Annotated in this window: 56 protein-coding genes and 2 pseudogenes (1 of these 58 cut by a window edge); 39 read left to right on the top strand and 19 right to left on the bottom strand. The window is 71.7% G+C overall.

Annotated elements, in window-relative coordinates; translation table 11 throughout:
* The 16 genes from typA to E6U81_RS28860 form a co-directional block, all read left to right on the top strand.
* Positions 1-1,348, top strand: partial view of a translational GTPase TypA gene (gene typA, locus E6U81_RS28940; protein WP_136232994.1) — the 3' portion only. The gene continues 557 nt to the left of window position 1, outside the view; 1,348 of the gene's 1,905 nt are visible here — the last part of the coding sequence; its start codon lies off the left edge, out of view; its stop codon occupies positions 1,346-1,348.
* 473 nt (positions 1,349-1,821) lie between these two features.
* The gene (locus E6U81_RS28935; protein ID WP_240804065.1) at positions 1,822-3,477 is read left to right on the top strand and encodes a peptide ABC transporter substrate-binding protein; all 1,656 of its coding nucleotides are present in this window, start codon (positions 1,822-1,824) and stop codon (positions 3,475-3,477) included.
* 198 nt (positions 3,478-3,675) lie between these two features.
* Positions 3,676-4,602 (top strand): ABC transporter permease, encoded by a 927-nt coding sequence (locus E6U81_RS28930; RefSeq protein ID WP_136232992.1) that lies wholly within the window; start codon positions 3,676-3,678, stop codon positions 4,600-4,602.
* Positions 4,603-4,625: 23 nt separating this feature from the next.
* Complete coding sequence (locus tag E6U81_RS28925) at positions 4,626-5,549, top strand: ABC transporter permease (RefSeq protein WP_136232991.1); 924 nt, start codon at positions 4,626-4,628, stop codon at positions 5,547-5,549.
* A 9-nt stretch (positions 5,550-5,558) separates the two neighbouring features.
* On the top strand, positions 5,559-6,650 hold the full coding sequence (locus tag E6U81_RS28920) for an ABC transporter ATP-binding protein (RefSeq protein ID WP_136232990.1): 1,092 nt from the start codon (positions 5,559-5,561) through the stop codon (positions 6,648-6,650).
* On the top strand, positions 6,643-7,695 hold the full coding sequence (locus tag E6U81_RS28915) for a dipeptide ABC transporter ATP-binding protein (RefSeq protein WP_136232989.1): 1,053 nt from the start codon (positions 6,643-6,645) through the stop codon (positions 7,693-7,695). The genes E6U81_RS28920 and E6U81_RS28915 overlap by 8 nt, the downstream gene beginning before the upstream one ends.
* 138 nt (positions 7,696-7,833) lie before the next feature.
* Positions 7,834-8,760, top strand: coding sequence for a GNAT family N-acetyltransferase (locus tag E6U81_RS28910; protein WP_136232988.1), 927 nt, complete (start codon positions 7,834-7,836; stop codon positions 8,758-8,760).
* Between the two features lie 107 nt (positions 8,761-8,867).
* Positions 8,868-10,496 carry an ABC transporter substrate-binding protein gene (locus tag E6U81_RS28905; protein WP_136232987.1) on the top strand — a complete coding sequence of 543 codons (1,629 nt, stop codon included), beginning with the start codon at positions 8,868-8,870 and terminating at the stop codon, positions 10,494-10,496.
* A 70-nt stretch (positions 10,497-10,566) separates the two neighbouring features.
* Positions 10,567-11,490 carry an ABC transporter permease gene (locus tag E6U81_RS28900; protein WP_136232986.1) on the top strand — a complete coding sequence of 308 codons (924 nt, stop codon included), beginning with the start codon at positions 10,567-10,569 and terminating at the stop codon, positions 11,488-11,490.
* An 85-nt stretch (positions 11,491-11,575) separates the two neighbouring features.
* Positions 11,576-12,502, top strand: a complete 927-nt coding sequence (locus tag E6U81_RS28895; protein ID WP_206310039.1) for an ABC transporter permease — start codon at positions 11,576-11,578, stop codon at positions 12,500-12,502.
* Between the two features lie 12 nt (positions 12,503-12,514).
* Entirely contained in the window at positions 12,515-13,498 is a 984-nt protein-coding gene (locus tag E6U81_RS28890; protein WP_136232984.1) for an ABC transporter ATP-binding protein, read from the top strand.
* The gene (locus E6U81_RS28885; RefSeq protein WP_136232983.1) at positions 13,491-14,555 is read left to right on the top strand and encodes a dipeptide ABC transporter ATP-binding protein; all 1,065 of its coding nucleotides are present in this window, start codon (positions 13,491-13,493) and stop codon (positions 14,553-14,555) included. The genes E6U81_RS28890 and E6U81_RS28885 overlap by 8 nt, the downstream gene beginning before the upstream one ends.
* Before the next feature lie 360 nt (positions 14,556-14,915).
* Positions 14,916-15,110, top strand: coding sequence for a hypothetical protein (locus tag E6U81_RS28880; protein WP_030036986.1), 195 nt, complete (start codon positions 14,916-14,918; stop codon positions 15,108-15,110).
* Between the two features lie 85 nt (positions 15,111-15,195).
* Positions 15,196-16,092: an N-acetyl-1-D-myo-inositol-2-amino-2-deoxy-alpha-D-glucopyranoside deacetylase gene (mshB, locus tag E6U81_RS28875; protein WP_136232982.1), complete on the top strand. Its 897-nt coding sequence runs from the start codon at positions 15,196-15,198 to the stop codon at positions 16,090-16,092.
* A complete protein-coding gene (locus E6U81_RS28870; RefSeq protein WP_136232981.1) occupies positions 16,089-16,472 on the top strand; it encodes a DUF6113 family protein in 384 nt (127 codons plus the stop codon). The genes mshB and E6U81_RS28870 overlap by 4 nt, the downstream gene beginning before the upstream one ends.
* Before the next feature lie 358 nt (positions 16,473-16,830).
* The gene (locus tag E6U81_RS28860; protein WP_346766178.1) at positions 16,831-18,696 is read left to right on the top strand and encodes a hypothetical protein; all 1,866 of its coding nucleotides are present in this window, start codon (positions 16,831-16,833) and stop codon (positions 18,694-18,696) included.
* A 275-nt stretch (positions 18,697-18,971) separates the two neighbouring features.
* On the opposite strand, the gene E6U81_RS28855 is transcribed toward E6U81_RS28860, so the two are convergent.
* Together E6U81_RS28855 and E6U81_RS28850 are read right to left on the bottom strand one after the other, a co-directional pair.
* Positions 18,972-19,775: a transglutaminase-like domain-containing protein gene (locus E6U81_RS28855; protein ID WP_136232980.1), complete on the bottom strand. Its 804-nt coding sequence runs from the start codon at positions 19,773-19,775 to the stop codon at positions 18,972-18,974.
* Positions 19,772-20,758, bottom strand: a complete 987-nt coding sequence (locus tag E6U81_RS28850) for a GNAT family N-acetyltransferase (RefSeq protein ID WP_136232979.1) — start codon at positions 20,756-20,758, stop codon at positions 19,772-19,774. Before E6U81_RS28850 ends, E6U81_RS28855 begins: the two co-directional genes overlap by 4 nt.
* Positions 20,759-20,875: 117 nt before the next feature.
* On the opposite strand from E6U81_RS28850, the gene fdxA reads away from it, so the two are divergent.
* Both fdxA and dapC read left to right on the top strand, forming a co-directional pair.
* Positions 20,876-21,205, top strand: a complete 330-nt coding sequence (fdxA, locus tag E6U81_RS28845; protein WP_030027294.1) for a ferredoxin — start codon at positions 20,876-20,878, stop codon at positions 21,203-21,205.
* 110 nt (positions 21,206-21,315) lie between these two features.
* Positions 21,316-22,410: a succinyldiaminopimelate transaminase gene (gene dapC, locus E6U81_RS28840; protein WP_136232978.1), complete on the top strand. Its 1,095-nt coding sequence runs from the start codon at positions 21,316-21,318 to the stop codon at positions 22,408-22,410.
* Positions 22,411-22,477: 67 nt separating this feature from the next.
* On the opposite strand, the gene E6U81_RS28835 is transcribed toward dapC, so the two are convergent.
* On the bottom strand, positions 22,478-22,843 hold the full coding sequence (locus E6U81_RS28835; RefSeq protein WP_136232977.1) for an ATP-binding protein: 366 nt from the start codon (positions 22,841-22,843) through the stop codon (positions 22,478-22,480).
* Positions 22,844-23,088: 245 nt separating this feature from the next.
* Positions 23,089-24,072 (bottom strand): hypothetical protein, encoded by a 984-nt coding sequence (locus tag E6U81_RS28830; protein WP_240804063.1) that lies wholly within the window; start codon positions 24,070-24,072, stop codon positions 23,089-23,091.
* Between the two features lie 87 nt (positions 24,073-24,159).
* Between E6U81_RS28830 and dapE the strand changes: the two genes are divergently transcribed.
* Complete coding sequence (dapE, locus tag E6U81_RS28825; protein ID WP_136232975.1) at positions 24,160-25,239, top strand: succinyl-diaminopimelate desuccinylase; 1,080 nt, start codon at positions 24,160-24,162, stop codon at positions 25,237-25,239.
* Positions 25,240-25,303: 64 nt separating this feature from the next.
* Positions 25,304-26,062, top strand: a complete 759-nt coding sequence (locus tag E6U81_RS28820; protein WP_136232974.1) for a TIGR00730 family Rossman fold protein — start codon at positions 25,304-25,306, stop codon at positions 26,060-26,062.
* A gap of 216 nt (positions 26,063-26,278) precedes the next feature.
* On the opposite strand, the gene folP is transcribed toward E6U81_RS28820, so the two are convergent.
* On the bottom strand, positions 26,279-27,139 hold the full coding sequence (folP, locus tag E6U81_RS28815) for a dihydropteroate synthase (RefSeq protein WP_136232973.1): 861 nt from the start codon (positions 27,137-27,139) through the stop codon (positions 26,279-26,281).
* 76 nt (positions 27,140-27,215) lie between these two features.
* Between folP and E6U81_RS28810 the strand changes: the two genes are divergently transcribed.
* Entirely contained in the window at positions 27,216-27,548 is a 333-nt protein-coding gene (locus E6U81_RS28810; protein WP_136232972.1) for a DivIVA domain-containing protein, read from the top strand.
* Positions 27,545-28,123, top strand: a complete 579-nt coding sequence (locus tag E6U81_RS28805; protein WP_136232971.1) for a DNA-3-methyladenine glycosylase I — start codon at positions 27,545-27,547, stop codon at positions 28,121-28,123. Before E6U81_RS28810 ends, E6U81_RS28805 begins: the two co-directional genes overlap by 4 nt.
* Positions 28,124-28,148: 25 nt before the next feature.
* On the opposite strand, the gene E6U81_RS28800 is transcribed toward E6U81_RS28805, so the two are convergent.
* Entirely contained in the window at positions 28,149-28,952 is an 804-nt protein-coding gene (locus tag E6U81_RS28800; RefSeq protein ID WP_136232970.1) for an enoyl-CoA hydratase-related protein, read from the bottom strand.
* A gap of 333 nt (positions 28,953-29,285) precedes the next feature.
* Between E6U81_RS28800 and E6U81_RS28795 the strand changes: the two genes are divergently transcribed.
* Entirely contained in the window at positions 29,286-29,453 is a 168-nt protein-coding gene (locus E6U81_RS28795) for a DUF3117 domain-containing protein (protein ID WP_003966491.1), read from the top strand.
* 126 nt (positions 29,454-29,579) lie between these two features.
* Positions 29,580-30,197 carry a hypothetical protein gene (locus E6U81_RS28790; RefSeq protein ID WP_136232969.1) on the top strand — a complete coding sequence of 206 codons (618 nt, stop codon included), beginning with the start codon at positions 29,580-29,582 and terminating at the stop codon, positions 30,195-30,197.
* Positions 30,198-30,265: 68 nt separating this feature from the next.
* Here E6U81_RS28790 and E6U81_RS28785 read toward each other — a convergent pair whose 3' ends face one another.
* Positions 30,266-30,928, bottom strand: coding sequence for a class I SAM-dependent methyltransferase (locus tag E6U81_RS28785; RefSeq protein ID WP_030032218.1), 663 nt, complete (start codon positions 30,926-30,928; stop codon positions 30,266-30,268).
* Positions 30,929-31,105: 177 nt separating this feature from the next.
* Here E6U81_RS28785 and sigE point away from each other — a divergent pair, with 177 nt between their 5' ends.
* From sigE to E6U81_RS28760, 5 genes and pseudogenes are all read left to right on the top strand, one after another.
* Positions 31,106-31,885 (top strand): RNA polymerase sigma factor SigE, encoded by a 780-nt coding sequence (gene sigE, locus E6U81_RS28780; protein ID WP_136232968.1) that lies wholly within the window; start codon positions 31,106-31,108, stop codon positions 31,883-31,885.
* Positions 31,882-32,331 (top strand): annotated as a pseudogene (locus tag E6U81_RS28775) (zf-HC2 domain-containing protein); the annotation flags it as partial. The gene sigE and the pseudogene E6U81_RS28775, both read left to right, overlap by 4 nt.
* A 273-nt stretch (positions 32,332-32,604) precedes the next feature.
* The gene (locus E6U81_RS28770; protein ID WP_136232966.1) at positions 32,605-33,975 is read left to right on the top strand and encodes a trypsin-like peptidase domain-containing protein; all 1,371 of its coding nucleotides are present in this window, start codon (positions 32,605-32,607) and stop codon (positions 33,973-33,975) included.
* A gap of 118 nt (positions 33,976-34,093) precedes the next feature.
* On the top strand, positions 34,094-34,528 hold the full coding sequence (locus tag E6U81_RS28765; protein WP_136232965.1) for a sec-independent translocase: 435 nt from the start codon (positions 34,094-34,096) through the stop codon (positions 34,526-34,528).
* A gap of 138 nt (positions 34,529-34,666) precedes the next feature.
* Positions 34,667-35,419, top strand: a complete 753-nt coding sequence (locus tag E6U81_RS28760) for a hypothetical protein (RefSeq protein WP_136232964.1) — start codon at positions 34,667-34,669, stop codon at positions 35,417-35,419.
* Positions 35,420-35,517: 98 nt separating this feature from the next.
* Here E6U81_RS28760 and E6U81_RS28755 read toward each other — a convergent pair whose 3' ends face one another.
* From E6U81_RS28755 to E6U81_RS28745, 3 genes are all read right to left on the bottom strand, one after another.
* Positions 35,518-36,678, bottom strand: coding sequence for a P-loop NTPase (locus E6U81_RS28755; RefSeq protein ID WP_206310036.1), 1,161 nt, complete (start codon positions 36,676-36,678; stop codon positions 35,518-35,520).
* 42 nt (positions 36,679-36,720) lie between these two features.
* Positions 36,721-37,227, bottom strand: a complete 507-nt coding sequence (locus E6U81_RS28750) for a DUF1003 domain-containing protein (RefSeq protein WP_229875009.1) — start codon at positions 37,225-37,227, stop codon at positions 36,721-36,723.
* Between the two features lie 175 nt (positions 37,228-37,402).
* A complete protein-coding gene (locus E6U81_RS28745) occupies positions 37,403-38,674 on the bottom strand; it encodes a CBS domain-containing protein (RefSeq protein ID WP_136232963.1) in 1,272 nt (423 codons plus the stop codon).
* 187 nt (positions 38,675-38,861) lie between these two features.
* Here E6U81_RS28745 and E6U81_RS28740 point away from each other — a divergent pair, with 187 nt between their 5' ends.
* On the top strand, positions 38,862-39,653 hold the full coding sequence (locus tag E6U81_RS28740) for a hypothetical protein (protein WP_240804061.1): 792 nt from the start codon (positions 38,862-38,864) through the stop codon (positions 39,651-39,653).
* A gap of 21 nt (positions 39,654-39,674) precedes the next feature.
* Here the strand turns inward: E6U81_RS28740 and E6U81_RS28735 are convergent, their stop codons facing one another.
* Together E6U81_RS28735 and E6U81_RS28730 are read right to left on the bottom strand one after the other, a co-directional pair.
* Positions 39,675-40,190 (bottom strand): hypothetical protein, encoded by a 516-nt coding sequence (locus tag E6U81_RS28735; RefSeq protein ID WP_136232962.1) that lies wholly within the window; start codon positions 40,188-40,190, stop codon positions 39,675-39,677.
* A gap of 79 nt (positions 40,191-40,269) precedes the next feature.
* Complete coding sequence (locus E6U81_RS28730) at positions 40,270-41,385, bottom strand: magnesium and cobalt transport protein CorA (RefSeq protein WP_136232961.1); 1,116 nt, start codon at positions 41,383-41,385, stop codon at positions 40,270-40,272.
* Positions 41,386-41,762: 377 nt separating this feature from the next.
* Here E6U81_RS28730 and E6U81_RS28725 point away from each other — a divergent pair, with 377 nt between their 5' ends.
* From E6U81_RS28725 to E6U81_RS28710, 4 genes are all read left to right on the top strand, one after another.
* Entirely contained in the window at positions 41,763-42,347 is a 585-nt protein-coding gene (locus E6U81_RS28725; protein ID WP_136232960.1) for a suppressor of fused domain protein, read from the top strand.
* Between the two features lie 60 nt (positions 42,348-42,407).
* Positions 42,408-43,052, top strand: coding sequence for a DUF6758 family protein (locus E6U81_RS28720; protein ID WP_136232959.1), 645 nt, complete (start codon positions 42,408-42,410; stop codon positions 43,050-43,052).
* A 102-nt stretch (positions 43,053-43,154) separates the two neighbouring features.
* Entirely contained in the window at positions 43,155-44,018 is an 864-nt protein-coding gene (locus E6U81_RS28715) for a PHP domain-containing protein (protein ID WP_136232958.1), read from the top strand.
* Between the two features lie 76 nt (positions 44,019-44,094).
* Positions 44,095-44,700 carry a MarC family protein gene (locus E6U81_RS28710; protein ID WP_136232957.1) on the top strand — a complete coding sequence of 202 codons (606 nt, stop codon included), beginning with the start codon at positions 44,095-44,097 and terminating at the stop codon, positions 44,698-44,700.
* Between the two features lie 82 nt (positions 44,701-44,782).
* Here the strand turns inward: E6U81_RS28710 and E6U81_RS40060 are convergent, their stop codons facing one another.
* The 3 genes from E6U81_RS40060 to E6U81_RS28700 all read right to left on the bottom strand — a co-directional run bounded on the left by E6U81_RS40060 (position 44,783) and on the right by E6U81_RS28700 (position 47,980).
* A complete protein-coding gene (locus E6U81_RS40060; protein WP_167344722.1) occupies positions 44,783-44,935 on the bottom strand; it encodes a hypothetical protein in 153 nt (50 codons plus the stop codon).
* A 96-nt stretch (positions 44,936-45,031) separates the two neighbouring features.
* Positions 45,032-45,889, bottom strand: coding sequence for an alpha/beta hydrolase (locus E6U81_RS28705; protein WP_136232956.1), 858 nt, complete (start codon positions 45,887-45,889; stop codon positions 45,032-45,034).
* Positions 45,890-45,991: 102 nt separating this feature from the next.
* Positions 45,992-47,980, bottom strand: coding sequence for a DEAD/DEAH box helicase (locus E6U81_RS28700; RefSeq protein ID WP_240804060.1), 1,989 nt, complete (start codon positions 47,978-47,980; stop codon positions 45,992-45,994).
* 471 nt (positions 47,981-48,451) lie between these two features.
* Between E6U81_RS28700 and E6U81_RS28695 the strand changes: the two genes are divergently transcribed.
* The gene (locus tag E6U81_RS28695) at positions 48,452-49,210 is read left to right on the top strand and encodes a ferritin-like fold-containing protein (protein WP_206310035.1); all 759 of its coding nucleotides are present in this window, start codon (positions 48,452-48,454) and stop codon (positions 49,208-49,210) included.
* 100 nt (positions 49,211-49,310) lie between these two features.
* On the opposite strand, the gene E6U81_RS28690 is transcribed toward E6U81_RS28695, so the two are convergent.
* The 4 genes from E6U81_RS28690 to E6U81_RS28675 all read right to left on the bottom strand — a co-directional run bounded on the left by E6U81_RS28690 (position 49,311) and on the right by E6U81_RS28675 (position 51,135).
* On the bottom strand, positions 49,311-49,610 hold the full coding sequence (locus E6U81_RS28690) for a hypothetical protein (RefSeq protein WP_136233024.1): 300 nt from the start codon (positions 49,608-49,610) through the stop codon (positions 49,311-49,313).
* A 112-nt stretch (positions 49,611-49,722) separates the two neighbouring features.
* Complete coding sequence (locus E6U81_RS28685; RefSeq protein ID WP_031151489.1) at positions 49,723-49,950, bottom strand: DUF3107 domain-containing protein; 228 nt, start codon at positions 49,948-49,950, stop codon at positions 49,723-49,725.
* A 183-nt stretch (positions 49,951-50,133) separates the two neighbouring features.
* Positions 50,134-50,772: a TetR/AcrR family transcriptional regulator gene (locus tag E6U81_RS28680; RefSeq protein WP_031151491.1), complete on the bottom strand. Its 639-nt coding sequence runs from the start codon at positions 50,770-50,772 to the stop codon at positions 50,134-50,136.
* 147 nt (positions 50,773-50,919) lie between these two features.
* Complete coding sequence (locus E6U81_RS28675; protein WP_136232953.1) at positions 50,920-51,135, bottom strand: hypothetical protein; 216 nt, start codon at positions 51,133-51,135, stop codon at positions 50,920-50,922.
* A gap of 132 nt (positions 51,136-51,267) precedes the next feature.
* On the opposite strand from E6U81_RS28675, the gene E6U81_RS28670 reads away from it, so the two are divergent.
* The 4 genes and pseudogenes from E6U81_RS28670 to E6U81_RS40560 form a co-directional block, all read left to right on the top strand.
* On the top strand, positions 51,268-52,263 hold the full coding sequence (locus tag E6U81_RS28670; RefSeq protein ID WP_136232952.1) for an alpha/beta hydrolase: 996 nt from the start codon (positions 51,268-51,270) through the stop codon (positions 52,261-52,263).
* 5 nt (positions 52,264-52,268) lie between these two features.
* Positions 52,269-53,705 (top strand): DUF3152 domain-containing protein, encoded by a 1,437-nt coding sequence (locus tag E6U81_RS28665; protein ID WP_136232951.1) that lies wholly within the window; start codon positions 52,269-52,271, stop codon positions 53,703-53,705.
* Positions 53,706-53,966: 261 nt separating this feature from the next.
* Positions 53,967-55,586, top strand: a complete 1,620-nt coding sequence (gene pelF, locus E6U81_RS28660; protein ID WP_136233023.1) for a GT4 family glycosyltransferase PelF — start codon at positions 53,967-53,969, stop codon at positions 55,584-55,586.
* Positions 55,583-56,035, top strand: a pseudogene (locus E6U81_RS40560) (hypothetical protein); the annotation flags it as partial. The gene pelF and the pseudogene E6U81_RS40560, both read left to right, overlap by 4 nt.

Genomic DNA, 56,035 nt, shown 5'->3' with positions numbered 1-56,035 from the left:
GGACGGCACGGTCCCCGCCGACAGCGAGAACCTGGAGCCGTTCTTCTCCACCATCCTGGAGCACGTCCCGGCCCCGGTGTACGACGAGGAGGCCCCCCTCCAGGCCCACGTCACCAACCTGGACGCCGACAACTTCCTCGGCCGCATCGCGCTGCTCCGCGTCGAGCAGGGCGAGCTGCGCAAGGGCCAGACCGTGGCCTGGATCAAGCGTGACGGCAGCATTTCCAGCGTCCGCATCACCGAGCTGATGATGACCGAGGCGCTCACCCGCAAGCCCGCCGAGGTCGCCGGCCCCGGTGACATCTGCGCCGTCGCCGGTATCCCCGAGATCATGATCGGCGAGACCCTGGCCGACCCGGAGAACCCGATCGCGCTGCCGCTCATCACGGTGGACGAGCCGGCCATCTCCATGGTCATCGGCACCAACACCTCCCCGATGGTCGGCCGCGGCGGCTCCGGCAAGGGCGCGGACGCCAAGTCCGCGGTCAAGGACCGCAAGGTCACCGCCCGCCAGGTCAAGGACCGCCTGGACCGCGAGCTGATCGGTAACGTCTCGCTGCGCGTCCTCGACACCGAGCGCCCGGACGCCTGGGAGGTCCAGGGCCGCGGTGAGCTCGCGCTGGCGATCCTCGTCGAGCAGATGCGCCGCGAGGGCTTCGAGCTGACCATCGGCAAGCCCCAGGTCGTCACCCGCGAGGTCGACGGCAAGGTGCACGAGCCGGTCGAGCGCATGACGATCGACGTGCCCGAGGAGCACATGGGCGCCGTCACGCAGCTCATGGGCGTCCGCAAGGGCCGCATGGACAACATGTCGAACCACGGCTCCGGCTGGGTCCGCATGGAGTTCGTCGTCCCGTCCCGCGGCCTGATCGGATTCCGTACGGAGTTCCTGACGCAGACCCGCGGCACCGGCATCGGCCACTCGATCCACGAGGGCCACGAGCCGTGGTTCGGCCAGCTGGTCACCCGCAACAACGGCTCCCTGGTCGCCGACCGCTCCGGTGCGGTCACCGCGTTCGCGATGACCAACCTCCAGGAGCGCGGCGTCCTGTTCACCGATCCCGGCACCGAGGTGTACGAGGGCATGATCGTCGGCGAGAACTCGCGCGCCGACGACATGGACGTGAACATCACCAAGGAGAAGAAGCTCACCAACATGCGCTCCTCCTCGGCCGACTCGTTCGAGGCGATCGTCCCGCCGCGCAAGCTCTCCCTGGAGCAGTCCCTGGAGTTCTGCCGCGACGACGAGTGCGTCGAGGTGACCCCGGAGGCCGTCCGCATCCGCAAGGTCGTCCTGGACCAGAAGGAGCGCTCGCGCACCGCGTCGCGCGCCAAGTCCGCCAAGTAGCAACCACGTTCAGGCCGCGTGCCCGGGCTTTGCTCGGGCACGCGGCCGCGGCGGCCGTAGCCGGCCGTCGGAGTGCGGGAAAACAGCAGCCCCTCCCCTCACGGACTCCGTGAGGGGAGGGGCTGTTCGCTTTTGTCAAGCGGATTTTTGCGTTCAGGTGTCCGCATACCGACCGTGACACTCCGGATGATGAGCTAACCGTCCGTTTCGCACGTGTCTGTCTCCTATCCGTTTGTCCGGATTTCGGGTTTCTGCCGCGGATCGATGTTGTGAAAACGAGACCACTTAAGTGTGGTTTACGGCCTGGCCGTACTTGAGGATGGCTCCATTGAGCTCGGGTCAATGGGTCACGCGATGTGGGGATCGCGCCGACTCACGAGCACACTATGGGCAGGAAACCATTCGCCGTCAGGGGTGTCGGCGAGGTTTTCATGCCCCTCAAGTCGATCAGTGGACTCATGAGGAGGAAACCCATGCGCGGTGCCAAGAGCGCCAAGTGGGTCGTGGGCGCGGTTGTCGTCGCCCTGGCCGCTACCGCCTGTGGCGGCGGTGACGGTGACAGCAAGGACAAGGGCAACGCTGCCGGCGGCGGTACGTTCCGCCTGGGCAGCACGGAGCCGGACACCATCGACCCGGGGCGCGCCCACGAGTCCACGGGCATCCTGCTGTCGAACGCCCTGTTCACCGGCCTGTACTCGAACACGCCGGACGGCCTGGCCGAGCCCGCGCTGGCCGAGTCGGCCAGCTCGGACGAGGGTTGCACCTCCTGGACCTTCAAGGTCAAGGCGGACACCAAGTTCTCCAACGGCGAGGTCGTCGACGCCGAGGCGTTCGCCCGCGGTTGGGCGCGTTCCGCGCACAAGGCCGCCGCGTCCGACGTGGCGTACCACTTCGCCGGCATCAAGGGTTACGCGGAGCTGCAGGACGGCTCGGCCAAGACCTTCTCCGGTGTCACCACCCCGGACCCGCACACCATCAAGGTCGACCTGTCCAAGGCCGACTGCGAGTTCGTGCTGAAGACGGCGCACACCGCCTACAGCCCGGTCCCGAAGGTCGCCAAGGTCGGCGAAGAGGACAAGGCGTTCGGCGAGGCCCCCGTCGGCAACGGCCCGTTCAAGATGGACGGCAGCTGGGAGCACAACAAGGCCATCAACCTCGTCCGCAACGACGACTACGGCCTGACGAAGGCGAAGCTGGACAAGGTCCAGGTCACCCTCCTCAACGACAAGACCGCGCACCAGCTCGAGTACGACGGCTTCCAGGCCGGCACCTTCGACTACGCGCACATCCCGACGCCGATGCTGAAGACGGCCGAGGCGAAGTTCAAGCCGCAGAACAAGTGGTTCGCCAAGGACACCAACGGCATGAACTGGGTTCTGCCGATCGGTGACAACGGCCCGACCAACAACAAGGACGCCCGTCTGGCGATCTCCTACGCGATCGACCGCCAGGCCATCGCCAAGGGTGTCTTCCAGGGCTTCCAGACCCCGTCGACGACCATCGTGCCGCCGGCGTTCCCGAAGGCGTACCAGAAGGACCTCTGCACCTCCTGCGTCAAGCAGGACGTCGCCAAGGCCAAGGAGCACGCCGAGAAGGGCGGCCTGAAGCCGGGCACGGAGATCAAGTTCTCCTTCAACACCGGTGCGGGCCACGAAGAGTGGGTCCAGGCCGTCGCGCGTCAGCTCGAGGACGTCCTCGGCCTGAAGGTCAAGCTGGACGGCAAGGACTTCCCGGGTCTGCTCAAGGAGCAGCAGGGTAGCCAGGCCACCGGCCTCTACCGCTTCGCGTGGGGTGCGGACTACCCGACCCCGGAGAACTTCCTGTTCCCGCTGCTGCACTCGGAGTCGATGAACAAGGACGCCGAGGGCAACGTGGTCGGTGACAACCGCGCCCGTTACAACAACCCCGAGTTCGACAAGCTGATCGACACGGCCCGCGCCACCAAGGACGAGGCCGCGCGTATCGCGCTGTACAAGTCGGCCGAGAAGATGGCCATGGAGGACATGGCCCTCATCCCGACCTTCAACCGTTCCCAGTTCCGCCTGATGGCGACCGACAAGTTCAACGGTCTGGACGACATCAACTTCAACGAGGACCCGATCCTCGAGAAGATCTCGCTCAAGAAGTAATCGGTTCGGACGGTATATCCGTCAGGAGCGAACGTGCCGCGGCCCCCGGGTGACCGGTGGGCCGCGGCCCCGCTCGGCAGGCCGTTTTTACTTCGGCACCCCTCACATCCGCGGGCAATCCCCGCAGGCCGAGAGCCGGCCCGTTCCTTGGGCCGGAGGCCGCTGCTCCCAGAAGCGGCCAGGTAGAGAGGCACAAACATGGGAAGGTACGTCGCCCGTCGCCTCGGGCAGATGGTCATAGTCCTCATCGGCGCGACCATGGTTCTGTTCGCTTGTCTTTTCGTTCTCCCCGGTGACCCCGTGGGCTCGATCGCAGGCAGCGACAAGGCTCGTGACCCAGCGGTGGTCGCGGAGCTCAAGGCGCGGTACGGGCTCGACAAGTCGCTGCCCGAGCAGTATGTGAACTACGTGTCGAAGGTCGCGACCGGAGACCTCGGCGAGGACTTCATCCAGCGCCGCGAGGTGTCCGAGATCCTCGGCCCCAAGCTGGCGAACACCGCGAAGCTGGCCCTGCTGGCCATCGCTCTCGTGACGGTGTTCGGTATGGGCGTCGGCATCATCGCCGCCCTGTACAGATACAGCATCTTGGACATGGCCACGACATTCTTTACGACCATGATGGTCGGCTTCCCGACCTTCGTGATCGGCATGCTGCTCATGAAGTGGTTCGCGGTCGAGCTCCAGTGGTTCCCGCAGCTCGGTGGAGACAAGCTCGAAGGCATGGTCCTGCCCGCGGTCACCCTCGCCATCACCGACATCGCGTTCGTCGCCCGCCTGACCCGCGGCACGATGCTCGAGGTGCTGCGCGCGGACTACGTGAAGACCGCCGTGGCCAAGGGACTTCCGCGCCGTCGCGTGCTGTTCAAGCACGTGCTCCGCAACTCGTCCATCCCGGTCGTCACCTACCTGGGCATCTCGTTCGGCGCACTTCTCGGTGGCGCGCTCATCACCGAGGCGATCTTCAACTGGGACGGTGTCGGTCTGGCACTGGTTCAGGCGATCCAGCAGCAGAACAACCCGATCGTGATCGGCGTGGTGACCTACAGCGTCGCCATCTTCGTCGTCCTCAGCCTCATCGTGGACCTGCTGTACGCGGCCCTCGACCCGCGTATCCGCCTCAGCTGACCGCCCCCAAGGAGGATTTCCTCATGTCTGAGCTCGTCAAGAGCCCGGCGATCGGGGACGAGAGCCCCGTGCCGGCCGCCCCGGCCGCCCCCGAAGCAACCCCCAAGCAGCTCACCCAGTGGGGCGAGATCCGCCACCGCTACGTCCAGAACAAGCTGGCCGTCGTCGGTCTCGTGATCATCTGCCTGCTGTTCCTCACCGCGATCTTCGGCGACATGTTCGCGCCGTTCGATCCCGGTGCGCAGGACCTGGAGAACACCCTCCAGTCGCCCAACGGCACGCACTGGCTGGGCACCGACGCCCTGGGCCGCGACATGTTCTCGCGCCTCATAGCCGGTACCCGCGTGGCCATGTTCGTCGGTCTCGCCTCGATCTTCTTCGCCGTGCTGATCGGTGTCGTCCTCGGCGCCATCGCCGGCTACTTCGCCGGCTTCGCCGACACCCTCGTCATGCGCATCGCGGACGTCTTCCTCGCGTTCCCGCTGATGATCGGTGCCGTCGTCATCATCCTGGTCACCGGCCGCGGCATCACCCCGGTGATCATCTCGCTCGCGGTCTTCTCGTGGGCGACCGTTTCCCGACTGCTGCGCAGCTCGATCCTGTCGGTGCGCGAGATGGACTACGTCCACGCCGCCAAGGCGCTCGGTGCCAGCGGCGGCCGGATCGTCCGCACGCACATCCTGCCCAACTCGCTGACCCCCGTTCTGGTCTACGCGACGTTCAACGTCGGTACCACGATCATCGGCGTCGCGGCCCTCTCCTTCCTCGGCGCCGGTGTCCCGGTCGACGTTCCGGAGTGGGGCAACATGCTGGCGGCCGGTCAGGCCTTCATCGGAGTCCACGACTACCTGTGGCTGTACCCGAGCCTCTTCGTCGTCGTCACCGTGCTCGGCTTCGCCTTCGTCGGCGACGGCCTGCGCGACGCGCTCGACCCGAAGCTGCGGTAGGGCCGCCCGATGCTCCGAGACAACATCAGCAAGCAGGACGAAGGTGGCGGCGTGACGACGTCGGAGATTCTCAGCGTTGCGGAGACGGGCGGCGGGTCCGCCGTGCCGCTGCTGGAGGTGGACAACCTCCAGGTCGAGTTCAAGACCCGTGACGGGGTCGCCAAGGCCGTCAACGGCGTGAGCTACAGCGTCAGCGCCGGCGAGACCCTCGCCGTGCTCGGCGAGTCCGGCTCCGGCAAGTCCGTCACCGCGCAGGCGATCATGGGCATCCTCGACAGCCCGCCCGGACGGGTCGCCGGCGGCGAGGTGCGCTTCCACGGCCGGGACATCCTCAAGATGTCCGACGAGGAGCGCCGCAAGCTCCGCGGCGACAAGATGGCGATGATCTTCCAGGACGCGCTGTCCTCCCTGAACCCGGTCTACTCGGTGGGCGACCAGCTCGGCGAGATGTTCCGGGTCCACCGCGGCATGTCCAAGAAGGACTCGAAGGCCAAGGCCATCGAGCTCATGGACCGCGTGAAGATCCCCGCCGCCAAGGCGCGCGTGGGCGACTACCCCCACCAGTTCTCCGGCGGTATGCGCCAGCGCATCATGATCGCCATGGCGCTTGCCCTGGAGCCGGACCTGATCATCGCCGACGAGCCCACCACGGCTCTCGACGTGACCGTCCAGGCCCAGGTCATGGACCTGCTCGCGGAGCTCCAGCGCGAGATGAACATGGGTCTGATCCTGATCACCCACGACCTCGGCGTGGTCGCCGACGTCGCGGACAAGATCGCGGTCATGTACGCGGGCCGGATCGTCGAGACCGCTCCGGTCCGCGAGATCTACAAGCGCCCCTCGCACCCGTACACCCGGGGCCTGCTCGACTCGATCCCGCGCCTGGACCAGAAGGGCCAGGAGCTGTACGCGATCAAGGGCCTGCCGCCCAACCTGCTCCGCATCCCGACGGGCTGTGCCTTCAGCCCCCGGTGCCCCAAGGCGCAGGACATCTGCCGTACGGAGATCCCGGTCCTGCACCCGGTCACCGAGCTGGACGGCACCGAACTGCCCGGCCGCGGGAGCGCGTGCCACTTCTGGAAGGACCAGATCCATGGCTGAGCTCAGCAAGACGACCACCGAGCGCGAGCCGATCCTCCAGGTGCGCAACCTGGTCAAGCACTTCCCGCTGACCCAGGGCATCCTGTTCAAGAAGCAGGTCGGAGCGGTCAAGGCCGTCGACGGCGTGTCCTTCGACCTGTACCAGGGCGAGACCCTCGGCATCGTCGGCGAGTCCGGCTGTGGCAAGTCCACGGTCGCCAAGCTCCTGATGAACCTGGAGCGGGCCACCGCCGGCGAGGTCTTCTACAAGGGCCAGGACATCACCAAGCTGTCGGGGCGCGCGCTGAAGGCCGTGCGCCGCAACATCCAGATGGTGTTCCAGGACCCGTACACCTCGCTGAACCCGCGCATGACGGTCGGCGACATCATCGGGGAGACCTTCGAGATCCACCCCGAGGTGGCCCCGAAGGGCGACCGGCGCCGCAAGGTCCAGGAGCTCCTGGACGTCGTGGGCCTGAACCCCGAGTACATCAACCGGTACCCGCACCAGTTCTCCGGCGGCCAGCGCCAGCGCATCGGCATCGCCCGCGGCCTCGCGCTCAACCCGGAGATCATCATCTGCGACGAGCCGGTCTCCGCGCTCGACGTGTCGGTGCAGGCGCAGGTCATCAACCTGATGGAGAAGCTGCAGGACGAGTTCAACCTCTCCTACATCTTCATCGCGCACGACCTCTCGATCGTCCGGCACATCTCGGACCGGGTCGGCGTCATGTACCTCGGCAAGATGGCCGAGATCGGCACCGACGCCCAGATCTACGACCACCCGACGCACCCCTACACCCAGGCGCTGCTGTCGGCGGTCCCGGTCCCGGACCCCGAGGTCCGCGAGTCCCGCGAGCGCATCATCCTCACCGGTGACGTCCCGTCCCCGGCCAACCCGCCGTCGGGCTGCCGCTTCCGCACCCGCTGCTGGAAGGCCCAGGACAAGTGCTCCACCGAGGAGCCGCTGCTGGCGATCCCGGAGCGCTTCAAGGGCGTCAACACCCTGGCGGCGCACGAGTCGGCGTGCCACTTCGCCGAGGAGAAGGCCATCCTGGCGGTCTGATCCCACGCTCCACCGAACGGCCGGTCCCCGGTGCCCCACGGCGCCGGGGACCGGCCGTTCCCCGTGTGCCGTGAGGTGGTGCGTTCCCCGGGCGGAAACCGGTTGCGACCCCGGGATCCCGGGCCTGAGAGTGACGCAATGACCATCACCGCACGGCCCGCCGGCCCCGGGGACGCCGCTGACATCTGCGCCCTGCTCAACGCCGTCGACGTGATCGAGATCGGCCGACCCGAAACCGACCTCGGCACCGTCGAGTCCGACCTCAACGCACCCGACGTGGACCTCGCCACCGACTCCTGGCTCGCCTTCGAGGACGGCCGGCTCGTCGCCTACGCCCTCGTCTGGGCGGACTCCGGACCGGGCCGCGTCGACGGCGACCACTACGTGCTGCCCGGCCACCACGAGGCCGCGGTCCTGCTGCTGGAGCGCATGGAGGACCGGGCCCGCGAGATCAACGCCGGGCCGGGTGTCCTGCGCCTCCAGCTCAACGTGGAGCCCACCATCGATCTCGCCCTCCTCTCGGGACGCGGCTACCGCACCATCCGCCGCTACCAGGTCATGACGCGGTCCCTGTCCGCGGCCGCCGACCTCGCGCCCACCCCGCCCGAGGGGCTCGCCCTGCGGCACTGCGGCGACGACGAGGCCGACCGCCGCCGGGCCCACGCCCTGGTCGAGGAGACCTTCGCCGCCCACTTCGGCCACGTGGACCGCCCGTACGAGAGCTGGCTGGACCACATCGAGGGCCGCGGGCTCGACTGGTCGCTGGTGTGGATCGCGAGCCTGCCCGGCGAGGGCGATGTCGCCGTGCTGCTCACCCGGGACGACCGCACGAGCATGGCCTGGGTCAGCCACATAGGCGTACGCAAGGACGTGCGCGGCCGGGGCGTCGGAGGCTTCCTGCTGCGCCACGGCTTCGCCGCCTACGCGGCGCGCGGCCGGGACACCATCGGCCTCGGCGTGGACACCCACAACGCGACCGGCGCACTCGCGCTCTACGAGGCGCACGGCATGGCCCTGCACTACGGCGTCGACGCATGGGAGCTGGCTTTGCACCCCCAGGGGTGACAGGGGCGGGACGCGCGGGTGCAATCGGTCCAACCGTGCGTGTGCGGCACCCCTCATAGGGTGACATTGGCCCCTAAGTGAGTCTTGGGAGCCATAGGAGGCACTCCATGCGCGGAGCCACCCACGCCAAGTGGGCCGCATGTGCGGTGGCCGTCGCCCTCGCGGCGACGGCCTGCGGCGGCGGGAGCGACAGCGGCGGAGGCGGCGAGGCAGGAATCATCAGCTCGTCGTGGGGTGACCCGCAGAACCCGCTGGAGCCCGCCAACACCAACGAGGTGCAGGGCGGCAAGGTCCTCGACATGCTCTTCCGCGGCCTCAAGCGCTATGACCCGAAGACCGGCGAGGCCAAGAACATGCTCGCCGAGTCCATCCAGACGACGGACAGTCAGAACTTCACCGTCACGCTGAAGGACGGCTGGAAGTTCAGCAACGACGAGCCGGTCACCGCGCAGTCCTTCGTGGACGCCTGGAACTACGGCGCGGACGTGCGCAACAAGCAGAACAACTCGCCGTTCTTCTCCGACATCGTCGGCTACGACGACGTGCACCCGGCGTCCGGCGAACCCAAGTCCAAGACGATGTCCGGACTGGTGGTCAAGGATCCCAAGACCTTCACCGTCGCCCTCAAGGACAAGTTCTCCACCTGGCCGGAGACCCTGGGCTACCAGGCCTTCTCCCCGCTCCCCAAGGCGTTCTTCACCGACCACACCGCCTGGCTGGACAAGCCGATCGGCAACGGCCCGTACACGGTGGACTCGTACACCAAGGGCACCGGCATGAAGCTGCGCACGTGGGACGCGTACCCCGGTGAGGACAAGGCGCAGAACGGCGGCGTGGACCTGAAGGTCTACACCGACAACAACACCGCCTACACCGATCTGATCTCCGGCAACCTCGACCTCGTGGACGACGTCCCGGCCCAGCAGCTGAAGAACGTCAAGAACGACCTCGGCGACCGGTACATCAACCAGCCGGCCCTCATCATCCAGACCCTCACCTTCCCGCTGTACGACCCGCAGTGGGGCAAGCTGGGCACGGAGAAGGTCCGCCAGGGCATCTCGCGGGCCATCAACCGCGACGAGATCACCAAGCAGATCTTCCGCGAGACCCGGACCCCCGCCAAGGACTGGACCTCACCTGCCCTCGGCGAGAAGGGCGGCTTCTCCGCCACGGCCTGCGGCGACGCCTGCGTCTACGACCCGGCCGAGGCCAAGAAGCTCATCCAGGAGGGCGGCGGGCTCCCCGGCGGCAAGGTCACGCTGACCTCCAACGTGGACACCGGCTCGCACCGCGACTGGATGGACGCCGTCTGCAACAGCATCAACAACGCGCTGGGGGAGGGCCCGGTCTGCACGGTCAACCCGGTCGGCACCTTCGCCGACTTCCGCAACCAGCAGAGCAGCTACAAGCTGACGGGCCCCTTCCGCTCGGGCTGGCAGGCCGACTACCCGCTGATCCAGAACTTCCTGCAGCCGCTCTACTACACCGGCGCCTCCTCCAACTACGGGAAGTTCAGCAACAAGGAGTTCGACGCCCTCGTCGACCAGGCGAACCGGGAGAGCGACCCGGCCAAGGCGATCGCCAGCTTCCAGGAGTCGGAGAAGATCCTCGCCGAGCAGATGCCGTCCATCCCGCTCTGGTACCAGAACGGCAGCGCCGGCTACTCCGAGCGCCTGGAGGACGTGACCCTCAACCAGTTCAGCGTCCCGGTCTACGACCAGATCAAGGTGATCTGACCCCCACCCGGATCCGGGCCCCCCGCCCCGCGGGGGGCCCGCCGCGCCCGCCAACAGCATGGAGCACTCCATGGGACGTTATGTGATCCGGCGGCTGCTCCAGATGATCCCGGTGTTCATCGGCAGCACTTTCCTGATCTTCTTCATGGTGTACGCGCTCGGTGACCCGGTCGCGGCACTCTTCGGTGACAAGGCCCCCGACCCCGCCACCGCCGCCCGCATCCGCAAGGACCTCTACCTCGACCAGCCGCTGTGGAAGCAGTACCTCCACTACATGGGCCAGATCTTCCAGGGCGACTTCGGCACCGCTTTCAACGGACAGTCCGTCACCGAGCTGATGGCCAGCGCCTTCCCCGTCACCCTGCGCCTGACCCTGGTCGCGATCTTCTTCGAGATCGTCATCGGCATCACCCTCGGCGTGATGAGCGGCCTGCGCCGCGGAAGGACCGTCGACACCTCCGTGCTCGTGCTCACCCTCGTGGTGATCTCGGTGCCCACCTTCGTGACCGGCTACCTGCTCCAGTACCTCTTCGGCGTCAAATGGGGCTGGGTGAGGCCAACGGTCTCCCCGGACGCACCGCTGAACGAGCTGATCCTGCCCGGCATCGTCCTCGCACTGGTCTCCCTCGCCTACGTCACGCGCCTGTCCCGCACCTCCATCGCCGAGAACGTCAAGGCCGACTACGTCCGCACCGCCACCGCCAAGGGCCTGCCCCGCAGCCGGGTCGTCACCCGCCACCTGCTGCGCAACTCCCTGATCCCGGTGGTCACCTTCATCGGGACCGACATCGGCGCCCTGATGGGCGGCGCCATCGTCACCGAGCGGATCTTCAACATCCACGGCGTCGGCTACCAGCTCTACCAGGGCATCCTGCGCAACAACTCGCCCACGGTCGTCGGCTTCGTGACCATCCTCGTCATCGTCTTCCTGCTGGCGAACCTGCTCGTCGACCTGCTCTACGCGGTCCTGGACCCGAGGATCCGTTATGCCTGATCCCGAGCGCCCCGAACCCGGCGGCTACGACCCGGTCGGCCCCCGCCCCAAGGAGGCGGTCTCGCCCACGGGCCAGGGGGGACCCATGGATCTCGCACTGGACGAGGCCGAGAGCATCGAAGGCATCGAGAAGACCGCCGGACCGGGCGCCGCCGGCCCCCGGGAGCGGGCCCGCTCCCTGTGGTCGGACGCCTGGCACCAGCTGCGCCGCAACCCCGTCTTCATCCTCTCCTCGGCTCTCATCCTCTTCCTCGTCGTCATCTCGATCTGGCCGCAGCTCATCGCGAGCGGCGACCCCCTCCAGTGCGACCTGTCCAAATCCCAGCAGGGCTCCGCCCCCGGGCACCCCTTCGGCTACGACACCCAGGGCTGCGACGTCTACACGCGCACCGTCTACGGAGCCCGCGCCTCCATCACCGTCGGCGTCTGCGCCACTCTCGGCGCCGCCCTGCTCGGCTCCGCGCTCGGCGGCCTCGCCGGCTTCTTCGGCGGCTGGGGCGACTCCCTGCTCTCCCGGGTCGCCGACATCTTCTTCGGCATCCCGGTCGTCCTCGGCGGCCTGGTCTTCCTGTCCGTCGTCACCAGCACCACCGTCTGGCCCGTGGTCGGATTCATCGTGCTCCTGGGCTGGCCGCAGATCGCCCGCATCGCCCGCGGCTCGGTGATCACCGCCAAACAGAACGACTACGTCCAGGCCGCCCGGGCCCTGGGCGCCGGCAACGCCCGGATGCTGCTGCGGCACGTGGCGCCCAACGCCGTCGCCCCCGTCATCGTCGTCGCCACGATCGCCCTCGGCACGTACATCGCCCTGGAGGCGACCTTGTCCTTCCTCGGCGTCGGCCTGCGCCCGCCCACCGTCTCCTGGGGCATCGACATCTCCAACGCGGCCTCGCAGATCCGCAACGCCCCGCACATGCTGCTGTGGCCCGCGGGTGCGCTCAGCATCACGGTGCTCGCCTTCATCATGCTCGGCGACGCGGTGCGCGACGCCCTCGACCCCAAGCTGCGCTGAGGAGCCCCGCACATGCTGCTCGAGGTCCGCGACCTGCACGTGGAATTCAAGACGCGCGACGGAGTCGCGAAGGCGGTCAACGGGGTCGACTACTCGGTGGACGAGGGCGAGACGCTGGCCGTGCTCGGCGAGTCCGGCTCCGGCAAGTCCGTGACCGCCCAGGCCGTGATGGGGATCCTGGACGTGCCGCCGGGCCGGATCGCCGGCGGCGAGATCCTCTTCAAGGGCCGCGACCTGCTGAAGATGAAGGAGGACGAACGGCGCAGGATCCGCGGCGCCGAGATGGCGATGATCTTCCAGGACGCGCTGTCCTCCCTGAACCCGGTGCTGACCGTCGGCAAGCAGCTCGGCGAGATGTACGAGGTCCACCGCGGGATGTCCCGCAAGGACGCCCGGGCCAAGGCGGTCGAGCTCATGGACCGGGTGAAGATCCCGGCGGCGAAACAGCGGGTGGGGGACTACCCGCACCAGTTCTCCGGCGGCATGCGCCAGCGCATCATGATCGCCATGGCGATGGCGCTGGAGCCCTCGCTGATCATCGCCGACGAGCCGACGACGGCCCTGGACGTCACCGTCCAGGCGCAGGTGATGGACCTGCTGGCCGAGCTCCAGCGGGAGCTCAACATGGGCCTCATCCTGATCACCCACGACCTCGGAGTGGTCGCCGACGTCGCCGACAAGATCGCGGTCATGTACGCGGGCCGGATCGTCGAGGCGGCACCCGTCCACGAGATCTACAAGGCGCCCGCGCACCCGTACACGCGCGGCCTGCTGGACTCGATCCCGCGTCTGGACCAGAAGGGCCAGGAGCTGTATGCGATCAAGGGCCTGCCGCCCAACCTGCTCCGCATCCCGCCCGGCTGTGCCTTCAACCCGCGCTGCCCGATGGCGCAGGAGGTCTGCCGCAGCGACGTCCCGCCGCTGTACCCGGTGACCGAGTCGCCCGTGGCGCGGGCCAGCGCCTGCCACTTCTGGAAGGAGTGCCTCCATGGCTGAGTCCCTTCTCGAAGTGAAGGACCTGGTCAAGCACTACCCGCTGACCCAGGGCATCCTCTTCAAGAAGCAGGTCGGCGCGGTCAAGGCCGTCGACGGGGTCTCCTTCGGCCTGCGCGCGGGCGAGACCCTGGGCATCGTGGGGGAGTCCGGCTGCGGCAAGTCCACCGTCGCCAAGATGCTGGTCAACCTGGAACGCCCGACCGCGGGTTCGATCGCGTACAAGGGCGAGGACATCAGCCGGCTGTCGGGGCGCGCGCTGAAGGCCGTGCGCCGCAACATCCAGATGGTGTTCCAGGACCCGTACACCTCGCTGAACCCGCGCATGACGGTCGGCGACATCATCGGGGAGCCGTACGAGATCCACCCGGAGGTGGCCCCGAAGGGCGACCGGCGCCGCAAGGTCCAGGAGCTGCTGGACGTCGTCGGCCTGAACCCGGAGTACATCAACCGCTACCCGCACCAGTTCTCCGGGGGCCAGCGCCAGCGCATCGGCATCGCCCGCGGCCTGGCCCTCCAGCCCGAGATCATCGTCGCCGACGAGCCGGTCTCCGCCCTGGACGTCTCCGTCCAGGCGCAGGTCGTCAACCTGCTGGAGAAGCTCCAGGACGAGTTCGGCCTGTCCTACGTCTTCATCGCGCACGACCTCTCGATCGTCCGGCACATCTCCGACCGGGTCGGCGTCATGTACCTCGGCCGGATCGTCGAGATCGGCACGGACACCGAGATCTACGAGCACCCGACCCACCCGTACACGCAGGCGCTGCTTTCGGCCGTGCCGGTGCCGGACCCGCAGGCCCGCGCCCACCGCGAGCGGATCATCCTCTCCGGTGACGTCCCGTCCCCGGCCAACCCGCCGTCGGGCTGCCGCTTCCGCACCCGCTGCTGGAAGGCCCAGGACCGCTGCGCGACGGAGGTTCCGCTGCTGGCGGTCCCCGAGGTGTTCCCCTCCGGTCCGGCGGCGCATCCGTCGGCGTGCCACTTCGCGGCGGAGAAGCGGGTGGTCCCGCACCTGCCGCCGGAGGAGACCGACGGGCCCGGGGGACTGCACAAGGACTGAGACGCTCACCCCACCGACCGATCATTTCCGGCCACCCGTCACGTTCCGCTTGCCTGTACGGCCGCGGTGCGTCAACTCCGTTTACCTGCAGGCAACTTGACCGTTTCTGCCCCGAGATCTGGGGCATGCACGCTGGGTGCCGTGCGGCCGTGCGGGTGCCGACAGCCGGCCGGGGGGCGTAAACGCCCCCCGGCCGGCCTCTGCGTGACCCCGACCGTGCGCGGCATGCGCCCCTTGTGCTGCCGGATTTCGATCGATGCGCTGGCACGGATAGTTATGATCCGTAGCGCACGGTGGGTATGACTCTCGCCGAGCACGAATACGCGTACCGATGTCCGCTCGACGTGGAGGTGAAACGCCGTGGCACTCTCGATCTCTGCCGTGGTGCTGCTGGCGATCATCGTTTTCCTGCTGGTCCGCAGGGCGGGCCTGAAGGCGGGACACGCGGTGGTCTGTGTGCTGCTCGGCTTCTACCTGGCGAGTTCCACCATCGCCCCGACCCTCAGCCAGCTCACCTCGAACGTGGCGAGCATGATCAGCGGCATCAAGTTCTAGACCGTGTCCCGGCGGTCGTCGCCGGGGCCCGCCGGGCGGGGCGGGGAGGCCGGGACCGGCGCGGGGCACCCCCTACGCTAGGCCCATGAACGGTCTTCCCGCCCGTCGTCTGCTCTTCGTGCACGCGCACCCCGACGACGAGTCGATCAACAACGGCGTCACCATGGCCAAGTACGCGGCCCAGGGCGCCCATGTCGCGTTGGTGACCTGCACGCTGGGCGAGGAGGGCGAGGTCATCCCGCCCGGCCTCGCCCACCTGGCGGCCGACCGCGACGACACCCTCGGCACCCACCGGATCGGCGAGCTCGCCGCGGCCATGGCCGAACTGGGCGTCCACGACCACCGGTTCCTCGGGGGCCCCGGCCGCTTCCGCGACTCCGGGATGATGGGCGCCCCGCAGAACCGCCGCCCCGAGGCCTTCTGGTCCGCCGACGTGGACGACGCCGCCGCGTACCTCGTGGAGGTGATCCGGGAGCTGCGTCCCCAGGTGCTCGTCACCTACGACCCGGACGGCGGCTACGGTCACCCGGACCACATCCAAGCCCACCGCGTCGCCATGCGCGCCGCCGAACTGGCCGCGGAGACCGCGTACCGGCGCGACCTCGGGGACCCCCACACGATCGGGAAGATCTACTGGAACCGGGTCCCGCTCTCGGTGGTCGAGGAGGGCTTCGCCCGGCTGGCCGCCGCCGGGGCCGAGGTGTCCTTCCCGGGACTGGCCTCGCCCGAGGACGTGCCGGGGGTCGTCGACGACGGGCGGATCACCGCCGAGATCGACGCCGACGAGGCCCTCGTGGCGGCCAAGACCGCCGCCATGCGCGCCCACGCCACCCAGATCGCCGTGGACGGGCCCTTCTTCGCCCTCTCCAACGACATGGCGCAGCCGCTGTTCGCGCGCGAGTACTACGAACTGGTCGAGGGCCGGCCGGGCGTCGCGGCGGGCGAGCGCGAACACGACCTCTTCGCGGGGGTGGAGGCGTGACCGGCACCCTGACGGCGGGCCGGATCGCCGGCTGCCTGGGCCTGCTGGTGCTGGGCGCACTGACCGGCGCGGCCGGCTGGCTGGTCGTGGACCTGTGGTTCCCCGGCGGGCTGCTCCTCGCGCTGCTGGCCCTCCTCGGGCTGTTCCTCGGCGGCCGGATCGCCCTCGGGACCGGCCTCGGGGTGGGCGGCGGCGCGGTCGGCTGGTTCCTCTCCTACGTGATGCTCGGCGTCCCGCGCCCCGAGGGGGACTTCCTTCTCGGTTCGTCCGGAATCGGCATGTACGCCTACCTTTTGGGTGGAACGGTGGCGGCTGTGATGTGTGCCACGATCAGCCTTCCGGCCGATCGGCCGATTTCGGCCTCCCGGCCCGTCAAGTGACGTGGTGTCGGACCTCGTAGGGAGTCCGGCCGAGGTGCCCGGGCGAGGGCTCTCGTGGTGCTTCAGGGGGGTTTGGCGGGCCCTGTGAGGAACCCCTGATTCGCCGCAGTCAGTTGCGCGCGGGCGGCGGCCAGTATGGTGGACGGGCCGCCGAGCTGCCCGCGCACGGTATGACGGGCGGCGGAGCCAACCGGGAGAACCTGCCTTGAGTCGTGAAACCGACAGTTCGTCCTCCGGGCCCAAGGGGCACGGTGGAGCCGCTTACCCCTCGGGTACGCCGCCGTACGGAACCGGCCAGTACCCGTCCACGACTGTGCCACCCGGGCCTGGCGCGGCGACCGCCCCGGAGGAGAACCCTGTGACCTCGAATCCGTCCACGCCCGAATCCGACGGGCCCAAGACCGAGACGACCCTGACGACCCGCATCCGAATCAACATCCCGGGTTCGCGGCCGATCCCGCCGGTGGTCGTACGCAAGTCGATGGGCACCAACTCCGCCGCGTCCGGCGGCGGGTCGCCGACCCCGCCGGAGCCGGAGCAGGGGCCCGGGCAGCAGGACAGGCCCCCGCTCGGGCAGCGCCCGGGGCCCCGGCCGACCCGTGTCGAGGCCGCGCCGGAGCCGGAGCCGGACCCGGCCCCCGCGCAGGCCGAGGAGACGGCCAGCAACTGGTTCGCGCCCCGCAAGGCGCCCGCCGCCGCCCCCGCTCCCGCGCCCGCGGCGCCCGCCGCCGCGCAGATGCCGCAGGCCGCTCCGCCGCCGCCGCCGCTCGCGCAGCGGGTGCCCGGTGCGACGCCGACCCCGCCGCCCGTGCAGGGCGCCGGCTTCGCGCCCCCGCAGCACTTCCAGGCCCCGCCGGGGCCGGACGCCGGGTACGCGCCGCAGCGCACCCCCCAGCCGCCCGTCGCCGAGTACGGCACCGGCTACGCCCAGCCGCAGGCGCCCGCCCCGGCGGCCCCGATGCCCGGCGGCCCCGGCGTCGGAGCGACCCAGGGCTTCCCGGCGTACGGCACCGACCACGGCGACGGCGGCCCGTCCACCGAGGCGTTCCCCGTCTACGACAGCCCCTCCGGCGGCCCCGCCGGACCCACCACCGGCGGCCCCGGCTTCGGCTCCGGCCCCGCCGGCCGCGGCCCGTCCGCCCCGGATGCCGCGGGCTGGCCCGGACCCGACCTGGACGGCCCGCTGCCCGCCCCCGTACCGGCGCCCGCGCCGGCCGCGCCCCGGGCCACACCGCCCGCGGACAAGAAGCCCGCGGACAGGAAGCCCGCCGCGAAGCCCGCCAAGAAGGGCCGCTCCAAGCTGGTCCTCGTCGGCGGCGCCATCGTGGCGCTCGTCGGTGTGGCCTACGGCGCCGGGCTGCTCCTGAACCACTCCGACGTCCCCAAGGGCACCACCGTCCTCGGCGTCGACATCAGCGGCAGCCGCGACGAGGCCGTCTCGAAGCTCCAGACGGCCTTCGGCACCCGCGCGGGCGCCCCGCTCCAGCTGACCGTCGGCGGCAAGCCGGTCGAGTTGAAGCCCGACAAGGCCGGCCTGACCCTGGACGCCCAGACCACCGTCCGCAACGCGGCCGGCAGCGACTACAACCCGATCACCGTCATCGGCTCCCTCCTCGGCAACGAGCGGGTCGCCGATGCCGTGATGCCGGTCGACGAAGAGAAGCTCCAGGTGGCGCTCCAGGAACTCGCCGGCACGGCGGGCTCCGTCACCGAGGGCACGATCACGTTCGAGGGCGGCAAGGCCGTCGCCGTCCCCGGCAAGGCGGGCACCACCCTGGACGTGGACGGCTCCGTCGACCTCGTCACCAAGGCCTTCCGCGACCAGGTCGGCACCGGCAAGGCGGCCGTCGTGCAGCTGCCGACCGCCACCAAGGAACCGGTCGTGGGCCAGGCCGAACTCGATCGCGCGATGAAGGAGTTCGCCGAGCCGGCGATGTCCGCCAACGCCACCGTCAAGGCCGGCGCCAAGTCCATCGCCTTCGGCAAGCTGTCGCTGCCCAAGATCCTCAGCATGCAGGCCGTGGACGGCCGCCTCACGGAGAAGTTCGACCTGGAGGCGCTCAAGGCGACCTACGGGAACACCTTCGACGGCGTCCTGATCACCCGCGGCACCGGCGCCAGGACGGCGGTCACCCCGCAGGACGTCGCCGGCGCACTCGGCAAGGCCCTGCGCGGCAAGACCGCGGCCGAGCGGACCGTGGTCATCGACACCAACCCGAGCTGACACAGGGCACGACGGCTGCCCCCGCCCGGATCCCCGGGGCGGGGGCACCGCCATGCCCGCCGGGGGCCGGTCGGCCCGTTCCGTCGGCGCCGGCAGCGCGCCGGGGCGTCTCCTCGGCCGCCGAACGGTGCCCGGGGCCGCACGGCGCGCCCCGAAGCCCGCGCCCGCGAGCGCACCACGCCCGGCCCCGCCGGAGCCCCGCGCACCCCGGCCGCGGACCGGGCTGGACCACGCCTCCCCGGCACCGCCGGAACCGGTGCTCCGCGGGGCGGCGGTCAGTTCAGGAGGGCGCGCGCCGAGACGGCCTCGGCGCGGATGCGGGCCGCCGCGTCGGTGTCCACGGCCGACACCACCTCGGCGTACGCGTCCAGCTCGGCCGCGCCCTCCCGGAAGGAGCCCCGCTCCACCAGCAGCCGCGCCCGCTCGTAGCGCAGCGACGCCGGATGCGAGGGCAGCAGCAGCGACAGCTCCAGCGCCCACAGGGCCACGCCGGACTGCTCCGGGCGGGTCGAGGCCCAGGCCCGGATATTGGTCAGGATCCGCAGCACGATGTCCAGCGTCCTGGCCGGCGTACGGGGCCCCGTGGCCAGTTCCGCCGGTCCGGTGCCCAGGGAGGCGCCGCCCGCGAACGGGTCGACCACCACGCCCTCCTCCGGGTCGCCGAAGCCCACCACGAAGTGCCCCGGCAGCCCCAGTCCGTACACGGGCGCGCCCGCCCGCCGGGCGACCTCCAGCCACACCACCGACAGCAGGATCGGCAGGCCGCGCCGGCGCCGCAGCACCTCGTGCAGCAGCGAGGACGGCAGCCGCTCGTAGTCCGCCGGGGTGCCGTGGAAACCGAGGCGCCCGCCCAGCAGTTCCGTCACCGCCGAGGCCCACGCCGGCCCGCCCCGCAGACCGTACGGCAGCATCCCGGCCAGCCGGTCCAGTTCGATCTGCGCCCAGTCCATGGCGCGTTCGTCCAGCTCCGGGTCGGCCTCCGCCGCCAGCAGCAGGCACATCAGCGCCAGATCGGGCCGCTCCGCCCGGGCCTCCGCCGCGAACTGCTCCCGCCGCTCCTGCCGCTCCTGCGCGCTCACGGGGCCGCCCGGAAGTGGTGGTACGTGTGGTGCGTCGCGAAGCCCAGCCCGTCGTACAGCTCCAGTGCCCCCGGATTGTCCGTCTCGACCTGCAGCCACGCCGCCGAGGCGCCCTCCTCCAGCGCGCGCCGCGCCAGGGCGGCCATCACCGCCGTCGCGAGCCCCTCGCGCCGGTGTTCCGGATCGACCGCCACCGCCGCGAAACCGGCCCACCGGCCGTCCACCACGCACCGCCCGATCGCCCGGCCGCCGGGCAGCGAGGCGAACCACACCGACGGCCCCTCCACCAGGACCCGCCGGGCCACGTCCGGGTCGCTGACCCGCCCGTAGCGCCCGAGCCACTCCTCGTCCGGGACACGGGTCAGGGTCACGGACCCGCTCGCGGGCGCGTCCACGTCGCCCACCGGGGCCAGCGCCCCGATCCGCACGTCCGCCGACACCTCGGACACCCAGCCCCGGCGCTCCAGCTCCGCACAGAGCAGTTCCTGCGTTCCGGCGGCCCCGGTGGCGGCCTGCACATAGGCCGGAAGTCCTCGTTCCGCATACCAGGAGGTCACTCGCGCGAGTGCATCGTCGAGGGGTATGCCCGGGTCGCCGGTCGGCAGTGCGGAGTTGGCCCGCCGGGTGAACCCGGCGGCCGCCCGCAGCGTCCACCCGCCCAGCCGCTCGCTCTCCAGCGGCTGCCAGGCCCGCGCGGAGACCCTCGTCAGCTCCTCGAAGGAGGCCGCCGGACCCCGCCGACGGGCCGGCGCCGCGGGCACGACCTTGCCTGCCACCAGCGAGGATTCCGGGATGCGGACGGACTGGCCGTTCTTCTTTGTGATCAGCAGCACACCCTGGTCCCAGGATGTGAGAACACCGACCGTGTCCGCGAACTCGGGTGATCCGCTCAGTCCGGTCTCCACCCGTCGTACAGAGACACGTTTACCCACGTCAGCCGGGGTGATTCGGACCTCCAGCAGCCCTCCGGCAGTGATTTCCACAGCTCTGTCCGCCCCTCCTGTTCGGATCGTGCCCGGGAACGGAGATACTAGGTGCGGGCATCGACGACGCCGCGCTCCCGCGCGATATGGAAAGCCCTACCGAGGAGGAACGAGAGCGTGACCTACGTCATCGCGGAGCCTTGTGTCGACGTCAAGGACAAGGCATGCATCGAAGAGTGCCCCGTCGACTGCATCTACGAGGGCCAGCGGTCCCTGTACATCCACCCGGACGAGTGCGTCGACTGTGGTGCGTGTGAGCCGGTCTGCCCGGTCGAGGCCATCTTCTACGAGGACGACACTCCGGAAGAGTGGAAGGACTACTACAAGGCGAACGTCGAGTTCTTCGACGAGCTCGGTTCGCCCGGTGGTGCCTCCAAGCTGGGCCTGATCGAGCGCGACCACCCCTTCGTCGCGGGGCTGCCCGCCGGCATCAACGGCGAGCACTGACCTTTCACGGCAGAAGCGCCCCCCGGTCCCGTACGGCCTCCCCGCCGCACGGGACCGCGGTGTTTTCCGACCCCGCTACCAGCCAGTACCGAGAGAGAGCAGAGACCACCGTGGCCGCAGTATCCGACCGTCTTCCCGCCTTCCCCTGGGACAAGCTGGAGCCGTACAAGAAGACGGCGGGGGCCCACCCGGACGGCATCGTCGACCTGTCCGTCGGCACGCCCGTGGACCCGGTCCCGCAGCTGATCAGGCAGGCCCTGATCGAAGCCGCCGACTCCCCGGGCTACCCGACGGTGTGGGGCACCGAGGCCCTGCGCGACGCCATCACGGGCTGGCTGCGCGGCCGGCTGGGCGCGAGCGCCGCCGGGCACCGCAACGTCCTGCCGGTCGTGGGCTCGAAGGAGCTGGTGGCCTGGCTGCCGACCCAGCTCGGGCTCGGCGCCGGCGACAAGGTCGCCTACCCGCGCCTCGCCTACCCGACGTACGAGGTCGGCGCGCGGCTGTGCGGAGCGGAGGCCGTGGTCTACGACGACCCGGCCGACCTCGACCCGGCCGGCGTGAAGCTGCTGTGGCTCAACTCCCCCTCCAACCCCACCGGCAAGGTCCTCGGCAAGGACGAGCTCGTGCGGATCGTGGCCTGGGCCCGGGAGCACGGGATCCTGCTCTTCAGCGACGAGTGCTACCTGGAGCTGGGCTGGGAGGCCGAGCCCGTCTCCGTCCTCCACGACGACGTGTGCGGCGGCTCCTACGAGGGCATCGTCGCGGTCCACTCCCTCTCCAAGCGCTCCAACCTGGCGGGTTACCGGGCGGCCTTCATCGCCGGTGACGCGGACGTGCTGGGCGAGCTGCTGGAGATCCGCAAGCACGGCGGCATGATGACCCCCGCCCCGGTGCAGGCGGCGACGGTGGCGGCGCTCGGCGACGACCGGCACGTGGCGGAGCAGCGCGAGCGCTACGCGGCCCGCCGTGCGGCGCTCCGCGCGGCCCTGGAGGCGCACGGCTTCCGCGTCGAGCACAGCGAGGCGAGCCTCTACCTGTGGGTGACCCGGGACGAGCCCTGCTGGGACACCGTCGCCCACCTCGCGGACCTGGGCATCCTGGTCGCGCCGGGCGACTTCTACGGCGAGGCGGGAGCCCGCTTCGTGCGCGTGGCGTTCACCGCCACCGACGAGCGCGTGGAGGCGGCGGTCAAGCGCCTCGGCTGACCGGCCCGTGACAGCCCGAGGGGGCCGGGAGTGCGAAACTCCCGGCCCCCTCGGTGTTCCCCGGGCGTCAGCCCTGCAGCGCGCCGCCGGGCAGCCCCGCCGGCAGGACACCGCCCACGGGCAGTGCGGAGACCGGCAGGTCCTGCGCGGTGGGCAGACCGCCGAGCAGACCGCCCGCCTGGCCGGCCAGGTCGGAGGCGGGCGCCGGCAGGGACTTGGTGGCGGCGCCCGCGTTGCCGAGGGCGTCGGTGGCCGTTCCCGTGGCCGTCTCGGCGGTCGCCGCGGGGGCGTCCGTGGCGGTGAGTGCGCCCAGCTGCGGCACGGACTCCAGACCGGCGGCGTTGGCCGCGCCGGCCGCACCGACCACGGGCGCTGCCCCGGCTGCGACGAGCAGCGCGGCACGGGCGATCCGACGGGTCAGGGGGAGGGACATGATGCTCCTAAGCGGTAGCGGCTGAGTACGGCCTGACTAACCGCTCGTGGGGCGGGTGGAGTTGCGGCGCCGCCGGGTAAAGGATCGGTAACGCATCGTTTAATCGGCTTCCGCGACAAGAGCATTGGATGCGCGCCGACCAGGGGTTTCCGTCATTTCCCGGAGTGTGGGGCGCGGTGGTGATCACCCCCGCAGGAGTGATCATTCGCACGCGCTGCCGGGCGCTTCCCGCTGACCCGCGCGGATCAGCGGGCCATGAAGATCCGCACCTCGCCGGGGGCCGCACCGTAGGGGTCGCCGTCGCCGTTCTTCGCGCCGGCGTCCCCCTTGTCCTGCCACCGGCCGCGGTCCTGGCCCGCGACCCAGCCGCGCAGGTCGTAGGAGACCCTGGCGATGCCCATCTCACGGGAGTTGGCCACCGCCCAGTGGGCCATCGCCCGGCTGCGGCGGACCGCGGCCTCGCCCGCGTCCCGCTTCTCCACCATCGTGATCTCGGGCTCCTCGACCGCCCTGCCCCCGCCGCCGTTGCGGCCGGCCTGGCCGCCCTGGCCGCCCTGCGGGCCGAAGGTGTGCATCCCGTCCTTGCCGAAGATCCGCACCAGGCCCTCCCGCACCTTCTCCGGGTCGCCCGGCTGCGTGGGCGCCGGCCCGCCGCAGTCCAGCCGGCCGCCGCCGCCGAAGGCGGCGGTCAGCACGGTCGCGTCCGGCTCGTGCTTGGCGTAGGCCTGCGGGTAACCGCTGCGCTGCACCTTCTGCGCGGCCACCGTCAGCGGCAGCCGCGAGTACCCCGGCACGTCGACGAGGTGGTCGTAGAAGATCGCGGCCGAGTAGACCGGGTCCGTGATCTGCTCCGGCGTGCCCCAGCCCATCGACGGCCGCTGCTGGAAGAGGCCCAGCGAGTCCCGGTCGCCGTGGTCGAGGTTGCGCAGGGCGGACTCCTGCATGGCGGTCGCCAGGGCGATGGTGACGGCCCGCTCGGGCAGCCCCTTGGCGATGCCGACGGCGGCTATCGTCGCCGCGTTCGCCGCCTGCTCCGGAGACATCTCGTACTTTTCGGACTCTCCGTCACGGCCGGACGCATCCGCACTGGCGACGCAGAAGGGCGCGCCACCGCCGACCGAGGCGCGCTGAACGGCGAAGTACCCGATCACCGAAAGGAGAACGAGCAGGCCGACGACCACACGCAGCAGCCTGCGGCGGCGAGGACGGGGTTCACGGATCTCGGACACGCGGCCCACCGTACTTGAGGCATATGGCGCGTCCACCGGCCGGACGAGGGACGCTTCGCCACACCCCGGGGCGTTAGGGTCAGTTCCATGTCCGAATCCGAGCTGGACCTCACCCTGGACGCCGCCGAGCTGACCGCCCGGCTCGTCGACATCCCTTCCGTGAGCGGCGACGAGAAGGTACTCGCCGACCTCGTGGAACACGCGCTGCGCGGCCTGCCCCACCTCACCGTGGACCGCTTCGGCAACAACGTCGTCGCCCGTACGAGCCTCGGCCGCGCCGAGCGCGTCGTACTCGCCGGCCACCTCGACACCGTGCCGATCGCCGACAACGTCCCCTCGCGCCTCGACGAGAACGACGTTCTGTGGGGCTGCGGCACCACCGACATGAAGTCCGGCGTCGCCGTGCAGCTGCGCATCGCCGCGACCGTGCCCGAGCCCAACCGCGACCTCACCTTCGTCTTCTACGACCAGGAGGAGGTCGCGGCCGATCTCAACGGCCTCGGCAAGGTCGCAGGCGCCCACCCCGACTGGCTCACGGGTGACTTCGCGGTCCTGCTGGAGCCCTCGAACGCCGAGGTCGAGGGCGGCTGCCAGGGCACGCTGCGCGTCCTGCTGCGCACGTCCGGCGAGCGTGCCCACTCCGCCCGCAGCTGGATGGGCTCCAACGCCATCCACGCGGCGAGCCCGATCCTCGCCCGGCTCGCGGCGTACGAGGCCCGCAAGCCCGTCATCGACGGCCTGGAGTATCACGAGGGCCTCAACGCGGTCCGCATCGAGGGCGGCGTCGCCAACAACGTCATCCCCGACGCCTGCACCGTGACGGTCAACTTCCGCTTCGCCCCGGACCGCAGCATGGACGACGCGATCGCCCACGTCCGGGAGGTCTTCGCGGACTGCGGTGTCGACGAGTTCGTGATCGACGACTACTCCGGCGGCGCCCTCCCCGGCCTGTCCCACCCGGCCGCGGCCGCGTTCATGGAGGCGGTCGGCGGCCGGGCGATGCCGAAGTTCGGCTGGACCGACGTCGCCCGCTTCAGTGCGCTGGGTGTTCCGGCGGTGAACTACGGACCGGGCGACGCCCTGCTGGCCCACAAGGTGGACGAGCGGGTGGAGACGAAGGCGGTCCTGCACTGCGAGGAACGACTCCGCGCCTGGCTGACCTCCTGAATTCCGCTTCTCGTCACCTTTGTGCGCCTACCCTGATCCAACGATCAGCAGGAGGGAGCACATCATGGGCAACCCCGAAGGCAACGCTCGTCGTCGGCCCGAGGAGCAGCAGCTCGGGCCGGTGCTGAGGCGGCGCAGCCAGGTGCAGGCGGGCAGTACGACGGACCAGCGGCTGCTGGACTCCGCCGGGCCCTCCGAGTGGGTGCACACCGATCCCTGGCGGGTCCTGCGCATCCAGTCGGAGTTCATCGAGGGCTTCGGCACGCTGGCCGAGCTGCCGCCCGCGATCAGCGTGTTCGGCTCGGCCCGCACCCCGGCCGGCTCGCCCGAGTACGAGGCGGGCGTGCGGATCGGCGGCGCGCTGGTCGATGCCGGGTTCGCGGTGATCACCGGTGGCGGTCCGGGAGCGATGGAGGCGGCCAACAAGGGCGCCCGCGAGGCGAACGGGATCTCGGTCGGCCTCGGCATCGAGCTCCCCTTCGAGCAGGGGCTGAACCAGCACGTCGATCTCGGTCTGAACTTCCGGTACTTCTTCGTCCGCAAGACGATGTTCGTGAAGTACAGCCAGGGCTTCGTCGTGCTGCCCGGAGGCCTCGGCACGCTGGACGAGCTGTTCGAGGCGCTGACCCTGGTCCAGACCCAGAAGATCACCCGCTTCCCCATCGTGCTGTTCGGCACGGAGTACTGGAGCGGGCTCGTCGACTGGCTGCGGGGCACGGTGATCGCCCAGGGCAAGGCCTCGGAGAAGGACCTCTACCTCTTCCACGTCACCGACGACGTGGACGAGGCGATCGCCCTGGTGACGAAGGAAGTCGGGAAGTAGGACCCTCCGCGGGCCGGCCGGAGCCGGCCCGCGGGACCGGACTGCGCCGGCCTCCGGCCGTCGGGTCTCAGGCCAGGCCGCGGCGGGCGACCGCGGGCGGCCGGTGGCCCTGGATGGAGCGGACCATGTCTCCTTCCCGACGCCGCTCTCGCGCGGATTCGGCGCCGGGCGCCTCACCGGCTTCGGGCGGCTGCGCCGGCCTCCGGCCGTCGGGTCTCAGGCCAGGCCGCGGCGGGCGACCGCGGGCGGCCGGTGGCCCTGGATGGAGCGGACCATGTCCAGGATCTGCCGGGTCTCCGCGACCTCGTGGACGCGGTAGACCTGGGCGCCCAGCCAGGCCGAGACGGCCGTGGTGGCCAGGGTGCCCAGCAGCCGCTCCTTGACCGGCTTGTCGAGGGTCTCGCCGACGAAGTCCTTGTTCGACAGGGAGACCAGGACCGGCCAGCCGGTCGCCGTCATCTCCTCCAGCCGACGGGTCGCCTCCAGCGAGTGGCGGGTGTTCTTCCCGAAGTCGTGCCCCGGGTCGATCATGATCGCGTCCCGGCGGACGCCGAGGGCCGCGGCGCGTTCGGCGAGCCCGACCGTGACCCGCAGGATGTCCTCCATCACGTCCTCGTACGCGATCCGGTGCGGCCGGGTGCGCGGCTCGACCCCGCCGGCGTGCGTGCAGACCAGGCCGACGCCGTAGCGCGCCGCGACCTCGGCCAGCTTGGGGTCCACGCCGCCCCACGCGTCGTTCAGCAGGTCCGCCCCGGCCTCGCACACGGCCTCGCCGACCTCGTGCCGCCAGGTGTCCACGCTGATCACCACGTCCGGGTGGCGGCGCCGCACCTCGGCCACGAAACCGACCGTCCGCCGCGCCTCCTCGCCCGCGTCCACGTGCTCGCCCGGGCCCGCCTTGACCCCGCCGATGTCGATGATCGCGGCGCCCTCGGCGACGGCCTGCTCGACCCGGTCCAGCGCGGGCTCGTCGCGGAACGTCGCGCCCTGGTCGTAGAAGGAGTCCGGAGTCCGGTTCACGATGGCCATGATCACCGGCTCGTGGGTGTCGAACTCGCGCCTGCCCAGTCGCAGCATCCTGCTCTTTCCTCCTTCGGCGGCCCTCGCGCCTCGCCAGCGACCTTAACCTGGTGGCCGGAGTCTCTCAGGGGAGTTGATCGTGTTCTTCTTCTTGATGATCGCGCTGGTCGTGGTCGTGGCAGCGGTCACCCTCGCCGTGATCGGCGGCGGCTCGGAGGCCGTCCTGCCGGAAGCGGAGCCGGACCGGGTGGCGGACGGACTGCCGGAGAGCCGGCCCGTGGTGCGGGAGGACATCGACGCGCTGCGGCTGCCGGTCGCGCCGCGCGGCTACCGGATGGCCGAGGTGGACGACGTACTGGAGCGGCTCGCCGCGGAACTCGCCGAGCGGGACGCGCGGATCGCGCAGCTGACGGCCCCCGCGGACGCGCCCGGCCGGGTGGACCTCAGCAAGGGCGGTGAGCGGTGAGCGGACCGCTCGCGGGCCCGGACGGGCTGCTGCGGTGCCCGTGGGCCCTGTCCACCGAGGACTACATCGCCTACCACGACTCCGAATGGGGCCGTCCGGTCCACGGCGACGACGCCCTCTACGAGCGGCTGTGCCTGGAGGCCTTCCAGTCCGGGCTGTCCTGGCTGACGATCCTGCGCCGCCGTGAGGGCTTCCGGAAGGCCTTCTCGAACTTCTCCGTCGCGGCGGTCGCGGAGTTCGGGACGGCGGACGCGGAGCGGCTGCTGGCCGACGAGGGGATCATCCGCAACCGGGCCAAGATCGAGGCGACCCTGGCCAACGCGAAGGTCCTCGCCGGCTGGGAGGCCGGCGAGCTGGACGCCCTGATCTGGTCCCACGCCCCCGAGGAGCCCGGCCCCGCCCCGCGCACGGTCACCGAGGTCCCGGCGGTCACCCCGGAGTCCACCGCCCTGGCCAAGGCCCTCAAGAAGGCGGGCATCCGCTTCGTCGGCCCGACCACCGCCTACGCCCTGATGCAGGCGTGCGGGCTGGTCAACGACCACCTGGCCGCCTGCGCCCTGCGCGACCCGGCCTGAGTCGGGCCGCGCACGTCCCCGCGGCTCAGCGGCCGAGGTACTTCGGCGGCTGCTTCGCCAGGAAGGCCTGGACGGCGATGGAGTGGTCCTCGGAGGCCCCCGCGCGGGTCTGCAGCACGTCCTCGTGGACCAGGGAGTCCGCCAGCGTGTGGGAGGCCCCGTAGGCGAGGGACTCCTTCAGCGCGGCGTAGGCGACCGTCGGGCCCGCGGCCAGCGCGCGGGCCACGGCCTCGGCCTCGGCGTGCAGGGAGTCCGAGGGCACCAGGCGGTTGACGATGCCGAGCTCGTACGCCTCCTGCGCCTTGACCGAACGGGGGAAGAGCAGCAGGTCCGAGGCGCGGGAGGCGCCGATCAGGCGGGGCAGGGTCCACGAGACCCCGGAGTCGGCGGTGAGGGCCACGCCGGCGAACGAGGTGTTGAAGGAGGCGGTGTCGGCGACGACGCGGAAGTCGGCCGCCAGCGCGAAACCGAAGCCGGCCCCGGCCGCCACTCCGTTGACGCCGGCCACCACGGGCTTGGGCATCTCGGTGAGCGCCCGCACGATCGGGTTGTAGTGCTCCTTGACGGTGTTCATGGTCAGCGAGGAGCCGCTCTCACGGTCCGCCGCGAGGTTGCCGATGTGCTCCTTGAGGTCCTGGCCCACGCAGAAGGCCCGGTTCCCGGCGGCGGTCAGCAGGACCGCCCGGACCGCGGTGTCCCCGGCCGCCGCCACCACCGCGTCGCGCAGGGCGACCTTGGCCTCGGTGTTCATCGCGTTCATCGCGTCGGGACGGTTGATCGTGATGGTCGCGAGTCCGTCGGTCACTTCGTAGAGCACACTGTCGGCCATGGCAGGGGGTCCCCCTTCGTCGCGGGCTTGGCTACCGGCCGGTACCGGCCGGTGCAAGGGTCAGCATGGCGGACCGGACCGGGAGCGCACATGTGATGTGCGTCAAAGAAAGCCGGAGCCGTTCCCCAGGTGCGGCGGCGAAGTATCGCAGGCGGATCCCCGAAATGAGTGGTTTTGGCCGAGCGCGTTGCCCAAGCGTTCCCGGGTGATGTTGGTCATCGGGTCCTGACATGCGGGATAATGGCTGGGAAGCAATGTGTTCGATGCCGGGTATTAGGCGCCTGAACGGGGCCGTCGGCTGACGATGAGCTGGTTTCAGGAAGGGGAACGAGCATGGCGGCCATGAAGCCGCGGACGGGCGACGGCCCGCTCGAGGTCACCAAGGAGGGGCGGGGCATCGTCATGCGCGTACCGCTCGAGGGCGGCGGTCGGCTTGTCGTCGAGCTGACCCCCGATGAGGCGGACGCCCTGGGTGACGCCCTGAAGAAGGTCGTCGGCTGACCCGCTGACAGCACTTCCACCTTCTGCTTTCGCATTCCCTGCGCTGCCCCGGCCGCTACCAGCGGCCGGGGCAGCGTTGCGTCGTGTCCGAGGACCCCCGTCCCCAGCATCCCCGCGGAGCCGCACGTGACCTTCTCCCCGCCCGCGCCGCCGGCCTTCGCCGACTGCACCCCGCGCCAGAGGGCGGCCCGCGTCCTGTCGGACGCACTGGCTCCGGCGAACCTCGTGGTCGCCCTCCTCCTGCTCGTCGGGTGGCACAGCACCGGGTCGTGGACGGGGCTCGGCTGGGGCCTGCTCGCCGCCCTGTTCTGCGGCGTCGTCCCGATCGGCATCATCACCGTCGGGGTCAGGCGGGGGGCGCTGACCGACCAGCACATCCGGGTGCGGCGCCAGCGGGTCGTGCCGATGGCACTGAGCCTGGTCTCCGTCCTGGCCGGGGTCGCGCTGCTGCGCCTGCTGGGCGCCCCGGCGGACGTCTTCGCGCTCGTCGTCGCGATGCTCGTGGGCCTGGTCTCTTCCCTGCTGGTGACGGTGGGCTGGCAGATATCCATCCACATGTCGGTGGCCGGCGGCAGCGTGATGATCCTGCTGCTCGTCTTCGGTCCGGCCGTCCTCCCGGCGGCCGCGGTCGCCGCCGCCGTCGGCTGGTCCCGCCTGGCGCTGCGGGCGCACACCCCGGCCCAACTGCTCGCCGGCACCGCCCTGGGCGGCACGGCGGCGCTCACCTTCGCGCTCCTGAGCTGACCCGGGCCGACCCGGCCCCGCCCGCCGATCCGGCCCCGCCCCCGGCCTGCGGGGCGACTCCTACGGGGTCAGCGGCGCACGGCGCACAGCAGGCCGTCGCCCACCGGGAGCAGCGCGGCCTCCAGCGCCGGGCTCTCCCGGACGCTGCGCAGCAGCTCGCGGACGCGGAGCACCTCCACCGGCTGGGCCGCGGAGTCGACCGTACGGCCGTCGGAGAAGACCCCCTCGAAGCACACCAGCCCGCCGGGGCGCAGCAGACGCAACGATTCAGCGAGGTAGTCGAGGGACTCCGTCGGGTCCCCGTCGCAGAAGACGAGGTCGTACCCGCCGTCGGCGAGGCGGGGCAGGACGTCGAGGGCGCGGCCGGGGATGAAGCGGGCCCGGTTGCCCGCGAAGCCGGCGGCGCGGAAGGCCTGGCGGGCGAAGGCCTGGCGGTCCGCCTCGGGATCCACCGTGGTCAGCACCCCGTCGGGGCGCATTCCGTGCAGGAGGTGGATGCCGGAGACACCCGTTCCGGTGCCGATCTCGGCGACCGCCTTGGCGTCCGCGGTGGCGGCCAGCAGGCGCAGCGCGGCGCCGGTCCCGGGGGAGACGGAGCGCAGGCCCGCTTCCCTGGACCGGTCGCGGGCCCATCGCAGAGCGTCGTCCTCGGCGACAAACGCGTCGGCGAACGCCCAGCTCGTCTGCCGGTTGCCGGTAATGACCCTCTCCTGTCCCCATAGTTGGCGCAACGGTGACTGTATCCGTTGACGTCGGGAACCCGCAGATGGGACCGGGCGTTGTGAGGGGTGGAGGCGGGACGAGAAGGACGGCGCCGGGCAGATCGGCGGCGGGGACCGCCCCGGGGCCTAAGGCTTGCGTAAAGATACTGCAAAAACCCTTATCCGGAGCTGACAGAGGGGGTGGCTATGGTAGGGACTCCACTGGACACCACCAGAGCCGACAGGGGAGGTGCGGCTGCGCCTGTGGATCGTGGAGGCGTGTTCAGACGCCTCTTCTGGTCGGCGGGTGAGCCGAAATCCGTGACCTACATTGCTGACCGCTTCCACACCGCAGACACCGCAACCACCGCGACCTTTGCCGCAGATGCGGGATCGCAGGCGTGGACCCCTCCCTCGTGGGAGGAGATCGTCAGCACGCACAGCGCGCGGGTCTACCGCCTTGCCTACCGTCTGACGGGCAACCAGCACGACGCCGAGGACCTCACCCAGGAGGTCTTCGTCCGCGTCTTCCGCTCGCTGTCCACGTACACGCCCGGCACGTTCGAGGGCTGGCTGCACCGCATCACCACGAACCTGTTCCTGGACATGGTCCGCCGCAAGCAGCGGATCCGTTTCGACGCGCTCGCCGACGACGCCGCCGAGCGGCTGCCGAGCCGTGAGCCGTCCCCCCAGCAGGTCCTCCACGACACGCACTTCGACGCGGACGTGCAGCAGGCGCTGGACACCCTCGCCCCCGAGTTCCGCGCGGCCGTCGTGCTGTGCGACATCGAGGGCCTGTCCTACGAGGAGATCGCCGCGACGCTCGGCGTGAAGCTCGGAACCGTCCGCAGCCGTATCCACCGAGGCCGTTCGCACCTGCGCAAGGCGCTCAAGCACCGGTCTCCCTCGGCCCGGGCCGAGCAGCGGGCGCTGGCCGGCGTGGGGACGGGCGCGCCGGACGCCGGGAGAGAGGGCGGAGCCGAGTGACCGGAGCCAGTCCTTCCCCTGCCGAGCAACATCTGGGCGACCGGCTTGCCGCACTGGTGGACGGCGAGCTCAAGCACGACGCCCGTGAGCGGGTCCTGGCCCACCTGGCGACCTGCGCCAAGTGCAAGGCCGAGGCCGACGCCCAGCGCCGCCTCAAGACCATGTTCGTGGAGAGCGCGCCACCGCCGCTGTCCGCGGGCCTGCTCGCGCGCCTCCAGGGGCTGCCGGGGGGCGGTCCCGACGGCCCGGCGGGCCCCCTGGGCCCACCGGGACCCGGCGCCGCCGAACCGGACCCCTTCGAGGCCTTCGCGTACGGGCTGCCCGTGGCGGCCGCCGCGCGGCCGCAGCAGGAGGGCTTCCGCATCCACGAGGTGGGCCGTCCGCGCCGCCGGTTCGCCTTCGTCGCCGCCGGTGCGGTGTCGCTGGCCGCCCTCGCGCTGGGCGGCACCCTGCCACTGGAGGGCACGGAGCCGAACGGCCGGGGAGATTCCCCGGCGCCCGCCTCCAGGCCCGGCCCTGCCCTGCCCGTGGCCGACGCGGCGGTCCGTGACCGGCTCCCCACTCCTGCGGCCGTACCGAGCCTCCTGACGGCCGTGGCGAGCCCGCTGCCGCCACCCCAGCCCTCCCCGCCGGGCTCCGCCCGCCCGGTCTCCCTGCTGCGCTGACCGGGGACCTGGTTGAATCGGCCGGACATGCGCACAGGTACGCGGGGAGCGCCGATGGCCGACAGGCAGCAGACCGACCCGGCTCCACAGTGGTGGAGCCGGCCCGAGGGCACGGCCGACAGCCGTCGTGACGGGGTTCCCGCCCCGCGCCCCGAGACCCCCGAGGGCGGCGGTGAGCGCGGAGCCGAGGGGCACGCAGCCGAGGGGGACGGGGCCGCCGGGCAGGTGGCCCCCACCCAGGAGCCGCCGGCCCACGAGCCGGCCCACCAGGTCCGGTACGACCCCTGGGGTGCACAGCCCCTCCAGGCCGTGGACCGGGGCCGGGACCGGCGCGGCTTCCGGCTGTGGCAGGTGGCGGCCCTCGCCGCCGCCGCGGCGCTGCTCGCCGGCGGCATCGGCGGCTACGTCGGCGTACTTGCCGAGCGGCAGAGCAGCACCAGGCTGGAACTGCCCCAGGCGGCCGTCGCGGACAAGGGCCGGGCGCCCGACAGCGTGGCCGGGATCGCGGCCACGGCGCTGCCCGGGGTGGTCACCCTGCACGTGCGGGGCGCGAAGAGCAGCGGCACGGGCACCGGCTTCGTACTGGACCCGCAGGGGCACATCCTGACCAACAACCACGTGGTCGCCGACGCCAAGGAGATAGCGGTCACCTTCAGCACCGGCGAGAGCGTCACCGCCGAGCTGGTCGGCCGCGACTCCGGCTACGACCTGGCCGTGGTCAAGGTCAGCGGGGTGCGCGGGCTGCGGCCGCTCAGCCTGGGCAACTCCGAGAACGTGAAGGTCGGCGACCCGGTCGTGGCCATCGGCGCGCCCTTCGACCTCTCCAACACGGTCACCGCGGGCATCATCAGCGCCACCGGCCGGCCCGTCACCGCAGGCGGCGACAAGGGCGACGGCAGCGACATCAGCTACGTCGACGCGCTCCAGACCGACGCCCCCATCAACCCCGGGAACTCCGGCGGCCCCCTCCTGGACGCCAGGGCGCACGTCGTCGGCATCAACAGCGCGATCCGCGGCGCCGACAAGGACGACCCCGACCGGCAGGGCGGCTCCATCGGCCTGGGCTTCGCCATCCCCATCAACCAGGGCAAGCGCGTCGCCGAGGAGCTCATCGCCACGGGCCACGCCACGCACCCCGTCATCGGGGTCACCCTCGACATGGACTACACGGGCGACGGGGCCCGGGTGGGGGACAAGGGCGAGGACGGCAAGCCGTCCGTGACCGCCGGCGGACCGGGCGCGCGCGCCGGCATCAAGCCCGGCGACGTGATCACCAAGGTGGACGGGCAGCGGGTCCGCGGCGGCGACGAGCTGATCATCAAGATCCGGGCCCACCGTCCGGGCGATCCCCTCACCCTCACGGTGCTGCGCGACGGCCGGGAGCGCACGCTGGACGTCGTCCTCGGGTCGGCGAACGGATCATGATCACGGGATGGCCGGGGAGTGAAACCCTCACCGGTCCGGGACGCGTGTAGGGGCCCGGGGGCAGGGCCGGGTACCGTGTGTTCGGGCCCGAAGTGACAGAGAGCCGAGGAGCGGCAAGGTGTTCAACGACATAGGCGCACTCGAACTCGTCACGATCGTGATCCTGGCCATTCTCGTCTTCGGCCCGGACAAGCTTCCGAAGGTCATTCAGGACGTGACGGGCTTCATCCGCAAGGTCCGCGCCTTCTCCGACAGCGCCAAGCACGACATCCGGTCCGAACTCGGACCGGACTTCAAAGACTTCGAGTTCGAGGACCTGAATCCGAAGACCTTCATCCGCAAGCAGCTCTCGGAGAACGAGGACCTCAAGGAGATCCGCACCAGCTTCGATCTCCGCAAGGAGCTGAACGACGTCTCGGACGCCGTCAACCATTCGGAGCCCGATCCCGCACCGGCCGCCCCGTCCGGTGCCGCCGCCGGTCCGGACCTGCTGAAGAAGCCCGCGGCCCCGGCTTCCGAACAGCGCGTGCGCTTCGACGCCGACGCCACCTGACCCCAGCCTGCCCGGTGATCCGGGGTCCGATGGCTATCCTCCATCTGTCCGGATCGCGGGACGCCCGAGGGAGGGGGTCCCCCCAGCGCAGCGAGGGGGAGGGCCGTTCCGGACCCCACGGAACGAGAGGCCGGCCACATGGAGACGACGAGCAGCAGCCTGGTAGGGGCGCAGACCGCCGAGGCACCCGCCGCCGCGGACGCCGCGCAGGAACCCCATACAGGTCCGCATACGAGCCCGCATACCGGCGATCCGGCCGAGGCGCAGCAGCCGGAGGCCGCCGCCCCCGTGCCGGCGGCCCGCCGGACGGCCGAGGGCTTCCTGGCGGCGGACTTCCCCTGGTACGGGCTGGACGGGGCCTTCACCGGCCCCCGCCGGCTCATGCAGGTCGGCACGGCCGCCGACGGAACGGTGGAGCACGGCTCCACCGGCCACGGCGACGAGCCGTCCGCCCGGGGTGAGATCGCCACCGGCGAGAAGGAACGCTTCGCGGTGGTCATCACCGTGGCGAGCAACCCGCTGCGCCGCAGCAGCGACGGCACCGGCGTCCTGGAGGCCACCTCGGTCTCCTCGGCCGCCTGGCTGGCCGGCTCCGGGCTGCTGGCCTACAGCTGGCCCGGACAGATGGACCACGCCCTGCGCAACGACTGGCTCGACCAGCAGACCGAGGCCGCGTGGGAGCTCGCGGACGACCTCGACGGCGAGGACTGGTCCACGCTGTCGCTGCCCGTGGACGGGGAGCCGACGACCTTCCACTACCGCGAGTCGGAATTCGGCTGGGTGCTGGCCGGCTCCACCGGCACCGGCGTCCACCTGGGCGCCTACGGCCGCGGCATGAGCGCCTACGGCCTCGGCTTCTCGGCCATCTCGGACCTCGGCACCTACGAGTAGCCGTACGCGCCCGGCACGGGTGCGGGCGCGGGTACGGGCGCGGGGTACGGAGAAGGGCACCGCCGGCCGGCGGTGCCCTTCTCCGTACCCCGGAGGGCTTAGAACTTGTTGCGGGGGGTGATGCCCAGGGACATGCCCGACAGGCCGCGGGCGCGGCCGCCCAGCTTGCCCGCGATCGAGCGCAGGGCCGCGCCGGCGGGGGAGTCCGGGTCGGACAGGACGACGGGCTTGCCCTCGTCCCCGCCCTCGCGCAGCCGGACGTCGATCGGGATCGAGCCCAGCACCGGCACCGTCGCGCCGACCGTCTTGGTCAGGCCGTCGGCGACCTTCTGGCCGCCGCCCGAGCCGAAGACGTCCACCATCTCGTCGCAGTGCGGGCACGGCAGGCCCGACATGTTCTCGACGACGCCGACGATCTTCTGGTGGGTCTGCACGGCGATCGAACCGGCCCGCTCGGCGACCTCGGCCGCCGCCTGCTGCGGGGTGGTGACGACCAGGATCTCCGCGTTAGGCACGAGCTGGGCCACGGAGATCGCGATGTCGCCCGTGCCCGGCGGCAGGTCCAGGAGCAGCACGTCCAGGTCGCCCCAGAACACGTCGGCCAGGAACTGCTGGAGCGCGCGGTGCAGCATGGGCCCGCGCCACACCACCGGGGCGTTGCCGGGGGTGAACATGCCGATGGAGATGACCTTCACGCCGTGCGCCGACGGCGGCATGATCATGTTCTCGACCTGGGTGGGACGGCCGTCCACGCCCAGCATGCGCGGCACGCTGTGGCCGTAGATGTCCGCGTCGACCACGCCGACCTTCAGGCCGTCCGCCGCCATCGCCGCGGCCAGGTTCACTGTGACGGAGGACTTGCCGACGCCGCCCTTGCCGGAGGCGACCGCGTACACCCGGGTCAGCGAGCCCGGCTTGGCGAAGGGCACCTCGCGCTCGGCGGTACCGCCGCGCAGCGTGGCCGCCAGGTCCTTGCGCTGCTCGTCGCTCATCACGTCCAGCGACACCGACACGGAGGTGACACCGGCGACCTTCTCGACGGCCTCGGTCACGTTCTTGGTGATCGTCTCGCGCATGGGACAGCCCGACACGGTCAGGTAGACCGTGACGGCGACCGCGCCGCCGCCACCGATCTCCACCGATTTGACCATGCCGAGCTCGGTGATCGGCCGGTGGATCTCGGGGTCGTTCACCGTCGCCAGAGCGTCCAGGATCGCGTCCTGCTCAGGCACGGCGGCGGAGCTTGTGTCGGTAGCCATGCCCCGATGGTACGGCTCGGTAGCACGCCTCGGGAAAGCCGCTCAGCGGTCGCCTTCATCACGTTCGGCCGGGAATAGACGCCGCTCGTCCATCTCCTTGATCAGGTCCTGGAACTCCGACCTGATCCAGTCACGGGTGGCGACCTCGCCGAGGCCCATGCGCAGCGCCGCGATCTCCCGCGTCAGGTACTCCGTGTCGGCGATGGAGCGCTCGTTCTGCTTGCGGTCCTGCTCGTGGGTGACCCGGTCGCGGTCGTCCTGCCGGTTCTGCGCGAGCAGGATCAGCGGGGCCGCGTAGGAGGCCTGGAGCGACAGCATCAGGGTCAGGAAGATGAACGGGTACGGGTCGAACCGCAGATCGTCCGGCGCGAAGATGTTCCACAGCACCCAGACGATGATGACCAGGGTCATCCAGACGATGAACCGGCCGGTGCCCAGGAAGCGCGCCACCCGCTCGGAGAGCCGGCCGAAGGCCTCCGGGTCGTACTCGGGCAGCAGCGAGCGGCGCGGCGCGCGCGGCAGGTCCAGGCGCACCCGCGAGCGCGTCAGCGCGCTCGACCCGGTGCTCGACGACTTCGCCGAGCGCTCGCCCGAACGTTCCGCCGCCTCCGGCGCGAGCCCGTGCTCGCGCGCCTGCGTACGGGCCTGTTCGCGCCGCTCCCGGATCTGCTCACGGCGCCGCTCGCGCGCCTGCTCGCCGCGCCCCCGGTCGAAGCGCCCTCGCTCAGCGGCCACCGACGGCCTCCTCGGAATGGAATTCCGTCTCCCGCCAGTCGTCCGGCAGCAGGTGGTCCAGTACGTCGTCCACGGTCACCGCGCCCAGCAGCGATCCGCTCTCGTCGACCACCGGCACCGCGACCATGTTGTAGGCCGCCAGGTGCGTGGTCACCGCGGGCAGCGAGGCGTTCGGCCGCAGCGGCGGCAGGTCCGTGTCCACGATCGAGCTGACCAGGGTGAACGGAGGGTCCCGCAGCAGCCGCTGGAAGTGCACCGTGCCCAGGTACTTGCCCGTCGGCGTCTCGTCCGGCGGCCGGCACACGTACACCTGAGCCGCCAGCGCCGGCGACAGGTCCGCCTGCCGTACCCGGGCCAGTGCGTCCGCGACCGTGGCGTCCGGGCGCAGCACGATCGGCTCGGTGGTCATCAGACCGCCGGCGGTGTTCTCCTCGTAGGACAGCAGGCGGCGCACGTCGGCGGCGTCGTCCGGCTGCATCAGCGTCAGGAGCCGCTCCTTGTCGTCCTCCGGCAGCTCCGAGAGCAGGTCGGCCGCGTCGTCCGGGTCCATCGCCTCCAGGACGTCCGCGGCGCGCTCCTCCTTGAGCTTGCCGAGGATCTCCACCTGCTCGTCCTCGGGCAGCTCCTCCAGCACGTCCGCGAGCCGGTCGTCGTCGAGGGCGTTGGCCACCTCGGCGCGCCGCTTCGGCGTCAGGTGGTGCAGGACGTTCGCCACGTCGGCCGGGCGCATCTGCTCGAAGGTGGCGACCAGGTTCTCGGCGCCCTGCCCGTGCTCCTCCAGCGAGAAGCCCGTCACGGCCGACCACTCCACCGTGAGGGCCTCGCCGCGCCGGCGCAGCGCACCCGACTTGCCCTTCCGGACGAAGATCCGGTCGATCTCCCAGTCCCGGCGGGCCGGCAGCTGCTGGATGGCCACGTCCAGGACGGTGACCTCCTCGCCGCTGGCGACCAGCGTCACCCGCCGGTCCAGCAGTTCGCCCAGGACCAGCCGCTCGGTGGGGCGCTGCTCGAAGCGCCGCATGTTGATGACACCGGTGGTGATGACCTGCCCGGACTCGACTCCGGTGACGCGGGTCATCGGCAGGAAGACCCGGCGCCGGCTGACCACCTCGACCACCAGGCCCAGCAGCCGCGGCGGGCGGCCGCCGACCCGCAGCATCGCGACGAGGTCGCGGACCCGGCCGACCTGGTCGCCGTTGGGATCGAAGACGGGCACACCCGACAGATGCGAGACGAAGATCCGCGGGGCGCCTGCAGCCATCCGAGCGCCTCCTAGAGCGTCAATCGACAGTCCTGCCGCCCCTCAGGCTAGCCCGTGCCGCAGCCAAGCGTCCTGGTGGGGAGGTCCGCCCGGGGCCGCACGGACCCCGGGGAGCGGTCGCGGGCCGCGGCACACGGACGGGTACGCTGCCTGCTGCCCGCAGACGAACGACGAGAGGCACCTGCTCGTGACCGCCTACTTCCCCGCCGCGCGGCTGCGCCGAGCCGCCTTCATCGGTGTGCTGTGCGCGGGCCTCGCCGTGACCGGTACGGGTTGCGGGGACGACCCGGACGAGGGCACGAACGGCGTCGGCAAGCTCACCGCCGACAAGATCGAGGCGAAGGCGAAAGCGGCCGCGGGCGAAGCCGAATCGGTACACCTGTCCGGAACCCTCGTGAGCGGCGGCAAGGCCTTCACCGTCGACATGCGGCTGAAGTCGGACGGCGGTTCCGGCGAGGTGAAGTCGAAGGACGACACCTTCCAGCTGCTGCGCGTGGGCGAGCAGCTCTACCTGAAGGCCAGCGCGGCGTTCTGGGGCCAGACCGACTCGGCCGGCAAGCTCGGCGACAAGTACGTGAAGGTGCCCGAGGGCGACCCCTCCTACAAGCAGTTCCGCGGCTTCACCGACATGGACGTCCTGCTGGACGGTCTGCTGGGCCTGGAGGGCAAGCTCGCCAAGGGCTCCTACACCAAGGTCGGCCACACCCGCGCGGTCCAGGTCACGGCGGACGAGGGCAAGGGCGGCAAGCTCTCGGTGTCCCTGGAGGGGACCCCGTACCCCCTGCTCATGGAGCGGGCCGGCGGCGCCGGCCGGGTGGAACTCGCCGAGTGGGGCAAGCCGTTCCAGCTCGACCCGCCCGCGCAGGACCAGACGGTCGACTACGGCAGCCAGCTGCCGACGACCAAGGGGGAGGGCGGCGAGTCCGCCCCGGCCCCCTCCAAGGGCTCCGGCCAGGGCGCGAACCCCACCTCGCCGTAAGGTTGTGGGGGCGCCTGCCGGTCAGCCCCGGGCGGCCTTCTTCCGCTTCAGCAGGAGCTTCGGCAGGGCCGCCGGGACCGGGCGGCGGGTCGTCGCCGGGGAGCCCAGCGGGGTCGCGGCCAGCGAGCCGTCGGGGAGGTCGGACCGCACCGACTCCGGCTCCAGCCGCAGCAGCCGGCACTCCCGTGCCCATCGCTCGGTCATGTCCACCGAGTCGGGCGCGTTCAGCCGCTTGCCCTTGAGCTCGGCGACGGCCGCCTGCCACTCCTCGCCGCGGGGCGGGAGCTCCCGTACGGTCGCCGTCCAGGCCACCAGCCGGCCGCCCTTGTCCTTGCTCCGCACGGTCACCTCGGCGCCCGCGCCGTCCACCAGCCCCGGGAACGGCTGCTCGCCGGGCCCGTCGCCCAGCACGTGGGCCGCACCGTCCACCCAGGCGTGCCACAGGGCGCGGTCGGCCCCGGCGCCGCGGACCCAGATCAGGCCGGACTTCTTGGTGGCCTCCTCGACGAGGGCCAGGTCGAGCGCGCTGAGAGTCATGCGCACAGGTTAGGGGGTCGCCCCGCGGACCCGATGAGGTGTCTCGCCGATCAACCCGGCCCCATCGGCGAAACCGCCCCTACAGCCAGCCGTGGCGGCGCAGGGCGCGGTGGATGGTGAAGCAGGCGCCGAAGATCGTCGCCATCACCATCGGGTAGCCGTACTCCCACCGGAGCTCGGGCATGTGGTCGAAGTTCATCCCGTACACGCCGCAGATCATCGTCGGCACGGCGATGATGGCCGCCCAGGAAGTGATCTTGCGCATGTCCTCGTTCTGGGCGACCGTCGCCTGCGCGAGATTGGCCTGGAGGATCGAGTTCAGGAGCTCGTCGAAGCCCACCACCTGCTCGTGCACCCGCGCGAGGTGGTCGGCCACGTCCCGGAAGTACTTCTGGATGTCCGGGTCCACCAGCCGCATCGGCCGCTCGCTCAGCAGCTCCATCGGTCGCAGCAGCGGCGAGACCGCCCGCTTGAACTCCAGCACCTCGCGCTTGAGCTGGTAGATCCGGCCCGCGTCGCCGCCGCGCGCACTGCCCTTGGCCGGGGCCGCGAAGACATCGCTCTCCACCTCGTCGATGTCGTCCTGCATCGCCGCCGCGACCGCGATGTATCCGTCGACGACGTGGTCGGCGATGGAGTGCAGGACGGCCGAGGGCCCCTTGGACAGCAGCTCCGGGTCGTCCTGGAGGCGGTGGCGCAGACCCTTGAGGGAGCCCTGGCCGCCGTGCCGGACGGTGATGACGAAGTCGGGGCCGGTGAAACACATCACCTCGCCCGTCTCCACCACCTCGCTGGTGGCGGTCAGTTCGGCGTGCTCCACGTAGTGGATGGTCTTGAAGACGGTGAAGAGGGTGTCGTCGTACCGCTCCAGCTTGGGCCGCTGGTGCGCGTGCACCGCGTCCTCCACGGCCAGCGGGTGCAGGCCGAAGGTGGCGGCGATCCCCGCGAACTCGGCCTCCGTCGGCTCGTGCAGGCCGATCCAGGCGAAGCCGCCGTCCTCGCGGACTCGGCGGATCGCCTCACGGGGCGTCAGACACGCCGGCCCCAGCACCCGGCGGCCGTCGCGGTACACGGCGCAGTCGACCACCGCGCTGCTCGCCGACGGGTCGCGGGTCGCGTCGTAGCCGGGCTGTAGGGAGGCGGACTTGCGCAGGGACGGGCGGACGGCCGCACGCAGGTAGGGCAGCATCGACATGGCAGGCTCCTTCGCGCGCACGGCTGCGGACCGTACGGGTGGGAGACCCTCCGGCACCGCGGGCGGGCAGGCCCGGGCAGGCGGGAGGGAACAGGACGGGAGGACAAGTGTTCTGCCGTCGCTCTTCTACTGATCAGAAGATCACAGGGGGCGGGAAGCGCCCGCCGGAGAAGCGGAAGAGCGATTGGTACTGCACGATCGACTTCGGTCCACCGCAGCCCCACCTCCTCCGGCCGGTCCCCCGTAGGGGACGTCCTGTCTCCGGGGCCTTGAAACAACGCTTCTGCGTGCGGCCCCGAACAGCTGTCAACACTATCAGCCGACGGATGGTCAAGACCCGCCCTTTACCCGGCTGATACGAGTTCTATGCTCGTTTCATGGCAGAAATCATGGCCCTCGTCGAGGCCCGGCTGCGCACCGCGTTCGGTGAACCCGACGCCCGCGCCGCCGTCACCTTCCTGGGCACCGACCGCATCGAGGTACTCCGCTTCGCCGAGGGCGACCTCGTGCGGTACGCGACCCTCGGGATGTCAGCGAACCCGATGACCGATCCGACCGCCGTGGTCGCCGACCCCGTACGGGGCCCGCGCGCCGAACTGGTGCTGACCGTACGGGGAGGGCTGGCGGACACCGACAAACTGCTCAGGCCGCTCGCGGTGCTGGCCGCCTCCCCGCAGGTCGAGGGGCTGGTGGTGGCTCCGGGTGCCTCGCTCGACGTGGGTGAGCCGCTGTGGGAGGGGGCGCCGTTCAGCTCCGTCCTCGTGGCGGAACCGGGCGGTCTGGTGGAGGACCTGGAGCTCGACGAGCCCCTGGACCCGGTGCGGTTCCTGCCGCTGCTGCCGATGACGGCGAACGAGGCCGCCTGGAAGCGGGTCCACGGTGCGGCCGCCCTCCAGGAGCGCTGGCTCGCGCGCGGAACGGACCTGCGGGACCCCCTGCGCAGCGCCGTCGCCCTGGACTGACAGCCCGGACGGGTGACCATGCCTTGACTGGCGGCCGGGCGGGGAGGAGCGTGGCTACCTATGAGGGGTGAACCAACTTGCCCGAAGTGCGGTGGCCGGGTCAGGGCGCCCGGACTCTTCTCCGACTCCTGGCAGTGCGCGGTGCACGGCGCTGTCCACCCCCTGCAACCCGTCATCCCGCCGAGCGTGGAGGGCCTGGGCGTGGTCGTGCAGCGGGCGCGCGTACCGGTGTGGATGCCGTGGCCGCTGCCGCTCGGATGGCTGTTCACCGGGGTGGCGTCCGCCGGTGACGACCGCAGCGGGGGCCGGGCGACGGTGGTCGCCTGCTCCGGTCCCGGACCGGTGGGCGGCATGGGGGAGCTGCTGCTGATCGCGGAGGAGCTGGGGGTCGGCCTGGGCTCGCGGTACGCGGGGATCGACGGCCTCGACCCGGGCCGGTCCATCAACATGGCCGGTCCGCCCCACACCAAGGTGGTCGCGGCGGGCCGGCCGACACCGCTGTGGCACGTGGGCGGAGGCCCGGACGATCGGGCCGTCTTCGCCGGCGAGGCGCGCGGCCTGTGGCTGTGGGCCATCGTCTGGCCGCAGCAGTCCGGCCTCCTGCTGTACGACGAGCTGGTCCTGACCGACCTGCGCGAAGGGGGTGCCGAGGTGGAACTCCTCCCGTGCGGGGCCCTGAGCCCGCGCATCCTGGGTCCCGCGTAGATCGCCGCGGGCGTCCCCGCGGAGATCCATCCGGCGAAAGCGGACCTTCCGCCCGGTTATCCTGGGGTGTCCCCCCGTCCGTACGACCCATGGAGCTCGGCTGTGCGCATCGACCTGCACGCCCACTCCACGGCCTCCGACGGTACGGACACCCCCGCCGGGCTGGTGCGCAATGCGGCCGCCGCGGGGCTGGACGTGGTCGCGCTGACCGACCACGACACCGTCGGCGGGTACGGCGAGGCCCTCGCCGCCCTTCCTGCGGGACTGACGCTGGTGACCGGCGCCGAGCTGTCCTGCCGGCTCGACGGGACCGGCGTGCACATGCTCGCCTACCTCTTCGACCCCGAGGAGCCCGAGCTCGCCCGCGAGCGGGAACTCGTCCGGGACGACCGGGTCCCGCGGGCCCGGACCATGGTCGGCAAGCTCCGGGACCTCGGTGTGGACATCACCTGGGAACAGGTGGCGCGGATCGCCGGTGACGGCTCGGTCGGCCGGCCGCACATCGCCACCGCCCTCGTCGAGCTGGGCGTCGTGCCCACCGTCTCGGACGCCTTCACGCCGGACTGGCTCGCCGACGGCGGCCGCGCGTACGCCGAGAAACACGAGCTCGACCCCTTCGACGCCGTACGCCTGGTCAAGGCCGCCGGCGGCGTCACCGTCCTCGCGCACCCCGCGGCCGTCAAGCGCGGCCGGTGCGTGCCGGAGTCCGCGATAGCCGAGCTGGCGGCCGCGGGCCTGGACGGCATCGAGGTGGACCACATGGACCACGACGCCGACACCCGTTCGCGCCTGCGCGCTCTGGCGGCGGACCTCGGGCTGCTGACCACCGGCTCCAGCGACTACCACGGCAGCCGCAAGACCTGCCGCCTGGGCGAGTACACGACCGACCCCGAGATCTACGGCGAGATCACGCGCCGCGCGACCGGGGCCTTCCCCGTGCCGGGCGCCGGCGGACTCGGGCGCTGACCGGCCACTTCGCGGCCCGCTCGACCCGTCCCTGACTTCTTCTTCGCGACACCCCTCTCTCCTGCAAGGCATCACTGTGTTCGACTTCGCCGTCTTCGGATCCCTCTTTCTCACCCTTTTTGTGATTATGGACCCCCCGGGGATCACGCCGATCTTCCTGGCGCTGACCTCCGGCCGGCCCGTCAAGGTCCAGCGCCGCATGGCCTGGCAGGCCGTCTGCGTGGCCTTCGGCGTCATCGCGGTCTTCGGCATCTGCGGTCAGCAGATCCTCGACTACCTGCACGTCTCCGTTCCGGCGCTGATGATCGCCGGTGGTCTGCTGCTCCTGCTCATCGCGCTGGACCTGCTCACCGGCAAGACCGACGAGCCCAAGCAGACCAAGGACGTGAACGTCGCCCTGGTCCCGCTCGGCATGCCGCTGCTGGCCGGGCCCGGTGCGATCGTCTCCGTCATCCTGGCCGTCCAGAAGGCGGACGGGGCGGCCGGCCAGATCTCCGTCTGGGCCGCGATCATCGCCATGCACGTCGTGCTGTGGATCACCATGCGCTACTCGCTGGTGATCATCCGGGTCATCAAGGACGGCGGCGTCGTCCTCGTGACCCGGCTCGCCGGCATGATGCTGTCGGCGATCGCCGTCCAGCAGATCATCAACGGCGTGCTCCAGGTCGTCCAGGGCGCCTGACCGTCGACCGCCGGCGACCGCAGTCACGCGAACGCCCCCGCACCGGTCCCGGTGCGGGGGCGTGAACGTTTCGCGCGGAGCGTCAGATGGACGCACTCTCGGCCGGTCGGATCAGGATGCGCTGGCCGACGTACGCGGCCTGCTGCACGATCCGGTTGACGGAGGCCGCGTCCACGACGGTGCTGTCCACGGCGGTCCCGTCGACGTCGTCCAGGCGCAGAATCTCGAAGCGCATGGGGCTTCTCCCTTCGTCAGTGTTCTCCTTGCACTGTTCCAACGAAGTGTAGGCCGCAATCATTCCCTACGCTAAGGAAATTTTTTCACTGGCTAACTACATGTCGGTGGTGGAGTCCCAGAACGAGGCCAGCGCGGCGGCCGTCGACGCCGGATCCTCGGCGTTCGGGGAGTGCTCGGTCCCCGGAACGACCACCCTCCGCGCACCGAGCCGCTCGGCCATCGCATCCATCAGCGGGACCGGCCAGGCGTAGTCCACCGCCCCCGACAGCACCAGCTTGGGAAGCGCCACCCGGCTCAGCTCGTCCACCCGGTCGGGCTCGCAGATCAGCGCCCGGCCCGTGACGACCAGCTGCTCGGGAACGGTGGCCAGCCACCGCTCGCGCAGGAAGTGCGTCAGCTCGGGGGAGTCCTGCGCCGCGTCCTGCGGGTCGTGCGCCCGCATCGCCGCCCAGATCCCCGGCATGTCGTCGCCCATCGCCTCCAGTGCGGCGACCAGCAGCTTCGTACGCGCCTGCTGCTCCTCGGCGATCGCCGCCGGCCCGCTGCTCAGCAGCGTGAGCGAGGCGAACGGCGAGGGGTCGCGCAGCACGGCGGCCCGCGAGATCAGCCCGCCCAGCGAGTGGCCGACGAGGTGCACGCGGTCCACGCCCAGGGCCCTGACCTGCGCGAGGACGTCGCCCGCCAGCTCCTCCAGGCCGTACGCCGACTCCTCGCGCGGGCCGGGCGTCTCGTACTGGCCGCGTCCGTCGACGGCGACCACCCGGTAGCCGGCGGCGGCCAGCGGCTCCAGCAGCCCGATGAAGTCCTCCTTGCTGCCGGTGAAGCCGGGGACCAGCAGGGCGGTGCCGCGGACCGGCCCGCCGGCCTCGTGCACGGCGAAGGGGCCGCGGTCGGTGGACAGGCGGTACGCACGGGCGGCGGACGGCAGCGTGAGGCGCGGGGGCTTGCTCATGGCCCGAGGTTACCGGCCCGTAGATTCCGGCGCGGCCCGGGTACGCAGACGGCCCCGGTCCCCTCGAAAGGGGACCGGGGCCGTCTGCGTACGTGCCGGGTCCTACGCCTCGGGCGCGGCCGCGGCCTTGCGGGCGCGCGTGCGCTTCGGCTTGACCGGGGCCTCGTCGGCCGCGGCGGCGGCCTCGGCGACCGGAGCGGCCTCCGCGACCTTGCGGGTACGCGTGCGCTTCGGCTTGACCGGGGCTTCCTCGGCCGCGGCGGCGGCCTCGGCGACCGGAGCGGCCTCCGCGACCTTGCGGGTACGCGTGCGCTTCGGCTTGACCGGAGCCTCCTCGGCCACGGCCACGGCGGCCTCGGCGACCGGGGTCACCGCAGCGGTCGCCGCCTTGCGGGTGCGCCGCGCCTTGACGGGCTCGACGGGCGGCGCCATCTGGAAGTCCGGCTCCGGGGCGGTCTCGACGACCCGGCGCGGGCGTCGCGCCCGGACGGGCGCCGGCTCGACGAGCGGGGCCATCTGGAAGTCCGGCTCCGGTGCGCTCTCCACGGCCTTGCGGACGCGGGCACGCCGCGGCCTGGCCGGGGCCTCCTCGGCGACCGGGGTCACCTCGGCCGCGGGAGCCGCAGCCGCGGGGGCCTCGGCCACCGGGGCCTCGACCGCCGGGGCGGACTGCACCGGCACCGCACCCACACGGGTCCGGCGGCGGCGCGGCCTGCGCGGCTCGTCGCCGGCCGGTGCCTCGGGGGCCTCGGCCACCGGGGACCCGGCGGCCTGCTCGGCGCCGAGCTCGGACCCGCCCCGCGTACGGCGGCGCTGCCGCGGCGTACGGGTACGGGCCGGACGCTCCTCGGTCACCGTGGTCGCCTGCGCGGAGCGGCCGCCACGGCCACCGCGTCCGCCGGTCTCGCCCAGGTCCTCCAGGTTCTCGGCCTTCAGGCCGGCCCGCGTGCGCTCGGCGCGCGGCAGGATGCCCTTGGTGCCGGCCGGGATGTTCAGCTGCTCGAACAGGTGCGGCGACGTGGAGTACGTCTCGACCGGCTCGTGGAAGTCCAGCTCCAGCGCCTTGTTGATCAGCTGCCAGCGCGGGATGTCGTCCCAGTCGACCAGGGTGACGGCGATGCCCTTGTTGCCCGCGCGGCCGGTACGGCCCACGCGGTGCAGGAAGGTCTTCTCGTCCTCGGGCGTCTGGTAGTTGATGACGTGGGTCACACCCTCGACATCGATGCCTCGGGCGGCGACGTCGGTGCACACCAGCACGTCGACCTTGCCGTTGCGGAACGCGCGCAGGGCCTGCTCGCGCGCGCCCTGGCCCAGGTCGCCGTGGACGGCGCCGGACGCGAAGCCGCGGCGCTCCAGCTGCTCGGCGATGTCGGCCGCCGTGCGCTTGGTACGGCAGAAGATCATGGCCAGGCCACGGCCCTCGGCCTGCAGGATGCGGGAGACGAGCTCCGGCTTGTCCATGTTGTGCGCACGGAAGACGTGCTGCGTGATGTTGGCGACGGTCGCGCCCTCGCCGTCCTCGGAGACGGCGCGGATGTGCGTCGGCTGCGTCATGTACCGGCGGGCCAGGCCGATGACCGCGCCCGGCATGGTCGCCGAGAACAGCATCGTCTGACGCTTGGGGGGCAGGTAGGCCATGATCTTCTCGACGTCGGGCAGGAAGCCCAGGTCGAGCATCTCGTCGGCCTCGTCGAGGACGAGCGCGCGCACGCGCGACAGGTCGAGCTTGCGCTGCCCGGCCAGGTCGAGGAGACGGCCCGGGGTGCCGACGATCACGTCGACGCCCTTGTTGAGGGCCTCGACCTGCGGCTCGTAGGCGCGGCCGCCGTATATGGCCAGGACGCGGACGTTGCGGACCTTGCCGGCGGTGAGCAGGTCGTTGGTGACCTGGGTGCACAGCTCGCGGGTCGGAACCACCACGAGGGCCTGCGGGGCGTTGGTCAGCTGGTCGGGCGTGGCCCGACCGGCCTCGACGTCCGCGGGGACGACGACCCGCTCCAGCAGGGGAAGCCCGAAACCGAGCGTCTTGCCGGTTCCGGTCTTGGCCTGGCCGATGACGTCCGTGCCGGAAAGGGCGACGGGGAGGGTCATCTCCTGGATGGGGAAGGGGGACACGATGCCGACGGCCTCAAGGGCTTCGGCGGTCTCGGGAAAGATCCCGAGGTCTCGGAACGTAGTCAGGGTGCTGCCTCTTCTGTGAGACGCGGCGCGAGGCGGCGAGGGGGGTCCTACCGTGCTGTGCTTGCAGTACTGCCACGTACGAAGCTGCGCGGGACCACTGGCCTTCGCTCAAGCGCATCTGCCGCTGAGGGGGCCCCTCGTGGGAGGCGGTACGCATGGACGTACGCACCACACCGAGGGCGGTCGGTTGGAGCCGATCGGGCCACCGACCGGGCATCCTCATTCGGATGGCCCGCCGAGTATTCGGCAGGCGCATTACCACTGTACCCCGGAATCGCGCAGGTGTGTCGGGTGAATTCACCGGGTAGGTGGGTTTAGGTGGACAGGCTGGGAGTGGACATGGTGCCGTGAGGGGCCATTCGGCGGGCTATTGTGCGGAGCATGCCGACCGTAGAAAACGCCTCGCCCGCCGACGACAGCAACCCCGCCGAGGCCACCGGAATCGCCTCGCAGGACTGGGCGACCGCCTCTGCCTCGCCGCAGTACCGGGCCGCCGTCGTGGATCTGCTCGGCGCGCTCGCCTACGGGGAGCTCGCGGCCTTCGAGCGCCTCGCGGAGGACGCGAAGCTCGCGCCCACCCTGGACGACAAGGCCGAGCTCGCCGCGATGGCCTCCGCCGAATTCCATCACTTCGAGCGGCTCCGCGAGCGCCTCACGAAGATCGAGGCCGAGCCCACCGCCGCCATGGAGCCCTTCGCGCAGGGCGTCGACGCCTTCCACCGCCAGACCGCCCCGTCGGACTGGCTGGAGGGCCTGGTCAAGGCGTACGTCGGCGACTCCATCGCGAGTGACTTCTACCGCGAGGTCGCCTCCCACCTGGACACCGACACCCGCGCCCTCGTGCTCGGCGTCCTCGACGACACCGGCCACGGCAACTTCGCCGTCGAGAAGGTGCGCGCCGCGATCGAGGCCGACCCCCGCTGCGGCGGCCGGCTCGCGCTGTGGGCGCGCCGCCTGATGGGCGAGGCCCTCTCGCAGGCCCAGCGCGTGGTCGCCGAGCGCGACGCGCTCTCGACCATGCTGGTCGGCGGCGTCGACGGGATGGCGGCGGGCTTCGACCTCGCGGCCGTCGGTGAGATGTTCACCCGGATCACCAAGGCCCACACCAAGCGGATGGCGGCCCTGGGCCTCGCCGCCTGACCGGGCCCCTCCCCACGTACGTCGGCCCCGGCGCGCCAGGTGCGCGCCGGGGCCGACGTACGTGGTCGGGGGAGCCGGCCTCACGAGTCGGCTTCAGGGGTCACCCCCGCGACGGGAGCGAAAACGGAGTCCTGTGGGGACGCCTGCGGGGCCCGTGGGCCGGACGGAGCAGCAGGGACAGCACCACGGCCGACACCAGCACCGCGCCGACGAACGTCGCCACCAGGGTGTTGTGTCCCGGGCCCAGCGCGAAGTGGGTGAGATAGGACCCGAACAGTGCTCCCGCCACCCCGCTGACCAGCACCACTCGCCGAGAGGGAAGCCGGGGCTCGAGCCCTCGGACGGCTGCGGCGGACAGGGCGAGCCCCAGCAGTGCGGCGCCGAGCACTTCCATCAGCAGCATCAGGTCTCTCCCATACGTCAGGGCAAACCGGGTCACTGCGGTCCTACCCGAAGCGGAAGAAAGAGAAACGGCCCGGTGGAAGCAACCACCGGGCCGTTTCGGACAGTTCTCAGAGCGCTCCGAAACCGACCTTGCGTGCGGTCGGCTCACCCAGGTCGACGTACGACAGACGGTCGGACGGCACCAGGACCTTGCGGCCCTTGTTGTCGGTGAGGCTCAGCAGCGGCGCCTGGCCGGACAGCGCGGCGGCCACGATGCCCTCCAGCTCCTCGGCGCTCAGGTCGCTCTCCAGCACGATCTCCCGGGGTGCGTGCTGCACGCCGATCTTGACCTCCACGGCTATGTCCCTCCGACGATCCGGTTCGCGCGATCAGCCGCGCCGTACGCGGTCCACATTAGCCCGGAGAGGGGATGCGGACCGCGCAGAGCGGACACGCTGGCAGCGAACACCGGCGGGAATGCCTCGGGAGCCGCGGCGCGGTGGCGGCGCGGCGGTGGCGGCGCAGCGGCCGCCGGGCCGTCAGGATTCCGTGCCGTGCAGCGGGAAGCCGGCGATGCCGCGCCAGGCGAGCGAGGTCAGCAGGCCGACCGCCGTCTCGCGGGCGACCGGGCTCTCGCTGGAGAGCCAGTAGCGGGCCACCACCTGCGAGACCCCGCCCAGGCCCACGGCCAGCAGCATCGACTCGTCCTTGGACAGGCCGGTGTCCTCGGCGATGACGTCGGAAATCGCCTCTGCGCACTGGAGCGAGACGCGGTCGACGCGCTCGCGCACCGCGGGCTCGTTCGTCAGGTCGGACTCGAAGACCAGCCGGAAAGCGCCGCCCTCGTCCTCCACGTACGCGAAGTAGGCGTCCATGGTGGCGGCCACGCGCAGCTTGTTGTCCGTCGTCGACGCGAGCGCCGTGCGCACGGACAGCAGCAGCGCCTCGCAGTGCTGGTCCAGCAGGGCCAGGTACAGGTCGAGCTTGCCCGGGAAGTGCTGGTAGAGCACCGGCTTGCTCACCCCGGCACGCTCCGCGATGTCGTCCATCGCGGCCGCGTGGTAGCCCTGGGCGACGAAGACCTCCTGGGCCGCGCCCAGCAGCTGGTTGCGCCGGGCCCGGCGCGGCAGTCGCGTGCCCCGCGGACGCGCTGCCTCGGTCTGCTCGATGGCTGTCACGCCGCCTCCCACTTTCTCTCGGAACACAGGCGCTCTGCGCCGCGCCGCCATCGTACTTTTCGGTAACCGAATCTGGGGGGTCCAAGCCGAGTTTTCTCGCGGTACGGACGACCCGGAGACGCTGGTCAGCGGTCGGTCGACGGTCGGTCAGCGGTAGTCGTCCTCGTCCAACTGCACCACGCGCGCCTGCTCGGCGGCGTCGCCGTCCGCGGCCTGGCCCGCCTCGTGGCCGACGTCGGGGTCGTCCTCGCCAGGCCGGAGATCGGCCTGCTGCTCTGCCACATCCGCCTCGGGCGCCTCAGGATCGAGGGATTCCGGAAACCGCTCCCGGAAGGTGTCCGGCTCCGCAGGGTCGACAGTCATGCCGCTCCCCTCGCTTCCTTGTGTCACTTAAGAGCCTAGGAGGATCGCGGGGGCACCGCTATGCGGATCCGCGATGAGACTGTGACCGCGAACACAACAAGTGGAACGTGATCGTCTCGTAACATTGCCCGCATGTCTTCGACCGAGCTGCCGGGCGTACGGTCCGCCGCCGAACCGTCCTTCCCCCTGGGAGCGGTCAGGCTGGCCGACGGGGAGCAGCTGCGCACCGCCGCGCTGCCCGGGCTGCAGATGGCCGTCCGGGTCCGCCCGCCCCGACGCGACGGCCTGCCGCCCGCCCTCTTCGTGCACGGCCTGGGCGGCTCCTCGCACAACTGGTCGGCGCTCATGGAGCAGCTGGCGGACACCGTCGACGGCGAGGCCGTGGACCTGCCCGGCTTCGGCTGGTCCCCGCCGCCCGCCGACCGCGACTACTCCGTCACCGCCCTCGCCCGGGCCGTCATCCGCCACCTCGACGCCGCCGGGCGCGGGCCGGTCCACCTCTTCGGGAACTCCCTGGGCGGCGCCGTCTCCACCCGGGTCGCGGCAGTCCGCCCCGACCTCGTGCGCACCCTGACGCTGGTCTCGCCCGCCCTTCCCGAGCTGCGCGTGCAGCGGTCGGCCGTGCCGACCGCGCTCCTGGCCCTGCCCGGGGTGGCCGCGCTCTTCAGCCGGATGACCCAGGGCCTCAGCGCCGAACAGCGCACCCGCGGGGTGACGGACCTCTGTTACGGAGACCCCTCCCGGGTGACGCCCGAAGGGTTCCGCAACGCGGTGGAGGAGATGGAGCGCCGGATGGCGCTCCCGTACTTCTGGGACGCGATGACCCGCACCTCGCGCGGCATCGTCGACGCCTACACCCTCGGCGGCCAGCACGGACTGTGGCGGCAGGCGCAGCGGGTGCTCGCCCCGTCCCTGCTGGTCTACGGTGGCCGGGACCAACTGGTCTCGTACCGTATGGCGCACAAGGCGGCCGCGGCCTTCCGGGGTTCGCGGCTGCTGACCCTGCCCGAGGCCGGGCACGTGGCGATGATGGAGTACCCCGAGGTGGTGGCCGCCGCCTTCACGGAGCTGCTGCGCGACACCTGCGCAGGGGCTGCGGACCGGGACACCGAAGACGGCAGGGGCTGAGGGCCGTGGGACGACACAGTCGAAAATCCGGGGCGCCCGCTCCGGAGTCCGCTCCGGCGCCGGCGCCCGCAGCAGCGCGCCCGCAGGCGCAGCCGGATCCCGCCGGGTACGACGACCGGTTCGCGTACGACGCGTTCGGCAACGACGTCTTCGGCAACGACGACCCCTTCGCCGGGTGGCCCGAGACGACCGTCACGCACCACGGATACGTGTCGCAGGACCGCCACGCAGCCGGTACGCGCGACGGCGGCCACCCCCAGCAGTACGAGACCGGCGGCGCCTGGGGGGCCGCACCCGACTCCGTGTACGGGGACTGGCACGGCGTACCCCGCCCGCGCTCCGGTGACGACCCCGCTCCCGCGGCGCGGCCGGCAGCCCCTGCCGCACCGCGGGACTACGCCACGCCGGCCTTCGGCACGCCCGCGGTGGGCTTCCCGCAGGTCACGTTCGAGCAGCCGGCCCCCCGGGCTCCCGAGCCCGCGCACCCGGCCGCACCGGACCCCGTCACCTCCACCGGCGCGCAGCGCCTGGTGCCCGGCCCCCGGGTGCCGGCCGAACCCGTCGAGGAGCGGCCCGCCTCCGGCCGCGGCAAGAAGGCCCTGACGTACACCGGCATGGCCGCGGCCGCGGTCACCACCGTCCTCGCGGTGGTCGTCGCCGGCCAGACGTTCCTCGACACGGACGCCGAGGAGACCAGGGCCGGCGCGCCCGCCGCCACGGAGAAGGGCCGCAGCGACACGGCCGCCTCCCGCTCCGACGGCCGGCCGACCCCGAACGGCGGCGCGGCCGCACCCGTGGCGCCGCCCGCCGCCGCACCCGCACCCGCGCCCGCGCCCGAGCTGACGTACGAACAGCAGATGGCCGCGCAGCTGCCGCTCGACCCGAAACTCGCCGGGCCCGGGACCTTCGACACCGTGCCGGGTGTGGCCAAGGCCCCCGGCAAGGGCAAGATCGTGCGCTACCGGGTCGACGTCGAACAGGGCCTGGGCCTGGACCCGATGCTCTTCGCCGAGGCCGTCCACCGCACCCTCAACGACGACCGCAGCTGGGGCCACGGCGGCACGAAGACCTTCGAACGGGTACCGGGCGGCAAGGCCGACTTCGTGATCACTCTCGCCAGCCCCGGCACCACCGGCGTCTGGTGCGCCAAGTCGAACCTCGACACCGTCGTCGGCAACGTCTCCTGCGACTCGGCGAGCACCGAGCGGGTGATGATCAACGCCTTCCGGTGGGCCCAGGGCTCCGAGACCTACGGCCCGGACCAGATGCTCACCTACCGGCAGATGCTCATCAACCACGAGGTCGGCCACCGGCTCGGACACGACCACGTCAACTGCCGCACCCCCGGAGCGCTCGCCCCGGTCATGCAGCAGCAGACCAAGTCCCTCAACATCGACGGCATCGAGTGCAGGCCCAACCCCTGGGCGTTTCCCGGGAACTGACGCAGCGTTCGGCGCGGGCCCCTTCCACCCTTCAGTGACGCCGCCGCGCCCCGGGCACGCCCATGCCGGCTCGGGCCCTCCGGGGCTGTACTTCTAGCGTGCTCGAACGCGAACCGTACGGGAAAGTTACGACTCTTCACCCCTTCCGGTGGCGCGACGGACAACCGTCCGCCGCGCCTTCGGCATATCCGCTTGAGTTCTCCCGCGGCGGGTCGCCTGACCGACGGCGACCGCCTGAACGGGAGATCGGGGGTGCCACTCGTGCGGATCGGACTGCTCACGGAAGGTGGTTATCCGTATGCGACGGGCGAGGCCAGGCTGTGGTGCGACCGGCTCGTGCGCGGGCTCCCGCAGCACGAGTTCGAGCTCTACGCGCTGAGCCGCAGCGCCGAGCAGGAGCGCGCCCGGATCCCGCTGCCCGAGCACGTCACCCACGTCCGCACGGCCCCGCTGTGGGCCCCCGCCGACGACGGGCGGACCTACTCCCGGCGCGAGCGCCGGCGGTTCGCCGACTGCTTCAAGGAGCTGGTCCACGGGATCTGCGCCGGCGCGCCGGACCCCTTCGCCGCCGGGCTGTACGGGCTCGCCGGCCTCGCCCGCGAACAGGGCGGCCTCTACGCGGCACTGCGCTCCGAGTCCGCGGTCCGGGCGCTGGAGACCGCATGCCGGGCCCCGGGCGCGAGCCGCACCGTACAAGCGGCGCACGTGGCCGACCTGCTGGAGTTCGTGGACGAACTCGAACGCATGCTGCGGCCGCTGTCCCTCGACTGGTACGAGGAGGACGCCCGCGGCGAGGGCCTCGGCGCGGTCGACGTCTGCCACGCGGCCGCCGGAGGGGCGGCGGCGCTCCCCGGTCTGCTGGCCAAACGCTTCTTCGGGGTCCCGCTGCTGGTCACCGAGTACGGGGTCCAGCTGCGCGCCCACTACCTCTCCCACCTCGGCGCCGGGCGGGGCGAGGAGCCCCGTCCCGCCGTACGGGCCCTGCTCGCCGCCTTCCACCTGCGGCTGGCCTCCGAGATCTACGCCCGCGCCGACTTCCTGACCCCCGGCAACGCCCACGCCCGGCGCTGGCAGGAGCGGTGCGGCGCCACCCGCGACCGGCTGCGCACCGTCTACCCGGGGATGGAGGCGGACCGATTCGCCACCGTCGGGGAGTCCGCCGACCGAGGCGATGCCGACACGCTCGTGTGGGTCGGCCGGGTGGAGCCCGCCAAGGACCTCATCGCCCTGCTGCACGGCTTCGCCGAGGTGAGAAGGGCCGCGCCCGGTGCCCGGCTGCGGATCTTCGCCACGTCGGCCGACCCCGACTACCTCGCCGACTGCCGCTCCCTCGCCGCGCAGCTGTTCCCCGACGAGGCCGCCGACAGCGTCACCGTCGGGGAGAACCCGGTCGCCTTCGAGGAGATCGGCGGACCCGACGCGCCCTCCGTGGCCGAGGCGTACGGCGCCGGACGGGTCGTCGTGCTGTCCTCCGTGATCGAGGGCTTCCCCCTCCCCCTCGCCGAGGCGATGCTCTGCGGGCGCGCCACCGTCTCCACCGACGTGGGCGCGGTCTGCGAGGTCATCGGCGGCACCGGGCTCGTCGTCCCGCCGCGCAACCCGCGGGCGCTCGCCGAAGCCTGCCTGTCCCTGCTCGGGGACGCCGAGCGGGCGGAGCGCCTGGGAGCCGCGGCCCGGGCGCGGGCCCTGGAGCTGTTCACCGTCGAGCAGAACGTCGCCGCCTTCCAGGAGATCTACCTGCGGCTGCTGGCCAAGGGCTCCCAAAGGCCCGACGGCGGTATCCCCTTCGCCCGGCCCCCGGAGGCGCGGGTGCCCGGCCACTGGACCAGCCCGACCTGGGCCAAGCCCGCACCGGACCCGACCTCGGAGGCCGCCGTATGACCACCGTCGACCCCGACACCGCAGCCCCACCGTCGCCGGTGGCCGACAGGGTGCGCCGCCGCGCCGCGGGGGATCCCGTCAAGGCCCTGCTGCACCGGCACCGCGAGCTGTGCGAGCGGGCCGTGGACCCCCTGGAGATCGCCGCCGGGCTGGAGGCCCACGGCATCACCGACCGCACCGCCGCCCGCTTCCGCCACCGGGACGTCTTCTCCCTCGCCGAGGAGCTGTACGCCCGCAGCCCGCGCGGGGAGGTGCCCGCCGCCGCGCCGGCCCCGGTCCCGGCCGGGCCGTCCGCCCACCGCGCCTTCGGCTGCGCGCTGCTGCCCGGGGCCCTCGCCGGGCTGGCGCAGAAGGGCGCGATCGAGGCCGGCCGCGACGCCGACTTCGCCGTGCTCGCCCCCGAAGAAACGTTCACCGTGGATCCGGCCGAACTCCACCACCGCAACCGG

The sequence above is a fragment of the Streptomyces sp. A0592 genome, from assembly GCF_004795115.1.
GTDB lineage: Bacteria > Actinomycetota > Actinomycetes > Streptomycetales > Streptomycetaceae > Streptomyces > Streptomyces erythrochromogenes.
Note: the sequence above shows the minus strand (reverse complement) of the source record. Positions and strands in the feature narration are given on the sequence as shown.

Excerpts from the sequence above, each read along its gene's own strand:
- E6U81_RS28700 (WP_240804060.1), bottom strand. The coding sequence starts at position 47,980 with ATGACCCTCCCCGTCGCCCTTTCCGGCACGGACGTCATCGGCCAGGCC.
- E6U81_RS28755 (WP_206310036.1), bottom strand. The coding sequence starts at position 36,678 with ATGGCTACCGACACAAGCTCCGCCGCCGTGCCTGAGCAGGACGCGATC.
- E6U81_RS28800 (WP_136232970.1), bottom strand. The coding sequence starts at position 28,952 with ATGGCCGACAGTGTGCTCTACGAAGTGACCGACGGACTCGCGACCATC.
- E6U81_RS28835 (WP_136232977.1), bottom strand. The coding sequence starts at position 22,843 with ATGTCCCTCCCCCTGACCCGTCGGATCGCCCGTGCCGCGCTGCTCGTC.
- E6U81_RS28905 (WP_136232987.1), top strand. The coding sequence starts at position 8,868 with ATGCGCGGAGCCACCCACGCCAAGTGGGCCGCATGTGCGGTGGCCGTC.
- mshB (WP_136232982.1), top strand. The coding sequence starts at position 15,196 with ATGAACGGTCTTCCCGCCCGTCGTCTGCTCTTCGTGCACGCGCACCCC.
- E6U81_RS28745 (WP_136232963.1), bottom strand. The coding sequence starts at position 38,674 with ATGGCTGCAGGCGCCCCGCGGATCTTCGTCTCGCATCTGTCGGGTGTG.
- E6U81_RS28725 (WP_136232960.1), top strand. The coding sequence starts at position 41,763 with ATGGCAGAAATCATGGCCCTCGTCGAGGCCCGGCTGCGCACCGCGTTC.
- dapE (WP_136232975.1), top strand. The coding sequence starts at position 24,160 with ATGTCCGAATCCGAGCTGGACCTCACCCTGGACGCCGCCGAGCTGACC.
- E6U81_RS28695 (WP_206310035.1), top strand. The coding sequence starts at position 48,452 with ATGCCGACCGTAGAAAACGCCTCGCCCGCCGACGACAGCAACCCCGCC.
- E6U81_RS28720 (WP_136232959.1), top strand. The coding sequence starts at position 42,408 with ATGAGGGGTGAACCAACTTGCCCGAAGTGCGGTGGCCGGGTCAGGGCG.
- E6U81_RS28760 (WP_136232964.1), top strand. The coding sequence starts at position 34,667 with ATGGAGACGACGAGCAGCAGCCTGGTAGGGGCGCAGACCGCCGAGGCA.
- E6U81_RS28795 (WP_003966491.1), top strand. The coding sequence starts at position 29,286 with ATGGCGGCCATGAAGCCGCGGACGGGCGACGGCCCGCTCGAGGTCACC.
- E6U81_RS28935 (WP_240804065.1), top strand. The coding sequence starts at position 1,822 with ATGCGCGGTGCCAAGAGCGCCAAGTGGGTCGTGGGCGCGGTTGTCGTC.
- E6U81_RS40060 (WP_167344722.1), bottom strand. The coding sequence starts at position 44,935 with ATGCGCTTCGAGATTCTGCGCCTGGACGACGTCGACGGGACCGCCGTG.
- E6U81_RS28770 (WP_136232966.1), top strand. The coding sequence starts at position 32,605 with ATGGCCGACAGGCAGCAGACCGACCCGGCTCCACAGTGGTGGAGCCGG.
- E6U81_RS28735 (WP_136232962.1), bottom strand. The coding sequence starts at position 40,190 with ATGACTCTCAGCGCGCTCGACCTGGCCCTCGTCGAGGAGGCCACCAAG.
- E6U81_RS28670 (WP_136232952.1), top strand. The coding sequence starts at position 51,268 with ATGTCTTCGACCGAGCTGCCGGGCGTACGGTCCGCCGCCGAACCGTCC.
- E6U81_RS28915 (WP_136232989.1), top strand. The coding sequence starts at position 6,643 with ATGGCTGAGCTCAGCAAGACGACCACCGAGCGCGAGCCGATCCTCCAG.
- E6U81_RS28705 (WP_136232956.1), bottom strand. The coding sequence starts at position 45,889 with ATGAGCAAGCCCCCGCGCCTCACGCTGCCGTCCGCCGCCCGTGCGTAC.
- E6U81_RS28730 (WP_136232961.1), bottom strand. The coding sequence starts at position 41,385 with ATGTCGATGCTGCCCTACCTGCGTGCGGCCGTCCGCCCGTCCCTGCGC.
- E6U81_RS28925 (WP_136232991.1), top strand. The coding sequence starts at position 4,626 with ATGTCTGAGCTCGTCAAGAGCCCGGCGATCGGGGACGAGAGCCCCGTG.
- E6U81_RS28890 (WP_136232984.1), top strand. The coding sequence starts at position 12,515 with ATGCTGCTCGAGGTCCGCGACCTGCACGTGGAATTCAAGACGCGCGAC.
- E6U81_RS28910 (WP_136232988.1), top strand. The coding sequence starts at position 7,834 with ATGACCATCACCGCACGGCCCGCCGGCCCCGGGGACGCCGCTGACATC.
- folP (WP_136232973.1), bottom strand. The coding sequence starts at position 27,139 with ATGCTGCGACTGGGCAGGCGCGAGTTCGACACCCACGAGCCGGTGATC.
- E6U81_RS28820 (WP_136232974.1), top strand. The coding sequence starts at position 25,304 with ATGGGCAACCCCGAAGGCAACGCTCGTCGTCGGCCCGAGGAGCAGCAG.
- E6U81_RS28895 (WP_206310039.1), top strand. The coding sequence starts at position 11,576 with ATGGATCTCGCACTGGACGAGGCCGAGAGCATCGAAGGCATCGAGAAG.
- sigE (WP_136232968.1), top strand. The coding sequence starts at position 31,106 with ATGGTAGGGACTCCACTGGACACCACCAGAGCCGACAGGGGAGGTGCG.
- E6U81_RS28920 (WP_136232990.1), top strand. The coding sequence starts at position 5,559 with ATGCTCCGAGACAACATCAGCAAGCAGGACGAAGGTGGCGGCGTGACG.
- E6U81_RS28900 (WP_136232986.1), top strand. The coding sequence starts at position 10,567 with ATGGGACGTTATGTGATCCGGCGGCTGCTCCAGATGATCCCGGTGTTC.
- E6U81_RS28930 (WP_136232992.1), top strand. The coding sequence starts at position 3,676 with ATGGGAAGGTACGTCGCCCGTCGCCTCGGGCAGATGGTCATAGTCCTC.
- E6U81_RS28675 (WP_136232953.1), bottom strand. The coding sequence starts at position 51,135 with ATGACTGTCGACCCTGCGGAGCCGGACACCTTCCGGGAGCGGTTTCCG.
- E6U81_RS28885 (WP_136232983.1), top strand. The coding sequence starts at position 13,491 with ATGGCTGAGTCCCTTCTCGAAGTGAAGGACCTGGTCAAGCACTACCCG.